Annotated in this window: 53 protein-coding genes and 1 tRNA gene (2 of these 54 cut by a window edge); 30 read left to right on the top strand and 24 right to left on the bottom strand. The window is 61.9% G+C overall.

Annotated features, from left to right (window positions below; translation table 11 throughout):
• The 3 genes from NKI06_RS00530 to NKI06_RS00520 all read left to right on the top strand — a co-directional run.
• A protein-coding gene (locus NKI06_RS00530; protein ID WP_352983471.1) for a putative quinol monooxygenase crosses the window boundary here: on the top strand, positions 1-8 show its 3' portion. It extends 301 nt beyond the left edge of the window; only the last 8 of its 309 coding nucleotides appear in the window; its start codon lies beyond the left edge, outside the window; it ends in the stop codon at positions 6-8.
• Positions 9-88: 80 nt separating this feature from the next.
• Positions 89-1,177: an AbrB family transcriptional regulator gene (locus tag NKI06_RS00525; protein WP_352838768.1), complete on the top strand. Its 1,089-nt coding sequence runs from the start codon at positions 89-91 to the stop codon at positions 1,175-1,177.
• Between the two features lie 45 nt (positions 1,178-1,222).
• A complete protein-coding gene (locus NKI06_RS00520; RefSeq protein ID WP_352838793.1) occupies positions 1,223-1,975 on the top strand; it encodes an SDR family NAD(P)-dependent oxidoreductase in 753 nt (250 codons plus the stop codon).
• Positions 1,976-2,028: 53 nt separating this feature from the next.
• Here NKI06_RS00520 and NKI06_RS00515 read toward each other — a convergent pair whose 3' ends face one another.
• On the bottom strand, positions 2,029-2,925 hold the full coding sequence (locus NKI06_RS00515; protein ID WP_352983469.1) for a LysR family transcriptional regulator: 897 nt from the start codon (positions 2,923-2,925) through the stop codon (positions 2,029-2,031).
• Positions 2,926-3,071: 146 nt separating this feature from the next.
• On the opposite strand from NKI06_RS00515, the gene NKI06_RS00510 reads away from it, so the two are divergent.
• The gene (locus NKI06_RS00510) at positions 3,072-4,607 is read left to right on the top strand and encodes an MFS transporter (RefSeq protein ID WP_352838766.1); all 1,536 of its coding nucleotides are present in this window, start codon (positions 3,072-3,074) and stop codon (positions 4,605-4,607) included.
• A gap of 10 nt (positions 4,608-4,617) precedes the next feature.
• Here NKI06_RS00510 and NKI06_RS00505 read toward each other — a convergent pair whose 3' ends face one another.
• The 3 genes from NKI06_RS00505 to NKI06_RS00495 are packed head-to-tail and all read right to left on the bottom strand — an operon-like array spanning position 4,618 to position 6,880.
• Positions 4,618-4,932 carry a nuclear transport factor 2 family protein gene (locus NKI06_RS00505; RefSeq protein ID WP_031208974.1) on the bottom strand — a complete coding sequence of 105 codons (315 nt, stop codon included), beginning with the start codon at positions 4,930-4,932 and terminating at the stop codon, positions 4,618-4,620.
• Entirely contained in the window at positions 4,932-5,708 is a 777-nt protein-coding gene (locus tag NKI06_RS00500) for an esterase family protein (RefSeq protein ID WP_023683642.1), read from the bottom strand. Before NKI06_RS00500 ends, NKI06_RS00505 begins: the two co-directional genes overlap by 1 nt.
• A gap of 5 nt (positions 5,709-5,713) precedes the next feature.
• Positions 5,714-6,880, bottom strand: a complete 1,167-nt coding sequence (locus NKI06_RS00495; protein WP_352443360.1) for an ATP-grasp domain-containing protein — start codon at positions 6,878-6,880, stop codon at positions 5,714-5,716.
• Between the two features lie 416 nt (positions 6,881-7,296).
• On the opposite strand from NKI06_RS00495, the gene leuA reads away from it, so the two are divergent.
• The 4 genes from leuA (at position 7,297) to NKI06_RS00475 (ending at position 12,608) form a co-directional block, all read left to right on the top strand.
• The gene (gene leuA / locus NKI06_RS00490) at positions 7,297-9,036 is read left to right on the top strand and encodes a 2-isopropylmalate synthase (protein ID WP_502900566.1); all 1,740 of its coding nucleotides are present in this window, start codon (positions 7,297-7,299) and stop codon (positions 9,034-9,036) included.
• A gap of 193 nt (positions 9,037-9,229) precedes the next feature.
• Positions 9,230-10,999 carry a tetratricopeptide repeat protein gene (locus NKI06_RS00485; protein WP_352838764.1) on the top strand — a complete coding sequence of 590 codons (1,770 nt, stop codon included), beginning with the start codon at positions 9,230-9,232 and terminating at the stop codon, positions 10,997-10,999.
• 103 nt (positions 11,000-11,102) lie between these two features.
• Positions 11,103-11,906, top strand: coding sequence for an alpha/beta fold hydrolase (locus NKI06_RS00480; RefSeq protein ID WP_352838763.1), 804 nt, complete (start codon positions 11,103-11,105; stop codon positions 11,904-11,906).
• 84 nt (positions 11,907-11,990) lie between these two features.
• Positions 11,991-12,608 (top strand): hypothetical protein, encoded by a 618-nt coding sequence (locus NKI06_RS00475; protein WP_352838762.1) that lies wholly within the window; start codon positions 11,991-11,993, stop codon positions 12,606-12,608.
• Here the strand turns inward: NKI06_RS00475 and NKI06_RS00470 are convergent, their stop codons facing one another.
• Positions 12,609-13,535 carry a metallophosphoesterase family protein gene (locus NKI06_RS00470; protein ID WP_023695843.1) on the bottom strand — a complete coding sequence of 309 codons (927 nt, stop codon included), beginning with the start codon at positions 13,533-13,535 and terminating at the stop codon, positions 12,609-12,611.
• 71 nt (positions 13,536-13,606) lie between these two features.
• Between NKI06_RS00470 and NKI06_RS00465 the strand changes: the two genes are divergently transcribed.
• On the top strand, positions 13,607-14,107 hold the full coding sequence (locus NKI06_RS00465; RefSeq protein ID WP_031195394.1) for an NUDIX domain-containing protein: 501 nt from the start codon (positions 13,607-13,609) through the stop codon (positions 14,105-14,107).
• 16 nt (positions 14,108-14,123) lie between these two features.
• Here the strand turns inward: NKI06_RS00465 and NKI06_RS00460 are convergent, their stop codons facing one another.
• A complete protein-coding gene (locus tag NKI06_RS00460) occupies positions 14,124-15,110 on the bottom strand; it encodes a glutathione S-transferase family protein (RefSeq protein ID WP_352838761.1) in 987 nt (328 codons plus the stop codon).
• 271 nt (positions 15,111-15,381) lie between these two features.
• Here NKI06_RS00460 and NKI06_RS00455 point away from each other — a divergent pair, with 271 nt between their 5' ends.
• The 6 genes from NKI06_RS00455 (at position 15,382) to NKI06_RS00430 (ending at position 20,123) form a co-directional block, all read left to right on the top strand.
• Entirely contained in the window at positions 15,382-15,918 is a 537-nt protein-coding gene (locus NKI06_RS00455) for a GNAT family N-acetyltransferase (protein ID WP_023686191.1), read from the top strand.
• Positions 15,919-16,024: 106 nt separating this feature from the next.
• Positions 16,025-16,786 carry a 3-hydroxyacyl-CoA dehydrogenase gene (locus NKI06_RS00450; RefSeq protein ID WP_023686192.1) on the top strand — a complete coding sequence of 254 codons (762 nt, stop codon included), beginning with the start codon at positions 16,025-16,027 and terminating at the stop codon, positions 16,784-16,786.
• A gap of 6 nt (positions 16,787-16,792) precedes the next feature.
• The gene (locus tag NKI06_RS00445; protein ID WP_352838760.1) at positions 16,793-17,959 is read left to right on the top strand and encodes a CaiB/BaiF CoA transferase family protein; all 1,167 of its coding nucleotides are present in this window, start codon (positions 16,793-16,795) and stop codon (positions 17,957-17,959) included.
• 35 nt (positions 17,960-17,994) lie between these two features.
• A complete protein-coding gene (locus tag NKI06_RS00440) occupies positions 17,995-18,765 on the top strand; it encodes a HugZ family pyridoxamine 5'-phosphate oxidase (protein WP_352838790.1) in 771 nt (256 codons plus the stop codon).
• 153 nt (positions 18,766-18,918) lie between these two features.
• On the top strand, positions 18,919-19,257 hold the full coding sequence (locus NKI06_RS00435) for an ArsR/SmtB family transcription factor (RefSeq protein WP_023669951.1): 339 nt from the start codon (positions 18,919-18,921) through the stop codon (positions 19,255-19,257).
• A gap of 71 nt (positions 19,258-19,328) precedes the next feature.
• On the top strand, positions 19,329-20,123 hold the full coding sequence (locus NKI06_RS00430; protein ID WP_023683629.1) for a TrmH family RNA methyltransferase: 795 nt from the start codon (positions 19,329-19,331) through the stop codon (positions 20,121-20,123).
• 38 nt (positions 20,124-20,161) lie between these two features.
• On the opposite strand, the gene NKI06_RS00425 is transcribed toward NKI06_RS00430, so the two are convergent.
• Both NKI06_RS00425 and NKI06_RS00420 read right to left on the bottom strand, forming a co-directional pair.
• Positions 20,162-21,322, bottom strand: a complete 1,161-nt coding sequence (locus NKI06_RS00425) for a coiled-coil domain-containing protein (protein WP_352983461.1) — start codon at positions 21,320-21,322, stop codon at positions 20,162-20,164.
• Between the two features lie 154 nt (positions 21,323-21,476).
• Positions 21,477-22,013, bottom strand: coding sequence for a DUF1134 domain-containing protein (locus NKI06_RS00420; protein ID WP_245259859.1), 537 nt, complete (start codon positions 22,011-22,013; stop codon positions 21,477-21,479).
• A gap of 391 nt (positions 22,014-22,404) precedes the next feature.
• On the opposite strand from NKI06_RS00420, the gene chpT reads away from it, so the two are divergent.
• Positions 22,405-23,034: a histidine phosphotransferase ChpT gene (gene chpT / locus NKI06_RS00415; protein ID WP_023669947.1), complete on the top strand. Its 630-nt coding sequence runs from the start codon at positions 22,405-22,407 to the stop codon at positions 23,032-23,034.
• Positions 23,035-23,278: 244 nt separating this feature from the next.
• Positions 23,279-23,647, top strand: coding sequence for a response regulator transcription factor (locus NKI06_RS00410; RefSeq protein WP_023669946.1), 369 nt, complete (start codon positions 23,279-23,281; stop codon positions 23,645-23,647).
• A gap of 85 nt (positions 23,648-23,732) precedes the next feature.
• Here the strand turns inward: NKI06_RS00410 and ctrA are convergent, their stop codons facing one another.
• Positions 23,733-24,428, bottom strand: a complete 696-nt coding sequence (ctrA, locus tag NKI06_RS00405; RefSeq protein WP_006203583.1) for a response regulator transcription factor CtrA — start codon at positions 24,426-24,428, stop codon at positions 23,733-23,735.
• A gap of 449 nt (positions 24,429-24,877) precedes the next feature.
• Between ctrA and NKI06_RS00400 the strand changes: the two genes are divergently transcribed.
• Complete coding sequence (locus NKI06_RS00400) at positions 24,878-25,255, top strand: flagellar export protein FliJ (protein ID WP_023669945.1); 378 nt, start codon at positions 24,878-24,880, stop codon at positions 25,253-25,255.
• 119 nt (positions 25,256-25,374) lie between these two features.
• On the opposite strand, the gene NKI06_RS00395 is transcribed toward NKI06_RS00400, so the two are convergent.
• Positions 25,375-25,620 (bottom strand): winged helix-turn-helix transcriptional regulator, encoded by a 246-nt coding sequence (locus tag NKI06_RS00395; RefSeq protein WP_352983459.1) that lies wholly within the window; start codon positions 25,618-25,620, stop codon positions 25,375-25,377.
• Positions 25,621-25,625: 5 nt separating this feature from the next.
• On the opposite strand from NKI06_RS00395, the gene NKI06_RS00390 reads away from it, so the two are divergent.
• Positions 25,626-26,399, top strand: a complete 774-nt coding sequence (locus NKI06_RS00390; RefSeq protein WP_352983456.1) for an NADP-dependent oxidoreductase — start codon at positions 25,626-25,628, stop codon at positions 26,397-26,399.
• Positions 26,400-26,466: 67 nt separating this feature from the next.
• On the opposite strand, the gene sciP is transcribed toward NKI06_RS00390, so the two are convergent.
• Positions 26,467-26,742, bottom strand: coding sequence for a CtrA inhibitor SciP (gene sciP / locus NKI06_RS00385; RefSeq protein ID WP_013529904.1), 276 nt, complete (start codon positions 26,740-26,742; stop codon positions 26,467-26,469).
• Between the two features lie 257 nt (positions 26,743-26,999).
• Here sciP and mnmA point away from each other — a divergent pair, with 257 nt between their 5' ends.
• The gene (gene mnmA, locus NKI06_RS00380; protein WP_352536598.1) at positions 27,000-28,190 is read left to right on the top strand and encodes a tRNA 2-thiouridine(34) synthase MnmA; all 1,191 of its coding nucleotides are present in this window, start codon (positions 27,000-27,002) and stop codon (positions 28,188-28,190) included.
• A gap of 64 nt (positions 28,191-28,254) precedes the next feature.
• Here mnmA and NKI06_RS00375 read toward each other — a convergent pair whose 3' ends face one another.
• On the bottom strand, positions 28,255-29,214 hold the full coding sequence (locus NKI06_RS00375; protein ID WP_023669941.1) for a Gfo/Idh/MocA family protein: 960 nt from the start codon (positions 29,212-29,214) through the stop codon (positions 28,255-28,257).
• A 235-nt stretch (positions 29,215-29,449) separates the two neighbouring features.
• Between NKI06_RS00375 and NKI06_RS00370 the strand changes: the two genes are divergently transcribed.
• A tRNA-Met gene (locus tag NKI06_RS00370) sits at positions 29,450-29,526 on the top strand.
• Positions 29,527-29,837: 311 nt separating this feature from the next.
• On the opposite strand, the gene NKI06_RS00365 is transcribed toward NKI06_RS00370, so the two are convergent.
• From NKI06_RS00365 to NKI06_RS00355, 3 genes are all read right to left on the bottom strand, one after another.
• The gene (locus NKI06_RS00365) at positions 29,838-30,992 is read right to left on the bottom strand and encodes a GNAT family N-acetyltransferase (RefSeq protein ID WP_023699726.1); all 1,155 of its coding nucleotides are present in this window, start codon (positions 30,990-30,992) and stop codon (positions 29,838-29,840) included.
• Positions 30,989-31,981 (bottom strand): sterol desaturase family protein, encoded by a 993-nt coding sequence (locus tag NKI06_RS00360; protein ID WP_023747194.1) that lies wholly within the window; start codon positions 31,979-31,981, stop codon positions 30,989-30,991. Before NKI06_RS00360 ends, NKI06_RS00365 begins: the two co-directional genes overlap by 4 nt.
• 203 nt (positions 31,982-32,184) lie before the next feature.
• On the bottom strand, positions 32,185-34,191 hold the full coding sequence (locus tag NKI06_RS00355) for a heparinase II/III family protein (RefSeq protein WP_352983452.1): 2,007 nt from the start codon (positions 34,189-34,191) through the stop codon (positions 32,185-32,187).
• 16 nt (positions 34,192-34,207) lie between these two features.
• Here NKI06_RS00355 and NKI06_RS00350 point away from each other — a divergent pair, with 16 nt between their 5' ends.
• Positions 34,208-35,449, top strand: a complete 1,242-nt coding sequence (locus NKI06_RS00350; protein WP_352983450.1) for a glycoside hydrolase family 5 protein — start codon at positions 34,208-34,210, stop codon at positions 35,447-35,449.
• A gap of 223 nt (positions 35,450-35,672) precedes the next feature.
• Positions 35,673-37,562: an asparagine synthase (glutamine-hydrolyzing) gene (gene asnB / locus NKI06_RS00345; protein ID WP_352983448.1), complete on the top strand. Its 1,890-nt coding sequence runs from the start codon at positions 35,673-35,675 to the stop codon at positions 37,560-37,562.
• Between the two features lie 18 nt (positions 37,563-37,580).
• Here the strand turns inward: asnB (NKI06_RS00345) and NKI06_RS00340 are convergent, their stop codons facing one another.
• On the bottom strand, positions 37,581-38,699 hold the full coding sequence (locus NKI06_RS00340; RefSeq protein WP_023671802.1) for a glycosyltransferase family 4 protein: 1,119 nt from the start codon (positions 38,697-38,699) through the stop codon (positions 37,581-37,583).
• A 168-nt stretch (positions 38,700-38,867) separates the two neighbouring features.
• Here NKI06_RS00340 and NKI06_RS00335 point away from each other — a divergent pair, with 168 nt between their 5' ends.
• Positions 38,868-40,307: a lipopolysaccharide biosynthesis protein gene (locus NKI06_RS00335; RefSeq protein ID WP_352739258.1), complete on the top strand. Its 1,440-nt coding sequence runs from the start codon at positions 38,868-38,870 to the stop codon at positions 40,305-40,307.
• Between the two features lie 40 nt (positions 40,308-40,347).
• Here the strand turns inward: NKI06_RS00335 and NKI06_RS00330 are convergent, their stop codons facing one another.
• The 3 genes from NKI06_RS00330 to wecB are packed head-to-tail and all read right to left on the bottom strand — an operon-like array spanning position 40,348 to position 43,632.
• On the bottom strand, positions 40,348-41,151 hold the full coding sequence (locus tag NKI06_RS00330) for a WecB/TagA/CpsF family glycosyltransferase (RefSeq protein WP_023725122.1): 804 nt from the start codon (positions 41,149-41,151) through the stop codon (positions 40,348-40,350).
• Entirely contained in the window at positions 41,148-42,485 is a 1,338-nt protein-coding gene (gene wecC / locus NKI06_RS00325; RefSeq protein WP_023686301.1) for a UDP-N-acetyl-D-mannosamine dehydrogenase, read from the bottom strand. The genes NKI06_RS00330 and wecC overlap by 4 nt, the downstream gene beginning before the upstream one ends.
• Positions 42,478-43,632 carry a non-hydrolyzing UDP-N-acetylglucosamine 2-epimerase gene (gene wecB, locus NKI06_RS00320; RefSeq protein ID WP_023707669.1) on the bottom strand — a complete coding sequence of 385 codons (1,155 nt, stop codon included), beginning with the start codon at positions 43,630-43,632 and terminating at the stop codon, positions 42,478-42,480. The genes wecC and wecB overlap by 8 nt, the downstream gene beginning before the upstream one ends.
• 666 nt (positions 43,633-44,298) lie before the next feature.
• On the opposite strand from wecB, the gene NKI06_RS00315 reads away from it, so the two are divergent.
• Positions 44,299-45,282, top strand: a complete 984-nt coding sequence (locus NKI06_RS00315) for a glucosamine inositolphosphorylceramide transferase family protein (RefSeq protein ID WP_245260948.1) — start codon at positions 44,299-44,301, stop codon at positions 45,280-45,282.
• Positions 45,283-45,324: 42 nt separating this feature from the next.
• Here NKI06_RS00315 and NKI06_RS00310 read toward each other — a convergent pair whose 3' ends face one another.
• Entirely contained in the window at positions 45,325-46,428 is a 1,104-nt protein-coding gene (locus NKI06_RS00310) for an acyltransferase family protein (RefSeq protein WP_352983446.1), read from the bottom strand.
• Positions 46,429-46,806: 378 nt separating this feature from the next.
• Between NKI06_RS00310 and NKI06_RS00305 the strand changes: the two genes are divergently transcribed.
• The 5 genes from NKI06_RS00305 to NKI06_RS00285 all read left to right on the top strand — a co-directional run bounded on the left by NKI06_RS00305 (position 46,807) and on the right by NKI06_RS00285 (position 53,019).
• A complete protein-coding gene (locus NKI06_RS00305) occupies positions 46,807-48,069 on the top strand; it encodes a VpsF family polysaccharide biosynthesis protein (RefSeq protein ID WP_023754981.1) in 1,263 nt (420 codons plus the stop codon).
• A 218-nt stretch (positions 48,070-48,287) separates the two neighbouring features.
• Positions 48,288-49,901 carry a GumC family protein gene (locus NKI06_RS00300; RefSeq protein WP_031197769.1) on the top strand — a complete coding sequence of 538 codons (1,614 nt, stop codon included), beginning with the start codon at positions 48,288-48,290 and terminating at the stop codon, positions 49,899-49,901.
• Positions 49,879-51,009, top strand: a complete 1,131-nt coding sequence (locus NKI06_RS00295) for a glycosyltransferase (RefSeq protein ID WP_352666989.1) — start codon at positions 49,879-49,881, stop codon at positions 51,007-51,009. The genes NKI06_RS00300 and NKI06_RS00295 overlap by 23 nt, the downstream gene beginning before the upstream one ends.
• A 169-nt stretch (positions 51,010-51,178) precedes the next feature.
• A complete protein-coding gene (locus NKI06_RS00290; protein WP_023683444.1) occupies positions 51,179-51,907 on the top strand; it encodes a N5-glutamine methyltransferase family protein in 729 nt (242 codons plus the stop codon).
• Positions 51,904-53,019, top strand: a complete 1,116-nt coding sequence (locus NKI06_RS00285) for a hypothetical protein (RefSeq protein ID WP_352983444.1) — start codon at positions 51,904-51,906, stop codon at positions 53,017-53,019. Before NKI06_RS00290 ends, NKI06_RS00285 begins: the two co-directional genes overlap by 4 nt.
• A 134-nt stretch (positions 53,020-53,153) precedes the next feature.
• Here NKI06_RS00285 and nadE read toward each other — a convergent pair whose 3' ends face one another.
• The 4 genes in view from nadE to asnB (NKI06_RS00265) are tightly spaced (at most 25 nt apart) and all read right to left on the bottom strand, a layout consistent with a single transcriptional unit that may run on beyond the window.
• A complete protein-coding gene (gene nadE / locus NKI06_RS00280; protein ID WP_023710993.1) occupies positions 53,154-54,158 on the bottom strand; it encodes an NAD(+) synthase in 1,005 nt (334 codons plus the stop codon).
• Positions 54,155-55,702 (bottom strand): class I adenylate-forming enzyme family protein, encoded by a 1,548-nt coding sequence (locus NKI06_RS00275; protein WP_023737700.1) that lies wholly within the window; start codon positions 55,700-55,702, stop codon positions 54,155-54,157. The genes nadE and NKI06_RS00275 overlap by 4 nt, the downstream gene beginning before the upstream one ends.
• A gap of 23 nt (positions 55,703-55,725) precedes the next feature.
• A complete protein-coding gene (locus NKI06_RS00270) occupies positions 55,726-55,986 on the bottom strand; it encodes an acyl carrier protein (RefSeq protein WP_023686311.1) in 261 nt (86 codons plus the stop codon).
• Between the two features lie 25 nt (positions 55,987-56,011).
• A protein-coding gene (asnB, locus tag NKI06_RS00265) for an asparagine synthase (glutamine-hydrolyzing) (RefSeq protein WP_023737699.1) crosses the window boundary here: on the bottom strand, positions 56,012-56,419 show its end. 1,530 nt of this gene lie beyond the right edge of the window; 408 of the gene's 1,938 nt are visible here — the last part of the coding sequence; its start codon lies off the right edge, out of view; it ends in the stop codon at positions 56,012-56,014.

The raw sequence follows: 56,419 nt of genomic DNA, 5'->3' as shown, positions 1-56,419 counted from the left end.
ACGAGTGACATCCCAACGCGGGGTCGGGGTCGTGAATTTCTTCCGAGACAGCGTTCGCATTTTTCTCTTCCAGGTCTAAGACCCAAACATGGACTCTTCGCCAGACCAACCGGCCGTCGAACGCATGGCGGGCATGCGTCCGGTTCGGCAGTGGCTGGTGCTGCTGATCGTCTCGCTGCTGTTCGCCGGCGCGCTGGAATACGCCGCACTGCCGGCGGCGCTGCTGATCGGCCCGATGCTGGCGGCGATCCTTGCCGGCACCAATGGCGCCACGGTGCGCGTGCCGCGGCCGCTGTTCGCCGCCGCCCAGGCCTTGGTCGGCTGTCTGGTCGCGGCGTCGATCTCCACCGACATTTTTTCGGTGTTCTACAAGGAATGGCCGCTGGTCCTTGTCGTGGTGCTGGCGACCCTTGCGGCGTCCAGCCTGCTTGGCTGGTTGATCAGCCGCTGGCGCATCCTGCCCGGCACCACCGCGGTCTGGGGCTCGTCGCCGGGTGCTGCCACTGCCATGGTGCTGATGGCCGGTGCCTTCGGCGCCGATCAGCGCCTCGTCGCCTTCATGCAGTATCTGCGCGTCATCTTCGTCTCGATGACGGCAGCACTCGTCGCCAAGATGTGGGTCGACACTTCGGGCATCGAGGTACCAGCCATCGTCTGGTTCCCGCCGATCGAACCGGCAGCCTTTGCCGCCACGCTCGGCGTGGCGCTGGTCGGCGCCCTGCTCGGCCGGTTGTGCCGGCTGCCGTCACCCTTCTTCCTCGGCACCTTCATCATCGGCACCATCGTCCATCTCGGCTTCGGCGTGGCGATGCAATTGCCGCCATGGCTGCTGGCGCTCTCCTATGCGATGGTCGGCTGGTCGATAGGGCTGAATTTTACCCGGGCGATCCTGCGTCATGCGACACGGGCGCTGCCGCAGATCGTCGGCTCTATCGTCGTGCTGATCGCCTTTTGCGGCGGGCTAGGCTGGCTGATCAGCCACGTCCTTGGTATCGATCCGCTGACCGCCTATCTCGCGACCAGCCCCGGCGGCATGGACAGCGTCGCCATCATTGCCGCCGCCGCCCAGAACGTCGACATATCCTTCGTCATGGCCTTGCAGTCGGCCCGCTTCCTGGTCGTGCTCATCGCCGGGCCGAGCATAGCGCGGCTGGTGGCGAGAGCCGTCAGGGACTGAGATTCAAATATGCAGGGAAGAGGAAAAGTGCCCATGAACCGTCGTGTGAATGCCGTCGATCTCTCGAGCCGGGTCGCCGTGGTGACCGGCGGCGCGCAAGGCATCGGCCTTGCCGTCGCCCGGCGACTGCTGTCATCGGGCGCCAGCGTCGCCATCTGGGATGTGGACGAGACCGCCATGGCGAAGGCCGTTTCCGAACTCGCCCCGCTCGGCCGGGTCGAGGGTTTGCTGTGCGATCAATCGCTGATGGAGGCCGTCGACAGCGCCGCGACGGAAACCGAGCGCTCGCTTGGTCCGGTCGATCTGCTGGTAAACAATGCCGGCATCGCCGGACCGGCAGCGACGGTGGCGGATTATGATCCTGCCGCCTGGCGCCAGATAATCGACATCGACCTCAACGGCGTCTTCTACTGCTGCAAGCGCCTGGTGCCCGGCATGATCGCGCGCAGCTACGGCCGCATCGTCAACATCGCCTCGGTCGCAGGCAAGGAAGGCAATCCGAATGCCGCCGCCTATTCCGCCGCCAAGGCCGGCGTGCTCGCGCTGACAAAATCGCTCGGTAAGGAACTGGCTGGCCACGACATCGCCGTCAATGCGCTGACCCCATCGCCCGCCCGCACCCGCATCCTCGAACAGCTCACCGAGGCCCAGGTCGCCTATATGCTGGGCAAGGTGCCGCGAGGCCGGTTCGTCGAAGTCGAAGAGGCGGCTGCGATGATCGCCTTCATGCTATCGGACGAAAATTCCTTCACCACCGGCGCAACGTTCGATCTCTCCGGCGGCCGCGCCACCTACTGAGAAGCGCCGCTGTTCCTTGCTGTCGCCGTCCCTGTCGGCCGCGAAGGACTAATTCAAGAGCCGCTCAGCGTCGCGGCAAGCCGGTCGGGAAGAAAGTCGACGAAGGCGCGAACCTTTGGCGACAAATGGCGACTGGACGGCCAAAGCAACCGGAACTGGCCGCGGCCATCGACATGGTCGTCCAGTACCGTGCGCAGCAAGCCGTCACGCAGCGCCTCGCGGACCAGGAAATCGGGCATCGAGCTGATGCCGAGCCCGGCCATCGTGGCGCCCTTCAGCGCCTCCGTGTTGTTGCAGGTCAGCATCGAGCGGACCTGCGGCTCGGCGCTGCCGCCGATGAACGGCCAGCCTTGCAGCTTGCCGCTGTTGGGAAAGCGGAAGCGGATGCCGTAATGGTTCACGAGATCGTCCGGGCCGCTCGGGTTGCCGTGCTGCTCGATATAGGAGGGTGCCGCACACAACAGCAGCCGGAAGGGTGCAAGCGGCCGCGCCACCAGGCGCGAATCCGGCAGGTCGCCGCTGCGGATCGCGATGTCGACGCCTTCGTCGATGAGGTCGACGAGGCGGTCGTTAAAGTCGATGTCGAGTTCGATTTCGGGATAGCGCGCCATGAACTCCGACAGCACCGGGAACAGCAAATGATAGGTCACGATCGGCGTCGAAACGCGCAGCCGCCCATGCGGTGTTTCGCGGCTCCGCGACAGCATCGCCTCGGCATCGTCGATGTCGTCGAGGATGCGCCGCACCCGCTCGTTGAACAGCTTGCCCTCTTCGGTCAACCCGATGCGGCGCGTGCTGCGCTGAAGCAACCTTACGCCGAGATCCTGCTCGAGCCTGGCGACGCTCTTGCCGACGGCCGATGCCGAGATGCCGAGCGTGCGGCCCGCAGCGATGAAGCTGCCAAACTCAGCCGTGCGGGCAAAGGCCAGGAGCCCATTGAGGCGTTCCACCGCATCTCTCCATTCGAGCGTTTCAGTCCGGTATATCTGGAGATTTAACACTATTTTTCTCGAAGTGTCGCGAGCCTATCTTCCCGTTACGACCGGCGCAGCAAGCTTGCGGCAGGCCGGCGGATCCTGGTTCAGATAGGAAAATTATGACCCCGAAGACCACAAACGGCGCGGTCGCGCCATGGCTTGTCCTGTTGTCGGTATGCCTTGCCGCCATGACAATGCCCTTGACCTTCACCGGCCCGGCCGTCGCGCTTTCCCGCATTGCGGCCGACCTCGGCGGCAGCCCGATCGCGCTCAACTGGGTGACCAACGCCTTCATGCTGACCTTCGCCGCCACCCTGATGGCATCAGGCGCGCTGGCCGACAATCATGGCCGCAAGCGGCTCTTCCTTGTTGGCCTCGCCACCTATGTGCTGGCATCGCTGGGATCGATGTTTGCCCCTGATATCGTCTGGTTCGATGTGCTCAGGGCTGCGCAAGGGCTCGGCAGTGCCGCCGCCTTTGCCGGCGGCGCCTCCGCTCTTGCCCAGGAATTCGATGGGCCATTGCGGCTGCGCGCCTTCTCCTTCCTCGGCACCAGTTTCGGCATCGGCCTCGCTTTTGGGCCGATCGCGTCGGGCCTGCTCATCGATGCCTTCGGCTGGCGCTCGATCTTCGTCTTGGTGGCAGTGCTCGCGATTGCAGCCGCTTTGCTCGGCCTGCGCACCATCAGGGAATCGCGCGATCCGGATGCGACCGGCCTCGACTGGGCGGGAGCCGGCACCTTTACGATCGCGCTGGCATCGCTGACCTACGGCGTGCTGCAAGCGCCGCAGAGCGGCTGGACCGATCCCCTGGTGATCGCGCTTCTCGTGGCGGCCGCCCTTTGCTTTGCCGCTTTCGTCGTCGTCGAGCGGCGCGTGCGCCGGCCGATGCTCGATCTCTCGCTGTTCCGCTTTCCCCGCTTCGTCGGCGTCCAGTTCCTGGCGGCCGCTCCCGCCTATGGCTTCGTCGTCCTGCTGGTGCTGTTGCCTATCCGCTTCATCGGCATCGAGGGGATGAGCGAGATCAAGGCGGGGCAGTTGATGATCTGCCTGTCGGGACCGCTGTTGATCCTGCCACTGCTCGCCGGCCAGGTAGCGCGCTGGACCGCTCCGGCAACGATCTGCGGTGTCGGCCTGCTTGTGGCCGCCGGCGGCCTTGTCTGGCTGAGCCTGACACCGCCTGTCGTCGCAGCGCTGGTGGCGCCGCTGATCCTCATAGGCGTCGGCATCGCCCTGCCCTGGGGGCTGATGGACGGACTTGCCGTCGGCGTCGTGCCGAAAGAGCGTGCCGGCATGGCGGTCGGCATCTTCAACACCACCCGCGTCGCTTGCGAAGGCGTGGCGCTGGCGATCGTCATGGCAGTCCTGTCGGGTTTCACGGCAGCCCAACTGGCGGCTCAGGGGACGGCATCTTCCCTGGATGCAACCGCCGCCGCGCAGCTGCTGGTGACCGGCAACATCGGCGAAGCGACAGCCCGCTTGCCGGGTGCCGGAGCCACGGTCCTGGTCCAGGCCTATGAGATCGCGTTCGACAGGCTGCTGATCGTGCTGGCGGCAATCACCATCGTCACCGCCCTTGTCGTCTTTCTCGGCTTGCGCCGTGGATCGGCGGTGGAACACGAGACCATTGCTCTGCCGGTTTGCCAGGAAGGGTAGCTGAGCCGCGTCAGGAGATGACGAGGCTGGCTATGCGGTGGCCGTCCAGCACGAAGGTCATGTCACCCTCGCCGTTGAAGCCATTGCCTTTCACGGCAATGCGGACGCGGTAGCTGCCCTCGACCTCGGCGATGCGGACAATGCGAAGATTGGACTTCACGCCGATATTGTCCGACTGGTTCCAGCGCGCGATCTGCTGGCGGCCTTGGAAGGACCGCCCCCAGTCGGTCAGGGACGCGTCGGCTGTGAACGTGTCGAGAACGGCTTCGCTATCACCCGCATTGGTGGCCTCGATAAAGCGGCGGATAGGTTCGGGTGTGGCCATCAATCGAGCCGGTGCATCAGATCGTCATCCAGCCAGCGGCCGAAGAAATAGACCAGCTGCTTGTGCCACCATGGCCAGTCATGACTGGCATCGCCGCCCCAATAGTCGACCCAGGCGGGAATGGATTTGTCGCGCAGGATCTGTTCCAGCCTGCGCGTCTCGACCAGCATCCGCTCTTCCCAGGCGCCCTGCCCGCAGCAGAAGATCATCCTCAGCGACTTCAGCCGGGCAAGCAGCTTTGGGTCTACGGTGCCGGGCAGATAGTCGAGCGGTGAATTGTAGAAGATATCACCTTCCAGCGCCTTGCCGAAGAAGTCGCCCGCCGAATAGACGCCCGACAGCGCGATGACGCCGCTGGCGAGTTCGGGAAAGCGAAAGACGAAGTTCGAGGAATGATAACCGCCCATCGAACAGCCGGTGAACAGCGGCTTTAATTTGCGCCCGCCATTGGCTTGCTCAGCGGTCGCCAGAAACTCCGGCAGCGCCTCCTCGCGCACATATCGGAAATAAGCCTCGTGGCGACCGATACGGTGGGCGGCGCCGGCATGCTTGTTGAAGAACGATTCCGAATCGACGCCGTCGACCGCAAACAGCTGGATGCGGCCGGTATCGATGAATTCGGCCAGCGCTCCAACCCCGCCGGAATCCTCGAACTGGTAGAACCGCCCCTGCGACGTCGGGAACACCACCACCGGCCGGCCGGCATGGCCGTAGCGCTTGTATTCCATGTCGCGGCCGAGATTGCCGGAGAAACCCTTGTGATAAGAGATGTCCATCGCGTCTAAGCCTTTTCCGCGTGGATGTAGGCGACAGCCGCGCGCAGTGCTGCTTCGTCCTTCGAGCGCATCTGGTAGGCGTAATTTCCCATGGCGCGGCTGAAAACCTTTTCTATCGGCTGATGATGGACGATCTTGTCGCGATGCGCGGCTAGCACGTCCTCATGGCTGTGCAAATAGTGGAGGTGCTGCTTGCGGCTGGCATAAGCGGTGAAATACTTGCCCTCATAAGGACCACCGGCGGCATCCTTCACCACCATGTCCGCCCAAGCCGCGTAGACGTCGATGTCGAACGTGTAGTTGATCGCATCGGTCATCCAGGCGCCGGGCGGCCGCATGTTGACCTCAAGCGCGATGACGCGGTCGTCCTTGGTTTCGAACAGCTCGATGTGGAAGAAGCGTTCGCGCACGTCGAACGCTTTGAGGATCTTGCGGCCGGCCTCTTCGATCGCCGGTCGGACCTTGGGAAAGCAGGTGTAGCTCATGTGGCGGTCCTTGTTGACCACTTCCATGATGCTCTGGTCGTACCGGTGGCTGGCCGCCAGCACCACCTCGCCGTCACGGTTGACCAGCCCATCGAACGTCACCACCAGCCCCTCGATGAACTGCTCCATGACGAAGGTCACATCCTCGGGCTTGTCGTTGAAGAACTTGTCAAGTTCCCTGGCGTTGGAAATCTTGAAGGTGTTCGAGGCGCCGGACCCGGAATCGGGCTTCACCACCACGGGATAGCCGACGCGGCGGATGAAGGTCATGGCGCCGGCCCGGTCGGAGCATTTGCGCTGGGCGATGGTGTCGACGCCGCTCTTGCGAAAGAATGCACGCATGCGGCTCTTGCGCTTCAAATTCTTCACGAAATCGAGCTTGGTGCCGTAGATGTTGAAGTCGGTGCGGATGTTGGCTTCCAGCTCCAGCCAATGCTCGTTGAGTGACTCGAAGCGCTCGATGCGGCCCCATTTGTGGATGAAATGACCCATCGCCCGGAACACCGGATCGTAGTCCTCCATGTCGGCGATGCGGTAATATTCCGACAGGGCCGCCTTCAGCTTGCCGTCCAGCGCATCGAAGGGCGCATCGCCAATGCCCAGCACCGTGGCGCCGGCCTTCTTCAGCCGGTCGCAGAAATCGGCGCCGTTGGCGGGAAAATGCGGCGAGAAGAAAACGAAATTCATGAATGACCCCTCCCGACGGCGAAGCATTGCGACCACGGCCTCATGCAAGTTTGGCGCATTTGCCACGCATGGGGAAGAGTGCTCGGGAAGGCTGGAAATGGCCCCACTTGCCTGTCCATGGTCGCTCCTGTATGAAACCGGCCATGAACACGCGCGTCTCCTCCGTCGCTTCCCGTCCGACCGGCTTTGCCGGCGAGACCGTGCGCGCGCTGGCATCGACCCTGCTTCTTCTCGGCCTTATCGGCGATCGCCGGGTTCGCTGAAGGAGCGCCCGGCGGTCGAACCGCCGCTTACGCGCACGCTCCTTGGCCAGTTCAAATTGGCACTTCACATCAAGCGAACGAAAATCTGGTAAGGCGCTGCTCGCCACCAATCCGTCTGAAGACCGATCCGCGAGCCGCCGGGAGAACAAGACGATGAACGCACGAGAAGAGATCCGATCCGGCGAAGCCGAAAGCGTAAAACACGCGGCCGGCCACATGCCGGACGCAGCCCGCAAGTACCAGCCCTATCCGACCGTCGGCCTCACCGACCGCACCTGGCCCAACAAGGTCATCGACAAGGCGCCGATCTGGTGTTCGGTCGATTTGCGTGACGGCAACCAGGCGCTGATCGATCCGATGGGCCATGAGCGCAAGGCGCGCATGTTCGCCCTGCTGCTCGACATGGGTTTCAAGGAGATCGAGATCGGTTTCCCCTCGGCCTCGCAGACCGATTTCGATTTCGCCCGCTGGTGCATCGAGGAAGGCAATGTGCCGACTGATGTTTCGCTACAGGTGCTGGTGCAGTGCCGTCCCGAACTCATCACCCGCACCTTCGAATCTCTGAAGGGCGCCACCAACCCGATCGTGCATTTCTACAATTCGACCAGCGAGTTGCAGCGTCGCGTCGTCTTCGAGAAGGATGTCGGCGGTATCAAGCGCATCGCCACCGACGCGGCCAAGATGATCACCGACATGGCGGCCAAGGCCGGCGGCGGTTATCGCTTCGAATATTCGCCCGAAAGCTTTACCGGCACCGAGCTCGAAGTCGCGCTGGAGATATGCAACGCCGTCACCGAGATCGTGAAGCCGACAGCCGACAACAGACTGATCATCAACCTGCCGTCGACGGTCGAGATGTCGACGCCCAACATCTATGCCGACCGGATCGAATGGATGTGCCGCAACCTGGACGACCGCGAGAACCTGCTGATCTCGCTGCACCCCCACAACGATCGCGGCACCGGCATCGCCACCACCGAGCTCGGCCTGATGGCGGGTGCGGACCGCGTCGAAGGCACGCTGTTCGGCAATGGCGAGCGCACCGGAAATGTCGACATCGTGACGCTGGCGCTCAACATGTACACGCAAGGCGTCGATCCCCATCTGGATTGCTCCGACATCAACCGGATGAAGGACGTCTACGAATATTCCAACCAGCTGAAGATCTCCGAGCGCCATCCCTATGTCGGCGAACTGGTCTACACCGCCTTTTCCGGCTCGCACCAGGACGCCATCAACAAGGGCATGAAGGCCTTGAAGAAGGCCAACACGCCGGTCTGGGAAGTGCCCTATCTGCCGATCGATCCGGCCGATGTCGGACGCAGCTACGAGGCGATCATCCGCATCAACTCGCAGTCGGGCAAAGGCGGCATCGCCTATGTACTGCAGGCCGATTACGGCCTCAATCTGCCGCGCAACCTGCAGATCGAGTTCAGCCAGGAGATCCAGGCGATCACCGACGCCGAAGGCAAGGAAGTGCCGGCAAAACGCATCCATGACCGCTTTATTGAAACCTATGTCGACCAGCCCGGCGCACGACTGAAGTTCCTCGACCATCACACCTATCCCGATACCGAGAAAAAGGGCCGGCGCGTGGTCGAGGCGGTGATCCTCGACAACGGCAAGGAGACGACAATCGCCGGCTCCGGCACCGGCCCGATCGACGGCTTCGTCGATGCGCTGTCGCGTCATGTTGGCGTCGACATGTCGGTGCTTGATTATTCCGAACATTCGCTCCAGCGCGGCTCGAACGCCTCGGCGATTTCCTATGTCGAGATGGAATATCCCGGCGGCAAGCTGTTCGGCGCCGGCATCAACACCAACATCGTCGCCGCCTCGCTGGAAGCCGTTGTTTCGGCCGCCAACCGGATAATCGGCCGCAAGGCCGGCTGATATTTTCCCGGGCGCCGAATGTCCGCGGCGCCCGGAAATCCCCCATTTGCCGAGGGAAATTCCGGTCTTTTGTGTCAACCACCGGCAACTATCCGGTGTGTTACGCGATCGCATAACATAAGCATGCTTGTATGGAAGTGCAGGCTCTATATGATTGCGCCTCAACCTGTGCCGACTTCGAGAGGATCGACACTTGCAGCATGCCACGCCTGCCGCCCCCGCAGTGCGCGAGACACTGGAGCGACTGCTCGCCAGCGAAACGTTCGGACGTTCCGAGCGCGCGCGCAAGTTGCTGCGCTATCTTGTTGAGCGCGAGCAGGCCGGCGAAGCCGACAGGCTCAAGGGTTTCTCCATCGCCATGGACGTCTTCGGCAAGGACGGCGATTTCGATTCGTCGACCGACGCCGTTGTCCGGGTGCAGGCAGGCCGGCTGCGCGAACTTCTCCAGCATTATTTCGCCAATGAAGGCATAGCCGAACCGGTTCGCATTGCCATTCCGCGCGGCGGCTACGTGCCGTCCTATGAGCTCAACGCCATACGCCTGCCGGTTGGGCAGGAGCCGCTTGCGGCGGCGGTAGCCACCTTGCCCGGATCGCCCGACCAGGCGGCTCTTGACGCCGTTCCCGCTGCCGCGACAGCTTCGGGGGTTACAGAACCTGGGCCTTCGCTGGCGCGCCATCTCCAGTTCTTCTGGGTCGCCATGACGCTGGTCATTCTCATGCTGGGCGTGCTCATCCTGCGCCAGGGCAGCGGCGCATTGCTTGCCAGCAGCGATCCTACCGCGGTGGTCGAGACCGCGGGCGTAACGAGCAGCATCGCATCGCCGTCGATGGAGGCCCTGCCCCTCGTCTACATCGCGGTGAAGGCCACCGGCCCCGAGGCCGGCCGCGTCGCCGCTTCGCTGCGCGCCGGCCTTGCCGGTTTCGACACGATCGACTTCATCGGCCGCGACGCCGACAGCAAGCGCGATCCGAGCACCGACCCGACCAGCTTCGTTTTCGATGTCCTGCCGGGACCAATGGCAGGTGACGTGACGCTCGAACTGCAGAGCGTGGCGACCGGCCGCGTGCTTTTGTCCCGCAGTCTGACGGCCGCCGACAGCGCACCTGGCACCGTCGAGGATCGTATCGCCGCCATCCTCAGCTCGACCGTTCCCGCCTCCGGCCCGCTCTACAGCTACATCGAACAGAACGGCATTCAGACCGGGCTGACGAGCTGCCTGATCCTCAACGACAGATACTATCTCGACCAGAGCACCAGGACGCACGAGGCCGCCTATCGCTGCCTGGACAACCTCGCCGGCCAGGGTGCGAAATCGTCGTTGGTCTATTCGGAACTGGCCTCCCTGACCCTTGAGGCCGCCACCGATCATTACGCCTATCCGCCTGGCGCGACGGTCGAACAAGCAATGTCTTTCGCCCATCGCGCCATCCAGATGGGACCGACCAGCCCCTATGCGCACCGCGCCTATGGCTACCTCAATTCGCGCCTCGGCAACACCGAGGAATCGATCCGCTGGATGCGCAAGGCCTATGAGCTCAACCCCTACGACCTCGGCATGGCTGCCGCTTACGGCTATGGCCTGATCTTTGCCGGCAAATATGCCGAGGGAACACCCATCCTGACCCATGCCGTCGAGACGTTCAGCGGCCATCCGACATGGTGGGATTTTGGGCTTTTCGCCGGGCAATTTATGCTGGGCGACATGAACAAGGCCGCGATAGCCAGCGAGTCGCTGCGCACGACGGCGATGAAATCGCATTATCTGGCGGCGCGGCTGATCGGCGCCAAGGCTGCCGGCCGCGAACAGCTGGCAGCCAAGCTTCTGGATGAGCTGACCACCAAATTCCCGAAATTCGCCGCCGATCCGCGCGCGGCCTTCGCCGAGCGCAAATATCCCGCCGATCTGACCGACCGGCTGGTTGAGGCGCTACGCGCCGCGGGCCTCGGCAACGCCAGCTAGTCTTTCCGGATCGCGAAAACTTTACTGGCCATCGGTCTGGACTGGGAGCAATCCAGCCTCGATTCGAATTTCCTCTCCAGTCTTGCAATAATCGCACATTTTCATGGTCTCATCCCTCTATGTTGCCGAGCGGGGCGCCGGGCCGAAGACGGTCGTCCTGCTGCATGGCTTCGGTGGTTGCCATGATATCTGGCGCGAGGTGACCGCGTCGCTAGGGCCCGATGTCAGGACCTTGGCCTACGATCTTCCGGGACACGGACTGTCTCTCGAATTTCCTGGCAGCGGCCCGGCCAAAACAGCGGCGCGAGCGGTTCTCGCCGATATCGCCGCACGCGGGATAGCAAGGGTGCATGTCGCCGGTCATTCGATGGGCGGCGCGGTCGCCTCCCTGATGGCGCTTGCCGAGCCTGAAAGGATAGGCTCGCTGACGCTTCTGGCGCCGGGCGGTGTTGGCCCCGAGATCAACGGACCGCTGTTGCGCCGCTACGCCGCGGCCGCCGACAGACGGCAAATCCGCGCCTGCCTTGCCGCCATGTCGGGACCGCGAAGCCCGCCGCCCGAACGCATCGTTGGCGTCCTGGCGGACGTACGCCGTCGCCCCGGCCAGTTGCGCAAGCTGATTGAGATATCAGCCGTCATGACCAGGAACGAGCGGCAGGGGGTCATACCCCGCGAACAGCTGGACACCCTCGACATGCCGGTGATGGTGGTTTGGGGAACGGACGATCCGGTGTTGCCCTTTACCCAGGCTGATTGTCTGCCGGCGCATTTTCATATTCATCACGTGCTCGATGCCGGCCATACGCTGGTCGAGGAAGTGCCTGATGTGGTCGCCCAGGCCGTGCGCCGAAACATGGCACGCCGCGGCAGGCGCCTGCGTCCGACATTCGAGGCCGCGGCGAGCTAACCTTACTGACGCCCGCATCTCGCCAGTGCATTTTGCCGCCGCCTGTGTTAACTCGCAATTAACCATATCAGCGAGGCGACGCCGATGAAGGACACTGGCGAAAACATCACCCCCACCGACACCTCCCGCAAACTGTCCGACGCCGTTCGCGATGTGAAAAATGCCTTCGCCGATCGCGACGATGTCGTGGTCGACATGCGCGAGGCGCACCGGATGCGGCTTGATCTGCTCGCCGCCGAGCTCGCCCCGGTCTTTGCCGACGTGCCCGCCGACATGGACAATTTCGACTTCGTCGTCTCCTCCGGCCTGCAGCCCCGCCTGTGGATCGACGCCGTCAGCCATGTCGCCATGGGGCGCGACCGCCGCACCTACCGCTTTCTCAGTGATACCCGCATCGGCCGCGTCGTGCTCGCCGAATCGACCGATATGAAACCGGTCGCCGATCAGGTCACGCGCTATGTGGCGGAGCGTATCGTCGAGCGCCAGCGCATGATGGAGGGCGGTGTCGAGCCGGCCGTCGCCGACCTGAAACGCCCTGCGGTGGTCGAAGCGGAGCCGCCCTTGCAAGCAGCCGCGCCAGGCAAGAGCTGGTCAACCTTCTTTGCAGGCCTGGGCTTCGTCGCCGCCGGCGCGCTTGTTGGCCTGGCGGTGGCGGCCGCGCTGTTTTGGGATCGCCTGATGGCGATGAAGATCAGCTTCTGATCAACGATCTGAAGGCCTCGGTGTCTGCGCGCCGAGTTCAATGACCTGCAGGTCCGATGGCGGCAAGGCCGGCCCGGTCAGGCCGCGCCGCGTCAGGCGAATCAGCCAATTGCCCTTCTCCCCGTCAATATCGAGCAGATTGTACTGTGCCGCCGGGTTCTTGCTGCCTGGCGACTGCCCGGCGGCGGCGACGCCGACGACCGGAATCCTGGCGCCGCGCCCGCCGATGAAGAACAGCGACGGCAGATGCGAATGGCCGTGCAGCACGAGTTCGGCGCCATGCCTATGAACGGTCTTGTGGAAGCGGGAGATGCCGAACAGGCGCTTTTGCTGGGCGACGGCGCCGCGCACCGGCGGATGATGGATCATGATCACCCGCAACAGGCCGCGTTTGTTCGTTGCGTCGAGCACTGTCGCCAGCCTTTGCGCCTGACCTTCGAGGAAGAAGCCGTTGGCCATGAACGGCGCCGTGGCGCGCGCCGTCGAAACGCCGATCAGCGCGACATTGCCGCGTACGCGCAGATAGGGAAAAGCGTTGCGGTCGATCGGCGCAGTCACGCCGTCGCCGCTCATCCACGCCGCCCAGGAGCGGCAGACCTTGTCGAAGGCGCCCGGCACATAGGCGTCGTGGTTGCCCGGCACCACCGAGACATCCTCCGGCGAACCCAGCGTCTCAAGCCAGTGCTTGGCCATCTCGATCTCGCCGTCGAGCGCCAGATTGACCAGATCGCCGGTAACGGTGAGGTGGTCGGGTGTGCTCGCCTTCATGTCGGCGACGATGGTGTCGATGACGGCATCGTGCATATGGCGGCGGCGGTTGCGCTGCCAGTTGACGTAGCCGACGACGCGCTTGGACGCGAGTTCGCGATAGGTTACACCGGGAAGCGGCCCCAGATGGACATCGGAAATATGCGCGAGCCTGAACATCCTTCCTTCATAGGCGACGCGCTCCCCGCTTTCCACTCACTGTTTCCTGCCCATCCACGGTTTCGCTAGTCATGGCTATATCGGACCCGGAGCAGGCGTTTCGCCAGACCGGCTGGGCAGGCCTCAGGGCAAGGCTGTTCCATCTCTATTTCCTGCTGCGGCGGCCGATGACGCTGGGCGTGCGCGGCCTGATCCACGATCGCGCCTCGAACACTGTCTTCCTCATCCGCCACACCTACGTTCCCGGCTGGCAATTGCCGGGCGGGGGCGTCGAAGTCGGCGAGACGCTCGGTGAGGCGCTGGTGCGCGAACTGGCCGAGGAAGGCAACATCGCGCTGACAGCCCAGCCGGTGCTGAAATCGATGCATTTCAACCGCCGCTCCAGCCGCCGCGACCATGTCGGCCTCTATCTCATCGAAACCTTCAACCAGACCGCGCCGAAACTGCCGGACCACGAGATCGCCGAAGCAGGCTTCTTTCCGCTCGACCGCTTGCCGCATGGCACGACGCCGGCGACGCTGCGGCGGCTTGCCGAGGTTTTTGAAGGCGAGCCGGTATCGCCGTACTGGTAGGCTGTCAATCCGATGCTCACGCCGCCTGCCTGAACCGCGCCCGGTCGTGCGGCGCGCCATAGTCGAGCCCAGGCCCGACCGGCACGATGCGCGTCGGGTTGATGCTCTCGTGGCTGCCGTAATAGTGCATTTTGATGTGGTGCAGGTTCACCGTGCCGGCGATACCGGGCACCTGGTAGAGGTCGCGCAGATAGTTCGAAAGGTTCGGATAGTCGGCGATGCGGCGCAGATTGCATTTGAAATGGCCCACATAGACCGGGTCGAAACGCACCAGCGTGGTGAACAGCCGCCAATCGGCCTCGGTGACACGCTCGCCAGTGAGATAGCGCTGTTTTGACAGTCGGCCCCCCAGCGTGTCGAGCGCCGCGAACAGCTCGCCGAACGCCTCTTCATAGGCCGCTTGCGTGGTGGCAAAGCCGGCGCGGTAGACGCCGTTGTTTACGGCGGGAAAGACCAGCGCATTGACCTTGTCGATCTCGCCGCGCAGGCCTGGCGGATAGGAATCGAGAGCGGCATCGCCCCACTCGTCGAAGGCCGAATTGAGCATGCGGATGATTTCGGCGGATTCGTTGGAGACGATGGTCTCTTCCTTCTTGTCCCACAGCACCGGCACCGAAACCCGGCCCGAATAGGCTGGATCGGCCTTGGTGTAGATTTGGTGCAGGAAGTCGAGGCCGTAGAGCGTGTCGCCGGTGGCGCCATCCTCGGCCAAAAACGTCCAGCCCTCAGCACCGAGGAAATGATGCACGACTGAAACCGGGATGATGTCTTCTAGCTTCTTCAGCGCGCGAAAGATCAGCGTGCGGTGCGCCCACGGACAGGCGAGCGAGACATAAAGATGGTAGCGTCCGGGCTCGGCCTTGAAGCCGCGCGTACGACCTTGCGCCGGCGCGCCGTCGCGCGTGATCCAGTCACGCCACTGCGTCTCGGCGCGGATGAACCTGCCGCTGCTATCGACATTGGCCGGACGGTCCTGCCATTTGCCTTCGACCAGCAATCCCATACGAAATCTCCTTGCGTGCCTTGGCCAATGTAGTCGCAAGGCGGCAATGCCGAAGCCGTCATCTGCTGAACAGAGCGTCACTCGTATGAAACGCCGGATGAAAACAGCCGATTGCAGCCGCCGGAAATTGATGCTAGCGGACACTCCGCATGTTCGATCTTGGCTTGATCCGGTTTGACCGACGACGAAAGGGCGCCCGCGCTTAGAAAGCGCTGACTGGCGAACGCTGCCGCTTGCAGCAACCTTTCCTCTTTATCGGACCGCGAAGACCATGAGCCTTGCCGACGTGAAATACCTGCCGGAAACTCCGGCGCATGATCCCGAAATCGAAGCCATCAACGACGAAGCCTTTGGCCCCGGCCGTTTCGTGCTGGCCGCCTACAAGATTCGCGAGACCGGCGGCCACGAGCGCTCGCTATCCTTTGTCGCCATGGATGGCGACATCGTCGTTGCTTCGGTGCGCATGACCCGCATCGCCGCCGGCGCCGGACGCGCGCTGATGCTCGGGCCGCTCGCCGTGCGGCCCGCCTTCAAGAATCTCGGTATCGGCCGCCGGCTCGTGGCGATCGCGCTGGAGGCGGCCGCCAAGGCCGGCGCGCCGGCGGTGATCCTTGTCGGCGACGAGCCTTATTACGGCCCGCTCGGCTTCAGAAAGATCCCCCGCGGCCAGATCTCCATGCCGCGCCCGGTCGACCTCGACCGGCTGCTGTCGCACGAGATCGTGCCCGGTGCCGTGGCGCGGCTCTCCGGCGAGGTCGGCCATGCCAGCCTTGCCAGGATCGCGGAGCAGGCACCAGTGATGGCCTGAGCTCCAGGATCGGTCGCGGCACCGGTCGCGATGGATCCCCATTGGTCAGGTTGCACCATGGCGGCGACCTCCGTAGCATGACCTGGAACAGCACGGAGCATGCAGCATGAACCCGAACGGCCAGATTGCGATCGTAACCGGCGGCGGCTCCGGCCTCGGCGAGGCAACCGCCCGCGCGCTGGCCGACAAGGGCGCGCGCGTCGCCATTTTCGATATCGGCATCGACCGGGCATCGAAGGTGGCGGGCGACATTGGCGGCGCCGCCATCCAGTGCGATGTGAGCAGCGCCGACAGCGGTGCGGCCGCGGTCGCCGAGGTGGAAAAGAGACTTGGGCCAGCGCGCATCCTGGTCAATTGCGCGGGCATTGCCATCGGCGTGAAGACGATCGGCAAGGATGGTCCACATCCGCTCGACCAGTACCGCAAGGTGATCGAGATCAATTTGATCGGCACCTTCAACATGATCCGCCTCGTCGCCGACCGTGCCGCCCAACTCGAACCGCTGCAGGGCGGCGAGCGCGGCGTCATCGTCAACACCGCGTCGGTGGCCGCCTATGATGGCCAGATCGGCCAGGCCGCCTATGCCGCATCCAAGGGCGGCGTCGTCGGCATGACGCTGCCGGTTGCCCGCGACCTGGCGCGCTCCGGCATTCGCGTCTGCACCATCGCGCCCGGCATCTTCAAGACGCCAATGATGGCCGGCATGCCGCAGGAGGTGCAGGATTCGCTCGGCGCGGCCGTGCCCTTCCCGTCCCGCCTCGGCGAGCCGTCCGAATATGCCGCGCTCGCCCTGCATATCGTCGAAAACCAGATGCTCAACGGCGAAACCATCCGCCTCGATGGGGCAATCCGCATGGCGCCGAAATAGACGGCCATGGCGGCCGGCGCAGTGAAGACCGGTCCGCTGGCCGGCCTGAAAGTCATCGAGATGGCTGGGCTCGGCCCGGTGCCGCTGGCGGGGCTGATGCTGTCGGACATGGGCGCCGAGGTGCTGCGCATCGAGCGCACCGGTTCGGACCAACCCCTGCTGCCGCTCTCCGATGCGCACAATCTCGACCGTCACGGCCGCTCCATCCTGCGCGTCGACCTCAAGCAGGCCAAAGGAACGGAACTGCTGCTGCGCCTTGCCGAAAAGGCCGATCTGTTTGTCGAAGGCTTTCGCCCCGGTGTGATGGAGCGGTTTGGTCTCGGCCCGGATGCTGCATTGGCGCGCAATCCGGCGCTGATTTACGGCCGCATGACCGGCTTCGGCCAGGACGGGCCGCTCGCAGGTCGCGCCGGCCACGACATCACCTACCTCGCCTATTCCGGTGTGTTGCATGCCATAGGCCGGGAGGAAGGCCGGCCGGTGCCGCCGCTGAATCTGATCGCCGACAATGGCGGCGGCGCCATGATGCTGATCGCCGGGGTGCTTGCAGCGCTGTTCGAGCGCTCGCGCTCCGGCAAAGGCCAGGTGATCGACGCGGCGATGGTCGAGGGCGCTTCGATGCTGGTGGCCCCCATACACGCCTTCATGTCGGCAGGTCTGTGGAGCGACCGGCGCGGCGCCAACCTGCTCGATTCCGGTGCGCCCTTCTACGACACCTATGAGACGGCGGACGCACGCCACGTTGCGGTCGGCTGCCTTGAGCCGCGCTTCTTCGCCGCATTCGCAAGGCTGCTGCCGCTCGGCGAGGATTTTGTCCGCGGCCAATACGACAAGGCGTTGTGGCCGGACATGCGCGCGGCCATTGCCGACCGGTTCCGGCAGAAGACACGCGACGACTGGGACGCGCTGTTTGCCGCAAGCGATGCCTGCGTGGCGCCGGTTCTGTCGCTGGCCGAAGCCAGGGATCATCCGCACAGCCGGGCGCGTCACGCATTTGTGAAGGCCGGTGCGCTCGAGCGCCCCGCGCCCGCGCCACGCTTCTCGGCCTCGCAGCCGGCGCTTGCCGGCATGTCTGAAGATGACGATCAGCTGCCCCAGACCGTGCTGGCGCGCTTCGGCTTTTCGACAGCCGAGATCAAAGCGCTTGTCAAAGCCGGCATGATTGGCCAATAACTGGATTTAGAAAATCAACTTACCTGGTGAGCATTTTGGACCAGCCGAAGAAGGACGTCATTCGCGCGACGGACGCCGAGGCGATCAGGCTGGCCGCAACGCTGATCCGCAGCGCCCGTTTCGGCGCCCTCGCGGTGATCGAGCCGTCGACCGGCGCACCGCTGGCCTCCAGGGTCGGAGTCGCCACCGACATCGATGGCACGCCTCTGATCCTTGTCTCGGCGCTGTCAGCCCATACCGGCGCCATCCTTGCCGAGCCGCGCTGCTCGCTGCTTGTCGGCGAACCCGGCAAGGGCGATCCGCTGGCGCATCCCAGGATAACGCTGGTCTGCCGGGCGCAGCCGCTGGAACGCGGGTCGAGCGCGCATGCCCGCGCCGAGCGGCGCTATCTCAACCGCAATCCCAAGGCAAAGCTCTATGCCGAGCTCGGCGATTTCTCGATCTTTCGGCTCGAGCCGGAGCGCGCCAGCCTGAATGGCGGCTTCGGCAAGGCCTACCTGCTCGACCGTGCCCATCTCATCACCGAGGGGCCGATCGTCGACGAGCTGGCAGCCAGCGAACAGTCCGGTCTCGACCACATGAATGCCGACCATCTCGACGCCATCGCCGTCTATGCCCATCATTTCGCCAGGGTTGAAGGTGATGGTTGGACCATCACCGGCTTCGATGCCGAGGGCATGGACCTGGCATCGGGCGACACCGTTTGCAGGGTCAATTTTCCGCAGCCATTGAAGAGCGCGCGCGACCTGCGGCCGGTTCTGGTCGACCTGGCCAAAGCCGGTCGTGCGCCAGCTACGCAAGGATAATCGTCATGAATCAAAAGCACGTCTTGAGATTTGGGCGAAATGATCTACGATTCAGGCGACGCTGAATCAGCAGCGTGATCCATAGCTGAATTATAGCAGCCAACGCTATTTGCCCCCATAGCGTTTGGATGAGCAGGAAAACATGGGGCATCGATGGTCTCGACCAAACTAATCGCCAATGCCGAATCGGCGGCGACATTTCTGACCCTTATGGGCAACGAAAAGCGGCTCTTGATCATGAGCTATCTGGCCGACGGTGAAATGTCGGTCGGCGCCATCGCCGAAAAGGTGATGCTCAGCCAGTCCGCTTTGTCGCAACATCTGGCCAAGCTCAGGGCGCTCGATCTTGTCGAGACCCGCCGCGACCGGCAGATGATCTACTATTCCTGCAAGTCCGAAGCCGTGCGCGAACTGTTGCGCATGCTGGACGGCATTTTCGGGATAGGCGACTTGTCCCAAATGGCAACGCGTCTGCGCCGCGCCGGGACTTGACCTGCGGGGCTTGACTGGCGGCTCCGATCGCTTCTTACCTCGCTGACGATTTTTCGCCGGCCGAGGTATTGATGGATCCGATCCAGATCGACGACGCGCGCGATCCGCGGGTCGCCGCCTATCTCGACATCCGCGAGCGCGATCTCACCGGCCGCCATGGCCGGTTCGTTGCCGAAGGCAAGGTGGTGCTGGACGTCCTGCTGTCAGCCGGACGCTTTGCTGCGGAGTCGGTCCTGGTCCTCGAAAACCGGCTGGCCGGGCTCGACGACATCCTGCGCAAGGCCCCTGCCGACCTGCCGGTCTACGTTGCGGCAAGCGCCGTCATGGACAGGATCGCCGGCTTCCACATGCATCGCGGTATATTGGCGATCGGCAGCAAGGGCACGCCACAGCCCGCCGAGGCCTTGCTCGACACCTTGCCTGCCGAAGCGTTGATCGTCGTTCTCATCGGCATCGCCAACCATGACAATATCGGATCGATCTTCCGCAATGCCGCCGCCTTCGGCGCCGATGCCGTCTTCGTCGACGCCACCTGTTGCGACCCACTGTATCGCAAGGCGATCCGCGTCTCCGTCGGCGCCGCGTTGAAGGTGCCCTTTGCGTCCTTCGGCGACACTGAAGCTTTCATCGCGAAGCTCGGCGAGTTGGGCTTCGGCCAGGTCGCTTTGTCGCCGCGTGGTGAGGCTGACATTCGCGATGCCGCGCGACCGAAACGACTGGCGCTCTATCTCGGTACCGAAGGCGAGGGCCTCCCGGAGAGCCTGCTTGCCCGCCTGCGGACGGTGCGGATCGCGATGTCGGAAGGGTTCGACAGCCTGAATGTTGCTGCCGCGTCAGCCATTGCGCTGCACCATTTTTCGCCCTGATAGGCGTAGTCAGGCAATTCCAAGCCGGGGCTTGAAACTCAGCTCGGCAAATCTGCCTTCTGCAACGCCCGGACGCGATCGGCCAGGCTGGTGGTTCCTGACCGCGTTTCCTGCGGCGCCGCCAGCGCCTTGGCGATCGGTGAATCAGGTCCTTCGAGCTTGGCCGTCAAATGGACGACCTCAGCCGCCAGATTGTTCATCTGTTCGCGCAAGGCAAAACCGGCATCATTGCCATTGCCGGGGCCATTCCCGGGCTTCGCGGATCCAGAACCGCCAAGCTCCGCCTTCATCCGCTTGTTTTCGCGGGCCAGCGTCGTCAGCCTGGCTTCGAGCCGCTCTCGGTCGCCTTCGAGCTTGGCGAGCGTCTTGTCCATGTCCTCGTTCCTGGCGCGGGCACTGTCTTGCGCACCAACCAGGCCAGCAGCCGCGGCGCCTCCCGCAGCCTCGCCCTTCACCCGTTCGCGAAGCCGGGCCAGTTCCTTTTCGCGGCGATCGAGCTTGTCCTCGCGATCGGCAAGCGTGGCGAGCAGGCGCTCGAGCTTTCTGTCGAGGTCGGCGGTTCTTTTCTTTTCGGCCTTCAAGGCATCGCGCGTGGCCTTGGCCTCGGTGACGACTTCCTGATGGCGCCTGTCGGCCTCCTTGCGCTGGCCGCGCAGCACTGAAATGTCGTTGGCAAGTTTTTCCAGCTCGGATTCGCGAGCCACCAGTTCGATCTGACGATTGCTGGAGGAGAAGGACGCGTCGTCGTACATATGCTCGAGCTTTTCCAGCTCGAGCGCGCGCTTTTCCATCGTGCGCTCTGTTTGTGCAAGCCTGTCAGACAGCTGTTGTATCTGCTGCTCGCGATGCAGGAGCAATTCGTTTTTTTCCCCGAGCTCCGAAAGCGCCTGCTTCTTGTCCTTGCGCTCGACCGCCAGGCCCTTCAGCGCCTCGCGGCAGCGATTGATTTCGACGAGTTGCTCATTCGCCTGCTCACGCAGCGTCTTGATGCTGATTTCGAGCCGGCGCGTCGTCATGGCGAACTCGGCCCGCAAGCTGTCCTTATCGGCCTGGATCTCGGCCAGCGTTCGCGGCACCGACGCCTCGACACGCTTGCGTGTCAGCACAACCGCCCGCCGCCAGATGGCCGGCGCGACCAGCAGCGCCAGAAAGCCTGCGCACAGAAAGCCGAGGGCGAAGAACAGGATCGACTGAACCAAGGTGACTACCCGTTACGGGCGGGCCGCTATCCGGCAACCGCCAAGTCTGGACTTTGCCATGTTCGCATGACGCAATCCAGCGCTGCGGCAAGGGTTTGCCGCAGCTGCACCGGGTCAGAATCTGTTGATCGGGTCGAAGTGTGGTCGGAATCGCTCAGAAAGGATTCCAGGTCGGCCTCTGCGTCAGCTTCAGATAGCCGAGATTAACGCCAAGCCGCGCGCCGACGCCGGTGCGGATCGGCACCAGCAGCACCCTGTTGTTCTGCAGCACGTTGAAGCCGACGCCGGCCACGACATAGGCCGAACCGGCAACGCCGCCGAACCGATTGTAGAGATTGCTGACGTCGTCGAGGTTATAGACGAGCATCATCACCCGCGATCCCTCGCCGCCGAAATCCCAGCCGAGCGAAGGCCCTTGCCAGAACACCTTATGGTCGCCGGCATTCTTGGTGTAGAGCGTGCCTTCGCCATAGGTCAGGCCGCCGATCAGCGCGCCGGAGCCCTCTTCGCCGAGCAGATAGCCATTGGGCAGGCCGTAGGAGGCAAAAATCTTCTCGACGACGGTTGCGAGACCGCCCGACGTCGCGCCGAAGAACTTGTGACCGGAATCGACGATCTCCTGAGCGGTGTATTCCTGTGCCCGCGACGCAGAGGTTGAGAAAGCGAGAGCGCCCATGAGGGCAATCGCCATGAAGAAGACGCGGACAAACGTCCGGTCGTAGAATCGGGAAACCATGCTTCCAATCTCCGTCAGGGAGCACCTTCGCCGACGCCTCGCACCCCGTCCGGCTCTTTAGGCGGCCGTTAAGGATGACTGTTACGGGCAAACTATGCCGTAATCCTTTTTCAACCATTAACCTCCCACATGAACATGGCGGTTCGAAGGCTGTTTCTGACTGTCTGCACGGGCTCCCATCCTGTGCAAAGATGCCGTTTTTCTCACAAGAATTGTGGATTGTTGCTGCACGCTCGGGCGCTGTGTATTCAGAATGCCTGGGGGGAGAGAGCGTGATTCGGGTGGTGAGCGTGGCTGTCGGCCGCGCGGCCACCAGGAAGTGAATTTTAGCAGGGATTTTTCGCCGATGGCTGAGCTTTTCTCTCTCTCCGCACCCGATCTCGCAGCCTTGTTGTGCAGCCGAGTCTGCCACGACATCATTTCGCCGGTCGGCGCCATCAACAACGGCCTCGAACTCCTGGACGAGGGCGGCGCCGACGAAGACGCCATGAAACTGATCCGGCAGAGCGCCAGAAACGCTTCGGCCCGCCTGCAATTCGCCCGCATCGCCTTCGGTGCCGCCGGTTCGGCGGGCATGATGATCGACACCGGCGATGCCGAGTCCGTCGCCATCGCCTTCCTGAAGAACGAGAAGCCGGAATTGATCTGGAACGGGGTTCGCGCCCTGCTGCCCAAGAACAAGGTCAAGCTGCTGCTCAATTTGCTGCTCGTCGCCAATGCCGCCATCCCGCGCGGTGGCAGATTGGTGGTCACGCTGGAAAACCTCGACACCGAGCCGCGCTTTGCGCTTGCCGCAAGCGGCCCGATGCTGCGCGTGCCGCCGAAATTCCTCGAACTCCATTCCGGCAACAAGCCCGAGGAGCCTATCGACGCCCATACCGTCCAGCCCTACTACACGCTGCTGCTGGCGCGTGAGGCCAACATGACGATCTCGATTCACGCGACCGCCGAAGAGATCGTGCTGTCCGCGGCCTGAGCGAAGCCGCTCGGCAGGACGTCCGAGCATCAAGAACAATCAAGTATCTTTTCCCGCTGATATTTGCGGCAATTCAGAACAGGCAAGTTTCATTGCCGGCAACGCCCCTGCCGAATGGGGCTGCAAACGACATGTTTGTAAAAACTTTACCTAACGGCTTTTCTGCTTCTTTACCAGATTGGCCTAGTGTGCATCCCGATACCCGGATGCCGCCGGTTCGCACCATGGCAAAGAGGACCCGGAAATGAAGCGCTGCATGTTTGTCGACGATTCGAGCGTCATCAGAAAGGTTGCAAAACGGATTCTTGGCGGCTCCGACATGGTGGTCATCGAAGCGGCAACTGGACTTGATGCTGTCGAGATGTGCGCTGCCGAGATGCCTGATGTGATTGTCGTCGACGGCGCCCTGCCGGACATGCAAGCGGTCGACGTCATTCGCCAGGTTCGCGCCATGGAGAGCACGATCAAACCGCAGATTCTGATCTCACTGGTCGAGGTCGATGTTGCCTCGATCATGAAGGCAAAGCGCGCCGGCGCCCAGGGTTATCTGTTGAAGCCGTTCAACCGGCCGCAACTGCTCGAACGATTTCGTACCTTGAAGGTTGCCGCCTGATTCGGCTCGTTTTGGGCCAAAAAGGACAGCAAAAAACCCGGCCTGAGCCGGGTTTTTTGCATTGGTTCAATCGGATGGTGTTCGCTCAGGCGCTGACGCGGATGTCTTCCGGCTCGCGCAGCACATAGCCGCGACCCCAGACCGTCTCGATGTAGTTCTGGCCACCGGATGCTGCGTCGAGCTTCTTGCGCAGCTTGCAAATGAAGACGTCGATGATCTTCAGTTCCGGTTCGTCCATGCCGCCATAAAGGTGGTTGAGGAACATTTCCTTGGTCAGCGTGGTGCCCTTGCGCAGCGAGAGCAACTCCAGCATCTGGTATTCCTTGCCGGTCAGATGCACGCGTTGACCGCCGACTTCGACGGTCTTGGCGTCGAGATTGACCACCAGGTCGCCGGTGGTGATGACCGACTGGGCATGGCCCTTGGAACGGCGCACGATGGCATGAATGCGGGCGACCAGCTCGTCCTTGTGGAACGGCTTGGTCATATAGTCGTCGGCGCCGAAGCCCAGGCCGCGCACCTTGTCCTCTATACCGGCCATGCCGGACAGGATCAGGATCGGCGTCTTCACCTTGGACAGGCGAAGTGTCCGCAAGACTTCGTAGCCGGACATATCGGGAAGGTTGAGGTCGAGAAGAATGATATCGTAATCATAAAGTTTACCGAGATCGACACCTTCTTCGCCGAGGTCGGTCGTGTAAACATTAAAACTTTCAGATTTGAGCATCAGCTCGATGCTCTGAGCGGTTGCACTGTCGTCTTCTATCAGCAGAACGCGCATTTCATTCCCCTTTTCTGCCGCCGGACCATGTCACGACCCATCCGGGACCGGAGCAGTGATTGCCTGAACAGAGGCTGCCATCGAATGGTTAACAAAACCTAATTCCGCACCAAGGACGGTACCAGATTTTTTAACCCCTTTCTACACCCTCTTGAATCTAATGATGAATCACAGAACCAAATCGCTAATGCAACACATTAATAAGTCGGACTAAGTGACTCAAGGGACTCGCTGGCCGGCTTCCGTATCGGGAGCCGGAATTTTTACCCGGCCTTAAGTCCTCGCCCTTATGATTAACAATGCGCGTAAACGAATGGTTACCGCCGGCAAAAAACTTTAGGGATTTGTTTCCCATAGTTCGGGGAATGCCGGTGGATACGGGCGACGCCAGGCCCTGGCGGGCGGATTGGACGATATGTGCAGGTGTGCGTTTCCGGGAGTACCGAATCATGAAGTCACGTGAAAACCTCGTTCGGCTGAAGCAGTTTCAGGTGAATGAGAAGCGGCGGCAGCTGCTGCAGCTCGACATGATGATCGCCGAGTTCGAGCGCATGGCCGTTGAACTGGAGCTTCAGATCACCGCCGAGGAGAAGAAGGCCGGCATCACCGACATCAATCATTTTGCCTATCCGACCTTCGCCAAGGCGGCGCGTCTGCGCCGTGATAACCTCAGAAACTCTCAAAGCGACCTGGCCCAGCAGCGAAGCGCTGCCGAATCATTACTCGGCGAAGCTGAAGCGGAGCTTTCCAAGGCCGAGATGCTGGAATCGCGCGACACCAAGATCCGCGACGCGGAACTCGGCGGTCGCAGCGCCATGATCGGCTGACGGCAGGGTTTTAACCCGACCGGCGCCGCCTGACGCCGCGCTTTGCTTTGCGTGTAGCGCGCCAAAAGGCTCCGGCGCTGCTGACCTGGCCGCAAGGCGGCCGCAGCTTCAGGCCCGTGTCAAATCCCGTCCTGGTTCGCCGCTGCCCTCGCCCGCGCTTGCTTGATGTCAGGCACATGCTCTTCCGACCAGGACCGTATCTGGGTGAGCAGCCCCGCCAGGTTCTGGCCAAGTTCGGTCAATTCATATTCGACCCGCGGCGGGATCACCGGAAAGATTTCGCGCCGCACCAGCCCGTCGCGCTCGAGGACGCGCAGGGTCTGCGTCAGCATTTTGGGTGTGATGCCTTCGAGCTTACGCGCCATATCCTTTGCTGGGCGAACCACCCTTCACTTTGGGCTGGGATATTTCAGGCACGGTCGAGGCGGTAGGCCCAGGCGTCGATGGCGGCCTCAAGGTCGGTGACGCCGTGTTCGGCATGCCGCATTTTCCCAAGCAGGCCGCGGCCTATGCGGAGCTCGCTGTCACCCCGGCCGATGAAATCGCACCGAAGCCGCAAGGCATTGACCACAATCATGCCGGCGCGCTGCCGCTGGCCGGTCTGACCGCCTGGCAAGGCCTTGTCCGCCATGGCGGCCTGAAGCGCGGCCAGCGCGTGTTGATCCATGCTGCGGCCGGCGGCGTCGGGCATCTGGCGGTGCAGATCGCCAAGGCGCACGGCGCTTATGTCATCGCCACCGCCAGCCCGAAGAAACTCGATTTCGTCCGCTCGCTCGGCGCCGATGAAGTGGTCGACTACACCAAGCGAGATTTCACCGCCGAGGTCAGCGACGTCGACCTGGTGCTGGAGCCGATGGGCGGCGACCATGCCGACCAATCGCTGACAGTCCTGAAGGGCGGTGGCGCCCTGGTGTCGCTGCTCAATGTCCACGACACCACCCGAGCCAAGGCTGCTGCGCGTGGGATCCGCGTCGAGCGCATGTCCGTCGTGCCCGACCGTGAAGGCCTCGTCGAACTTGGCAAACTGGTCGATGCGGGAAAGCTTGCGGTCCATGTGGCAAAGAGCTTTCCGCTCGCACAGGCGGGCGCCGCGCACGCCTTTCTCGCCACCAGGCCGATCGGCAAGGTGGTGCTGACGGTCTGAAGCAGCAGGCATTACCGACAGGCAAAAGGGCGCGGTTACCGCGCCCTTTTCTATTGTGGTCCTGGCTCTAGTGCCGGTATTGCTGGATGCGCGTCGTGCGCAGCCCGGCAAGGCCGTATTCGTCGATCGACGCTTGCCAGGACAGGAATTCCTCGGTGGTCAGCTTGTAGCGCTGGCATGCCTCGTCGAGGCTCAAAAGCCCGCCGCGCACCGCAGCAACCACTTCCGCCTTGCGCCGGATAACCCAGCGACGTGTATTCGTCGGCGGAAGATCGGCAATCGTAAGAGGGCTGCCGTCAGGCCCAATAACATATTTGACTCGCGGTCTAACAAGATCGGTCATCGTACTCTCTACTAAAAACTCAAAGACCCAATCCCCACCACATTACCGCCACAGCTTTAAAAATTGCCTAAGCGAACCCTAATGAGTAGGTAAGGATCATGAACGCCGCGTTAGTCTTTTCGTCGGCATTTGAGGCAACGGCGGGCAGGCGCGCAATTTTCCCGCAAAATCGGCACCGCCGCAAAGCTGGCGCCGCTGGTGTGGTTGACCTATATTCGCGCCACTGCCATTGAAGCGCCGCGCAGAACGAAAGAACCATGAACAGCCTCGACCTTCCCGCCAGCCCGCAAAACACCCGCATCGTCGTCGCCATGTCGGGCGGTGTGGATTCGTCTGTCGTTGCCGGCCTTTTGAAGCGCGAAGGCTATGATGTCGTCGGCGTCACGCTGCAGCTCTACGACCATGGCGCCGCAACGCACCGGGCCGGGTCGTGCTGCGCCGGCCAGGACATTGACGATGCCCGCCGCGTTTCCGAGACACTGGGCATTCCGCATTACGTGCTCGACTATGAGGAGCGCTTCCGTAAGGCGGTCATCGACCCGTTTGCCGAGAGCTATGTCGCCGGCGAAACGCCCATTCCGTGCGTCTCTTGCAATCAGACGGTGAAGTTCGCCGACCTTTTGGCCACCGCCAAGGACCTTGGCGCCGATGCGCTCGCCACCGGCCACTATATCCGCTCCGGGGCCAATGGCGCCCACCGCGCGCTATTCCGGCCCGTCGATGCCGACCGCGACCAGAGCTATTTCCTGTTTGCCACCACGCAGGCGCAGATCGACTATCTGCGCTTTCCGCTGGGTGGGTTGTCAAAGCCTGCGGTGCGGGCCATCGCCGAAGAAATGGGGCTGACCGTTGCCGCCAAGCAGGACAGTCAGGACATCTGCTTCGTGCCGCAGGGCAAATATTCCGACATCATCGCCAAGCTGAAGCCATCTGCCGCCAACCCAGGCGACATCGTCCATATCGACGGCCGCGTGCTCGGTCGCCATGACGGCATCCTGCGCTATACGATCGGCCAGCGCCGCGGCATCGGCATCGCCTCGGGCGAGCCGCTTTACGTCGTCCATCTCGACGCCGACCGGGCCCGTGTCATCGTCGGCCCGCGGGAGGCGCTGGAGACGCACAAGATCTATCTGCGCAACATGAACTGGCTGGGCGATCGCGCGCTGTCCGACATTCCGGTCGCCGGCATGGAGCTGTTCGCCAAGGTGCGCTCGACGCGGCCGCCGCGCCCGGCCGTGCTGCATCACCGCGCCGGCAGCACCTTTGTCGAACTGGTCGACGGCGAGTCCGGCATCGCGCCGGGACAGGCCTGCGTGCTCTATTCCGACGACGGCAACGAAGCCCGCGTCTTCGGCGGCGGCTTCATCGAGCGCTCCGAGCGCGGCGCCGAGGCCGAAGCCATGCTCAGCCGGCTCGCAGCCAGGCCGGCGCAGATTCCCGCAGAGTAAACACTACCCTCTCGGAGACAGTTTTAGTTTCCGTCTGCCTTCAGAGCAGGGTTTCGAAACGGTCTCAGGACTTTGTGTGCGTGACTGTACCCGCCGTCAGGATGCGCAGCACCCTGATGGCTTCCTCGCCGCTGGTGCGCGGCTCGGCCCGCGTCTCGATACACTGGATGAAGTGCTCGAGCTCGCGCGTCAGCGGCATCCCCTGGCCGACCGCGACATAGGACGGCTCGTTGGTGGTGAAGGCCCACTGGCCGCTGTCCTGCCACACCGCGTGGCGGTAGACGGCCAGCTTGCGCTCCCATGGCTCGACATCGTCGAACACCGCCATTGCCTTGGTGCCAACCACGGTCAGCCGCCGCTCGCGATAGGGGTTGAGCCGCGAGGTGAAGAGGTGGCTGCGCAAGCCATTGGGAAAACGCATGTGCAGATGCGCGAAATCGCTGAGATTGTCGAGGAGTGCCGCTCCCTCGCCCCTGACCTCGATCGGCTCGGTGCCGGTGATGGCCAGGATCATCGACAGATCGTGCGGCGCCAGATCCCACAGTGCGTCGTTCTCGGTGTGGAATTTGCCGAGGCCGAGCCGGTGCGAGTGGATGTAGCGAACCTCGCCGAGCTCGCCATTGTCGATCAGCGCCTTCAGCGTCTCGAAGGCGGGATGGAAGCGCAAGACATGGCCGACCATGAACACGCGGCCATTGTCCCTGGCCGCCTGCACGGCGCGCTCGGCGTCGGGCACGGTCAACGCAATCGGTTTTTCCACCAGCACGTCCTTGCCGGCCTCAGCGGCGCGCACGGCAAGATCGGCATGGAATTGCGGCGGCAGCGCCATGACGATGGCGTCGATATCATCACGCACGAACAGCTGGTCGGGCTCGATCGCCAGGCAGTCCTGCTCGCTGGCAAAGCCTTCGGCCCGCGCCCGATTGGCATCGGAAACCGCATGCAGCGCGCCGAGCGCCTTGAGGGTGCGGATGTGGTTGCTGCCCCAGTATCCGCAACCGAGGACTGCAATGCGCGGCTTCATCAGCTTCAAACTCTAATTTCTTGGCCGAGACATAGCGGCGTGCCCCGTCGAACTCAACCCCGGTGGCTTACCGGAGATGCCAGCCCGGCAAAGCTTTTACCGGCGACAATATGCCGGCGCCCTCGCGCATCGATGCTTGACAGGCTCGCCCTCCCAACCTTATATCCGCGCGACCTTGGCGAACGCCTCGAAACGCCTTGCGATTTAGGGCGGATTTCGGGCCTTTCGCCGCCCTGGCGGGGTAGCTCAGTTGGTTAGAGCACGGGAATCATAATCCTGGGGTCGGGGGTTCAAGTCCCTCTCCCGCTACCAGCCCACCTTAAGCTATTGAAATAATAGCAAAGACGCGGACCTATGGTAGGCGCCCTGTCCGAAAAAATCTTCAATGATTTTAGGACCTAGCCTGCTGCCATTGTGACGCCAACGAACGTGTTGCGACGCTTCGCAGACAACAAACTGCGCCTCGAGAGACTTGATTGCGAGAATTGGCTGAAATCTCGACCTGCGGACCCCATTCGGTCTCGATTCCGAGGCGCAATCGACGCGGATTTTCGAATGGCGCGCCCGTGTCGCCCGCCAACCCCCTGACGCTCGGCGGCTTCTGCCCGAGTTATCCAGCTAAATTAAGCAGTCTCATCGGGCGGGCGCTCTGGATTCGCCGACGCCAATCCGCGTGAGCGTACGCGGATCGTCTGACAGATACGATCAGCGAGAGAAGCGAGCGCGCCCTGCACAGTGCGTGCCCCGAGAACGGATTGGAGGGTAACGGCCTGTGTTGCAAACCTATGTTTGAAGGCCTCTCCGCCACAGAGGAAATCGACCAATCCCAAGCCGTGATCAAACGACCACTGTATATACTCCGTAATCAGGACCGCACCCGGCGACGCTCGGCTAAAATCAGGGTCGTAGGTGGTAACGAATGCCATCATGACGTTGTGCTGGACGATGTTGATGGAAACCGCGACCATCGCACCATTGCATTCAAGTACGAAAATGCGCAGCACACCGGCGCGTGACAGCGCGTCCACCAGGGCGGCAAGAACCGGCTCGCCCTCTTCGAAAAGGTCGGATTCACGCGTGTGCTTTTCCAGCCATCTGCGCTTCAGCGCCGACAGTCGCTCCAGCAATGGCTGCAGCGGCTCGTCGGCCGACAGGAGGCGGAATTTCACTTCGCCTGTTTCTTCCAGTATCTTGATGCCGCGCCGATAGTTCTGGCGCATCTTTTTCGACTGGTCCGCCAGCCACGCTGCTCCGCTGGCCCACTGTCCAGCGACGCGATAACTGACTTCCTCCCGGTGATTGGCGCGAAGCTTGACGCCGCTGGAAGAGCCCGGTGTAAAAATCCTGCGGGCTGCCGCATCCGGCGACAGACGATTGATAAAAGCAAGATCGAAGCCACCCGCCGAACAGATCCGGTTCCAGAGGTTCTGGAGGGCCGATAGGGAGCATTCCGGCGCGACAAGAATATCACCATAGTCCGTATAGCTATTGGCGGCCCATTCGAGGAGCCGAAGTCCTTTTCGTCTGCCGATCGCCAGGGGAATGACAGCGACCAGCCTGTCATCGCTCCATACCAGGCCGATCCGCAGCGAGCGCCGGTCGCGGTCACGCACGGTGCTCCACCATGCCGAAACCCAGGCATGGCTCTGAAAGATCAGTGCATGGGTACGATGCCATAGGTCTACCCATTCGGCTTCGATGGCGGCCAGGCGATCCGTCGAACTGACGATTTCCAGTCGCTCCGCACCAACAGCGTCAATCGAAGCCATTTTGTTCATGGTTGGAGACGGTCCTGCGGCCGCGCGACATCGATGCGCTTTTGAAAAAGTCGCATGATATGGTTTGCCATTTTCTTGAGCGGCAGCACGTAAAGTCCGAAAAGCGACTGATAGTCGCGTACGTCGCGATCTATCAGTCCAAACTTGAGGTCTTCGTCCGGATCCGGGATGAACTGCGTTCCGAATATGCGATCCCAGAATGAAAAAAGCAGCCCGAAATTCTTGTCGTAGTGGCGAGGGTCGACACTGTGATGCACCTGGTGCCAGTGCGGACACAAGATGACGCCGTTCAACCGGCCGAAGGAAATCTTCAGATGCGTGTGGCGAACAAAGTCCATCATGAGAATGTTGCGAATGACATAGACGTTGATGCCAAATATGGCGATCTCGACCGGATCAAGCGCAATCAGGCTCCACAAGCCGAAACTGATCCCCGGTATGACGCCGTCCCAGATCCGGTTCATCAGATCGTCCAGGGGGTGAACCCGGTCCTTGGTGATCCCAACCATCACTTCGGCCGAATGATGCACCTTGTGCAATTCCCACAGGAACGGGAAACGGTGCTGGGCAACGTGATATAGGTAGTAGGAGATATCGTAAGCAACGAGCATGGTTGCGGTGAAGAGGATGATCGTCACTGGGCCGGCGGGGCCGGGTATCAGCGGTTGCGAGATGCTGAAGAGCCAGCCGACTGCCTGGTTTGTTGCATATCCCGTGGCGGCAACGAAGGTGACACCGGCGGGAATGAGCAGGAAGGGCATCACCAGCCTTTTCGTGATCCAGAACAATGCGTCCGCTCGCGCCGATGGGTGCATGATGACTTCCGCGGGAAAGGCGAAGTCGAAAAAGTCCCGGAAGGATTTCTGTTCGACCGTTCGCCAGTAGGCGACCACCGCGCTCCCCAGCGCCGTGAGCAACAAGAGACCGAGTGTCAGCAGATCGATGTGTGAGAGTTTTTCCACGATCACTCTGGCGAATTCCGAAAACATCGATGCAGTGGCTCCTAGGTGGTGAAATGGTGATCCGGCTCGTCGCGAAGCACATATTGCCAGGCCCATCATATGCTGCCCGCAACTGTGTATCGGGATGCGACTGGCAGAACAATCATGGCCAAATTAGCAGATCAACGGTGTCAAAACCGCTAAATATCTGAACGTAATTAATGTCGAACGCTGCGCCTGCAACCTGCCCGTTATCGGGTCTGCGGCGGACTTGGCGCGAGCCGGATGACTACTCCCTTTTCGCCTACTTGGCCACGCCATGCGAGGCGTTCGGCTGGCTGCCTTGCACCAAAACGCGGCGAAACCCAGCCGCCCTGGCCCGGTGTGTCGCCGCCGGAACGGATGTGGATCGCTGCGTCTGGAAAGTGGATAGTCATCAAAGGTTCAGCGCCGCGCAATACCGTGACAATGTTTCCATCCCTGTTGGCGTGGAGGTCGGCGGCGAGTTGGAAGACGATCTCAGCGACGCGGCTGCCGCCGAGCAGTTGGTCGGTCACGAGGATGCCGTCGCCATCGCGTGTCACGGCGCGTTGATGCACAACGCCGAAGCGGCCTTTGTACCCGTCATGTCGGGCACACAGCCTCCAGTGCGGCCCCGGCTCGCTCTCCACCAATGTCGCAACCGCCTTGTGCGACCAGTTGAACGCCCCGGAGATGATGCTTTGGCTTTTACCCTCTAGGTTCAGCGTGTTGTGCGCCGGCGTCGAGCGGAACCAGTCGCGCCAGCCTCCCCCCGAACCATAGAGCCATGTGCCGGGGTCGACCAGCACCGGATCGCCGTCAATGCACAGGGTGAGCGACAGCGCGTCGGCATGACCGTGCGCTGCTATCGAAAGGTAGCCCAGCGGGCCGTGGTCGTATGTCAGATGGACGTTGCGACCATTCATCTCGCCGCGCCAGACGGAGAGCCCGCCTTGCGTGAATGTATGCAATCCATTCGGCACCGGCGCCGGCCGCGGTGGCGCGCCGAAGAAAAGCGCGCGAAAATCGCCAGGCTCCGGTGCGCTGCCCGGCATCCGTAGAAAACCATGGATGGCGGCCGCGACCGATCCGACATAATCGGTTTCGCCCCCCAGCGTGATCACGCGGCCTTCATCATTGTCGCCGAAGCCGCTGGCTTTCGGCGGGAGCCAGCCTGCGAAATTGGCGAAAGCGGCCAAACGCGCTTCGACGGGCTGGGGAAAAGGCAGTCCGGCCTGGCGCGCCGCCGCAGCGCACAGCAGGAAAAGTTCGGCACTGAAGGCGGCGTAGGTCGGGGTCTGCTCGGCCCCGGCGCCATCGGCCAGGATCTGTTTGAGCACCTCAGCCAGGAGCGACTCGCGAGCCACCTCGGCCCCGAAAGCCAGACCGATCAAATATTCGCCAGCCAATTCCGCGACGAGATGGTTGTTGGCGGACGAAAAACGGGAGGGAAACCGCGGCAGCCAATAGGCGCTTGCCGCCAGTATTTCACCGACTTTTTCTCGCGTCGCCGCGCCAAGCCGGTCGCCGACGAGGTCGAGCGTGACAATCAGGCTGATGGCTCGTAGCGCGACCTCGATGCCCGAGGCCCAGCCAACGCCCCGAAATGGTGGGTTGGCGAAATGCCAGCTCTCGATCGCCGCCTCGATGGCCGCACGGGATTGATCATCGCCGGTGAGAAGCAGATGGGCGGCCAGTGGCGGCAGTTGCTGCAGCCGGTTGATTTCCCAAACATATTTTACATCGCCACGGCCGGTGGCATGGCGAAAATCGATATCGAAAGTATGGGTCTTGGGGCCTGGCCAAAGCCGGCCGGTCACCGGATCAAGGCGCCAGAGCTCGGGTGGAAAGAGAGTATAGGGGTCTCGCTGTGGCCAGGTCTGCCCAAGTGCTGAAAACTGGCCTCGAAGAGTGTTTTGCGCAGCCGCCTCGATAGCTTGCCGCTGGGCTGGTGTCGCAGCGGCCGGCACAGCATTCCGCAATCCGTGCAGCACCGGGTGCAACTGCGGCGACGCATAGCGCTGCCAGCCGTTGTCGCGGCGGCGCGAAACGGTCCTCCGGCGCTGCTCGTCCAACCGATGCAATATCTCGGCCAACTCCATGCTGCGCAATCGGTTGAAATACCACCCGACCCTCATCCGCGCTCCGCCAAGATTTTGATCCTCATACACCATCCCGTCGAAAAAGCGTGTGGCGGCATCCTCTTTTCCGTTCCCGCGGTTAATATCTTCGGCCATGACGCGGAGTTTTGCGATGAGAAAAGTTGTCTACGTCATAGCGTGCGCGCTTGGCATGGCTATGTCAGCCGAGGCGGCGCCGATCCCGCTTGAGCGCGGCGTCGGCGTCCATGAATGGCTCAACTGGTCGCCGGTGGAGAAAGATGGTTCCTACAAATGGCCGCCCTATCGCAGCGAGAAGGAATGGCTTGCGGGCGGCAGGCCGCTCACCGATTGGCCGGACGGCGACCAGTTTGATCGCATTCGATCCATGGGCTTCGACTTTGTCCGGCTGAGTGTCGACCCTGGCCCTCTGCTTGCCAGCGAGGGCGCCAAACGACAACAGGCGCTGGACATGCTTGCCGCTGCGGTGCAGCGGGTCGTTTCAAGCGGGCTCAAGGTGGTTTTCGATCTGCATGGCGTCAGCCAGGTTCCGGCTTACAGCATGGAAATGATCTATGGCGGGGCCGACAGCGAGGGTGTTGCCCGCTATCGCAAAATGGTAGTGGCGGTGGCTGCCATGCTGATCAAAATTGGCGCCGACAAGGTCGCCCTCGAGCCCTATAACGAGCCCGCCTACTACCCTTGCGATGCAAGCGGCAGCGATGACTGGCAGCGGATCATGGCAGGCACGGTTCGCGATATTCGCGCCGTCAGCAGCGAACTCACCATCGTCGCGACCGGCGCCTGCGGCGGGAGCATCGCCGGACTGGTCAACCTGGACCCCAACTTCGACGACCCCAACGTCTATTACAGCTTCCACATGTATGATCCGCACAGCTTCACGCACCAGCGGGCCGATGACAAGAACGCTTTCTCCTCCGGCCTTCCCTGGCCTGCCGACGCCAGCACGCCCGAAGTGGTCGCCGAAACCCTCAAGGCGCAGATGGACGCCGCCGGCTTGAGCCAGATCGAAGAGGTGATGAACATGGCCTGGGCGCGTGAAACGATCGCCCGATACTTTGAGCAGAATTGGGGGCAGAGCCAGCTCGAAGCGGGTTTCCGTCAGGCGGTCGACTGGGCTGAAGCCCATGACATAGCGAGCCGACGCCTGTTCGTGGGCGAATTCGGCGTTATCTTGATGTCTGCGGATGGCCGCATGGGAGCTTTCGATGCTGATCGCCTGCGCTATCTCATGGCAGTGCGCAGAGAGGCGGAACGTTTCGCGATGCCGTGGTCGGCCTGGGAATTCTCCAATCCTTACGGAATGAGTGTTATCCAACCCAAGGGGCCTGCGATCCCGGACCGGGAGATGTTGCGGGCACTAGGCCTGCGATAACTCGTCATCGGGTCAGGATCGGTTCGAGCGGTCTGCCTGGTTGCTGGCGATCAATCGCGTGGAAACCCAAGGACTGTCGTCTCCAGTTGCAGCCGAGAGGGCCTGATCGAACCAAATCAGGCTCAGTTTTAAAATCACTCCACCGAGCAGCTATTTAATATATTCGCTGTAGATTGGTGTCCTCGATCATACGCAAACAAGGGAAAGAGGGCCAAGGGAAAGAATGTGCGGAATTGCCGGCTGGATTGGGCGCAGGGTCGAGAAGCCACAAGATCGGGCCGTCGGGATGTCGAATGCCTTGCAGCATCGTGGTCCCGATGCCGAAGGCATCGAACTCTTGGACCTGAATACAGGCGAGGACCAGTTGGCATTGGTGCATCGCCGCCTGGCGATTATTGACTTAAACGCCGATTCAAATCAGCCGATGCAGACCGAGGACGGACGGCTCCGGATTATTTTCAACGGCGAAATATACAACTACATCGAGCTGCGTGAGGAGTTGATCGGTCTCGGTCACCGTTTTCGCACACGCTCCGACACGGAAGTGCTGCTCAGGGCTTATGACCAGTGGCGCCTGGCCATGTTCGACCGATTGAGCGGGATGTTCGCTTTTGCGCTGTGGGACGCTCAACGGCGCGAATTGATCCTCGCTCGCGACCCCTTTGGAAAAAAACCCCTTTACCTCATGCAAGGCAGAAATTTGCTGTCGTTTGCCTCGGAGATCAGCGCGTTGTTGTCTGCGCAGCCAGATGGCCAGCAGCTCGATCTGGATGGAGTGCGCGAGTATCTGACCTGGCGTTACGTGCCTGGACCGCGGACGCTTTTCAAACAGATCCGCAAGCTCAACCCGGGAAGCTACGCTGTGTGGTCGCAAGGGGAAGTAACGGAAACGCGCTATTATGCGCCCCCGGATCAGGCCGATCTGACAGCGAATATCGATCCAGGAACCGCCAAGCGACGATTTCTGGAATTGCTCGACCGTTCTGTCGAGATCAGGATGCGCAGTGATGCGCGGTTTGGCGCCTTTCTATCCGGGGGGCTCGACTCGTCGGCAATCGTTGCCCTGATGACCAGGCACAGCGACAACCCCATTCGTACGTTTTCGGTCGGTTTCAGCGAACAGGCTTACAGCGAGCTTCCATTCGCCCGGCGCGTCGCCGATCATTTCAAGACCGATCATTGCGAAATCGTCATCCAGGCGGATGACCTGATGAATCATCTGCCCAAGATGGTCCGCCATCGCGGGGCACCTGTTTCACAAAGTACGGACATTCCAATTTACCTGATGTCGGTTCGAGCCTCGCGGGACGTCAAGATGGTGCTTACGGGCGAAGGGGCGGACGAGATTCTCGGCGGCTACCCCAAACATCGCGCAGAGTCTCTGGCGGGTGTCTACCGGTCACTTGTTCCAGCGTCGCTTCACAACAATCTCCTCGCCCCTTTGATGCGCGCATTGCCCGGCGCATCGGCCAAGTTCGACATATTTGCCCGAAGCGCGGGTGAACGGGACTTTGCCACCCGGATGATCTCCTGGTTTGGAGCCATGACGGCGCGGGAACGCGATTCGCTCCTCGGTGGGTTGGCCACTTGCGGCCATGACCGCAACGATTTCCCGTTCTCTTCGAGTGTGACGGAATCCCATCTGCGCCGTGTGTTGTTTTTTGATCAGACATCGTGGTTGCCCGACAACCTCTTGGAACGGGGCGACCGGATGATGATGGCCGGTTCAATCGAGGGGCGAATGCCATTCCTTGATCGCGATCTGGTTTCCTTCGTCAGCCAGCTGCCCGATCGTTACAGGCTCGGTCTCCTGGGCAGCAAACAGATCCTGCGCGACTGCATGGCCGGCATGGTTCCCGACGAGGCCCTCAACCGGCCAAAGATCGGCTTCAAGGTGCCCGTCGCCGAATGGTTCCGCGGGTCGATGAGCGATTATGTACGAGACCATCTGTGTTCGTCCCATTCGGTCATCCGTAGCTATTTGAGCGCCAAGAAGCTGGACCAGATTGTCACGGAGCACGCCGAGCGCGCCGCGGACCACGAAAAACTGATATGGGCGCTTTTGAACCTGGAGATATTCCACCGCGAATTCGCGCTTGGGCCGCCGCAGTGACGACAATGAAGGACAGCGTCAGCGCTTGACCGATCGCGCCTCGGACGCGACCGATCTCCAGACATCGCAGATCGCGTCGACAAACGGTGCAAGCTCAAGCCTTTCCCGGTGCACCGCCATGGCGGCGGCGCCAAGCCGCGCGCGCAGCGCCGTATCCTCGACCAGCCGAGTTAACGCCTCGGTCAACGCCGCCACATCGCCGGGCGGCACCAACAGACCGGATTGTTCGTGGGTGATGATGTCCTCGACCGCGCCAACCGGGGTGGCCACGACAGCCAGGCCGGCCGCCATGCCTTCGATCACCGACATTGGCAGATTTTCGGCGAACGAGGGGAGCACCAGAATATCGGCCGAAGCGATCAGTGATGCGACCTCGTCAGGTCCCACCCAGCCCGGAAAAGCAATACGGTCGGCAATCCCTAGAGCGACCGACCTCGCTCGTGCCGGCTCGACCTCACCATCGCCGGCGATCGTGGCACGCCAACCCCTGAGATGTTTCATCCGCTCCAGCGCCTCGCCCAACTGCGGCACGCCCTTTCGCTCGCCGATGCGGCCGAGGAACAGGATGTGCACGTGATCGCCTCCGCCGACATGCGCCAGGGAAGGAACTGCCGTGGCGTTGGGAACGATGACAATATTGCCGCCGTTCGCCGGTGCCCGGCTGGCGACGAAATCGCGCCAAAGCCCCCCCAGGACAATCACCCGGCCGGCATGCTCGAACAGAGCCCTGATACGGCGGCTCATGAAACTATGATCATCTTTCCAGAATGTCTGATACTGCGCCCCATGCAGATGAAGGACATATGGTATCGACAACAGCCTGGCGCAGGCGGCGATCATCATCTTGCGATAGGTGCTGCCGGAGACCGATATATTGATGTGAATGACGTCGGCGCGTCTGTCGAGGCGGGCCGCAAGCATCCGCGCGCAAAAACCAAGCATGTAGAAGATCGAAAGCCCGACATGTCCCGGGCCACGGCTGGAAAGAAAGCGCAGATCGATGTCGGCGATCTCTTGCCGTTCGAACTCCTGCTTCAGCGCCCCCATGATCCGGTCGATGCCGCCTTGTCCCGAAACGCCCGAGGGCGTTGCGACCAGGACATGTATTTTTCTATTGTGGGCGAGACGCTGCAACATGACACCATTTGGATTGCGGATGCCGGGTGACCGTAAAGCAAAGGTTCCAAAAAAGATTTACGACAAATCTTTTGGTTCAAACTGTATCCGTTCACCCTTTGCCGTCATCGTGCTGGAATTCCCGTCGGTCAACGATTAATCGACGGCAAATTTTCCGGGAACAACCCTTTGCTGCTCCGTTCCACACTCATCTATGGCCCAGCTATTCTGCTGACGCGGGTTTCCGCTCTGCTCCTGCTGGTCGTCATGACGCGGCTGATCGACCAGACGGAGTATGGCCTGCTGACCCTGGTGGTCACCGTGGGCGAAATGACGGATGTTGCCGTTACCAACTGGCTGCGCATTGCCTTGCTGCGGCTTGGCGGAAAAGGCGACGTCAGCCGTGGCAGCCTGATGCTTGCCGGACAGGTATTGCTTGTCACCACGGTGCTGGCCCTGATCATATCCGTGATCGCCTCGGCGGTGATCGTGCCGGAGCGCTGGATCGAATTTGCAATCGCCGTCTGCAGCTATCTGATTGCCGGCTCCATCAGCCGGTTCGCGTTGACGGTGCTGCAAATGCAGCAGCGTCATTCCCTCTATTCGATGCTTGAATATCTGCGCGGCCTGCTGCAACTCGCCTTGCCGATCGCCGCCATCCTTATCTTCCAACGCTCGTTTCTGACGGTATCGCTCGGCTCGAGCCTCGCCGTGCTGATTGCCGGCATCGTGGCGTGCGTGGTGGCATCCGGGCGCGTTATTGGCGGCCCGCCGCGCTTCACCCACAAGGAGTTTTTTGCCCTCGGCGTGCCCCTGGTCATCATGGCGCTGGTCGGTTTCGGTCTCAACAGCGCTGAACGCGTCTTCCTCAAGCTCTACTACGATGCCGGCGCGGTGGCCGTCTTCGCAGCCGCCTACGCATTGGCTCGGCAGCCGATCGATATGGTCGCCAACGCAATCAACATGGGCGCATTTCCAGAAGTGGTCAGCCGCTTCGACGAAGAGGGATCCGAGGCGTCCGGGCGGTTGTTGTCGCAACTCATGGCCTTGATGATACGCCTTTGCCTGCCGGTCGCAGCAATGCTTATCGCGCTCAGCGGCGACATCACGCGACTCCTGCTGCCCGCGGAATATCATGGTCGCTTCGGCCTGCTGTTCCCGATCATCGCCTTCAGCGTTCTTTGTGCCAATCTCACAAGCTTCGTTTATGGCGTCGTGGTGCACGCACATAAGCGGCCGTGGCTGCTGATCATCGCCAATTCCTTCGGCTCGGTGGCAACGATTTCACTGTCTTTTCTGTTGATTCCCACCATGGCGGAGGTTGGCGCGGCGTTGGCGTTGGCGGGCGGATCGCTGGCAGGTCTTGCAGCCTGCATCGTCATCGCCGAGAGGCTCACGCCGGTGCCGGTTCCCTGGCGCGACATCGCTGTCTCGGCCATCATTTCTATCTGCACCGGACTGGCCGCCAGCCTTGCCAGCACTGCGCTGGGCAATATGCCGGCGATCTTTCCGCTCGCGGCGGGCGGTGTCGCCGGCGCTGCGGCTTTCCTGGGACTGACCTGGTTGTTTCACCCCGCGGCCGTGACGCAGTTCATCGGCAAGCTAAGGGCACGGCTCCGGATCGCATAAATCCCGCGCAATGAGGCATGCTTCTCTGAAAGTCGCGAGCCTACGGATTGACGTTTCGGCGTCCCCGGCGAGACCAGAACTCACGCCACAGCAGCAGTGCATAGGCGGTGTTGGTATCGTAGTAGCGGCGCCACAAGCGTCGCGGCTCCTGCGCCACGCGAAACAGCCACTCCAGGCCCGCCGCCTGAACCAGTTTCGGTGCCCGGGCGACCTTTCCACCATAGACGTCGAAGCTGCCGCCCACGCCCATGACGAAACTCGGAGCGAGTACGTCGCGATAGCGCTTGAGAAAGCGCTCCTTGCTCGGCGTCGGCATCGCCACAAACAGGCAGTCGGCACCTGAAGCGTTGATGGCCTCGACGATCGCGGCCTCTTCCTCCGCCTTGAAATACCCATTGCGCCGGCCGGCAATGGCCAGGCTCGGATGATCTCTGGCAAGTCGGCTTTCAACTGCGTCGAGAATGTGCTGTTCAGCGCCCAAAAGGTAGGGGCGATAGCCACGCTTGGCGCACAGCGCAAGCAGGTTGATCATGACGTCGACGCCGGTCACACGCTCCGGCAACTCGACGCCGCAGAGCCGCGCGCCCCAAAGCACGCCTTTGCCGTCGACATTGACCATATCCGCCCCGACGACATCCTCGCGCAGTTCGGCATTCTTGCGCATGTTCACAAGCTTGGCGACGTTCACGACAACATGATGAAGCGGTCGCCGCGTCGCCATCGCCTCGTCTGCGATGGCCAGCGTCTCGGCCATGGTCAGCGCATGGATGGTCGCACCGAGAAACTCGCGGCGGCGTGATGCCAATAGGGAGTGTTGCGCCCATGCCGGGTCATGCGAGTTCATGCCGCTTCTCCGGTGCGAGCGAGAGACTGCGAGCGTTCCATTTCGGATTTCTTGCCTTCGATGCGGGCGTCGGGCTTGCGCGCCTTGCGCCAGGTCCACAGGCCCCGTGTGTCGACGAGCTTCTTGTCCTTGAGCGCTTCGGGATCGATCAGATTGAATTGTCGATGGTCGACCAGCAGGACGACGATATCGGATTGGTCAATAGCGGAAAGTGCATCGGTGAACATGACCCCGCTGCCCTCGAGCTCGTGTGGCAACTGACGCGCATTGGGCTCGGCAGCGACGATCTTGATATTGGGAATCTTGGACAGAAGCTTAACAACCTCGACAGCCGGGCTCTCGCGCATATCGTCGATATTGGGTTTGAAGCTGAGGCCAAGACAGGCGATCGTCTGCTTGCGGGTCGGGTCGAGCAATGCCTCGATGTCCCTGACCACCGACAAGGGTCGCTCGGAATTGATGCGCCGTGCCGAACTGATCAGCCGCGTATTGTTCGGTGCGGCGTCGATGATAAAATACGGATCGATCGCAATGCAGTGGCCGCCCACGCCCGGGCTCGGCTGCAGGATGTTCACGCGAGGATGCCGGTTGGCGAGATCGATTACCTCCCAGACGTTGAGCGACAGATCCTGGCACACCGCCGCAAGCTCATTGGCGAAGGCGATATTGACATCGCGGAACGCATTTTCAGTCAGCTTAACCAGTTCCGCGCTTTCGGCCTGGGTTATGAACAGGTCGCCGGCGACGAAGCTTGAATAGAGTGCCGCTGTCCGCTCCGAAGACTTTCGGGACAGTCCGCCGATCGAGCGATCGTTGTTGATCAGCTCGGTCAGCACCTTTCCCGGCAGCACGCGCTCGGGAGAGTAGGCGACCAGGACGTCAGCTTCCTCGCCATGCGCAACGGGAAATTTGAGATCGGGTCGCAGTTCCGCGAGCAGCGCTGTCATGACACGCGTCGTGCCGACCGGCGATGTTGATTCCAGCACCACCAGGTCGTCCCGTTTTAGCACCGGAGCGATGCTTCGCGCTGCCGCAAGCACGTAGCTGACATCCGGCTTGCGGTCCGGGGTGATCGGAGTTGGAACGGCGATAATATAGGCATCGGCCGGCTGAGGCGTGCTGAATGCCTTGAGCTTGCCATTGGCGACAACTTTCTGGATCAAACCATCCAGGTCCGGTTCGATGATGTGGATTTCGCCGCGGTTGACCTTCGCGACCACCGCCTCGTTGATATCGACACCGATGACATCGAGTCCGCGGCTGGCAAAAATGGCGCAGGTCGGCAGGCCGATATAGCCCATGCCGATAACGGAAACGGTTTTGATTTCAGCCATGATTCAGCAATTCCTCAACGATCCGGGTCGCAGCTTGGCCATCGCCGTATGGGTTGTGCCTCTCCGCCATGCCGCGATAGACGCTCTCATCATCGAGCAGGCTATTGGCATTGGCCAGAATTTTTTCGATATCGGTACCGACCAGCCGGGCAGTACCAGCGGCGATCCCTTCGGGTCGCTCCGTGTTTTCCCGCATCACCAGCACCGGCTTGCCGAGTGAAGGCGCCTCTTCCTGCACGCCGCCGCTGTCGGTCAACACCAGGTAGCTCTGTTTCTGCAGGTACAGGAACGGCAAATAGTCCTGCGGGTCGATCAGGTGGATGTTCGGCACCGTCCCGATTTCGGCCTCGACCACGGAGCGCACATTCGGGTTGGGATGGACCGGGTAGATGACCTGCACATCCCTGCGCGCCGACAATGCCTTCAGCGCGGTGCAGATTCTCTGGATGCCGCCATCGAAATTCTCACGGCGATGACCGGTGACGAGTATCATTTTCTTGGTCGGATCGATGAAGGGGAAACGAGCGGCGAGCTTGGCGTTCATCAACTTGTCGGCATCGATCTCGCTGGAGAAATGCAGCAGCGTGTCGATCACGGTATTGCCGGTTACGAAGATGGTGTTCGCAGCCTTTCCTTCGGCGATGAGATTGTCGCGCGCCTCGGTGGTCGGCGCAAAATGCCAGGTGGCGATGTTGCCGGCAATCTTGCGGTTCAGTTCCTCCGGAAAGGGAGAGTTGATGTTGTGGCTGCGCAATCCCGCCTCGATATGGGCAACCGGAATGCGCTTGTAGAAGGCAGCTAGAGCCGCGGTCATCGCGGTGGTTGTGTCGCCCTGGACGATGACGATGTCCGGCTTCGCCTTCTCCAGCACCCCCGCCATTCCGAGGAGCACGCGCGAGGTCACGTCGAACAACGTCTGACCTGGCTGCATGATGTTGAGATCGTAGTGCACCGGCAGGCCCGTCAATTCAATGACCTGATCGACCATCTCGCGATGCTGGCCCGTCACACATATTTCCGTGGTAAAGCCTGGATGGGCGAGCGCGGCGCGCGCCACCGGAAAACATTTGAGCGCCTCCGGCCTCGTGCCGAACACGATCAGCAGTTTTCGCCTTGAGGGCAATCTCGGATGTGAAACGGCGTTCATGGTTGACCCTGGTCACCGAAAGCGTGGGCGCCCGGCTGACATGTGCTTTCAGCCTAACAATAGCGCCCTGAACCGCCTTCGTATTCAAAAAAATTAACGTATGATTAACGCTAGAGTCCGCAGCCCCCCTTGGGCAACCCTTGCCAGGAACTGTGGGGAAAGATACCAGAGCAAAGCCATTTTTTGCTTTAACGAGAATAACTTGGGTTGACTAATATTTTAATCATCGGCCACGCCGTCGCATCCCGGCGCTGGGAAAATGAGCTTTTCATGCGGTTGGGTGCGGCAGGTTATGTGGTCTCGAGTTGCCACGCGCCGGCGCCGGCGCCAACCGCTCGGGGGCTGGACACTGTCTTGGCGATCGAGAGCCGGCGTTTCGGTCCCTCGCTGGCGGGCCGGTCCGAGCCGTTGCCGCCCATCGATCGCGGCCCTCCGGACCTCGTCATAGATCTCACTGCCAGCGCAACGGGGCAAGACGCGCCAGTCCTGAGGCTCGAATTTTGCGGTCGCAACAGCTTTCCAGCCGGCGTTGCCGCAATGTTGGCGAGCGGACAATTGCCTGAACTTGGCGCTCGCCTCGATGGCGTTGTCGTGGCCCAGGCTAGACCGATGCTGGCAGACAGGCTCTGGCTATCTCGAAGCTGCAACGACCTGCTCGCCGGCGCCATGTCGCTGATCATGCAAACCGTCGCCCGCTTCTTTGCGGGCAAGCTTGTGCCGGTAAGCGACAACCCGGTGCCGATCCTGAAGAACGACAGTTTTGTTCGACACTATGTGCCCTTTTTTGGCAGGGCTTTGATCGATCGCGCCGTGCAAAAAATCAGGCGGGGACGACGCCCCTTTTATTGGCAGGTTGCCTATCGGGTGATCGACGGACCAGGCATCGCCGAAACCGGGCAACTCGACGGCAAACCGTTCACAGTCCTGCCGGACGATGGCCAACGCTTCTATGCCGACCCGTTCGTCTTCGAGGCCGACCGCCGCCATCATCTGTTTGTCGAGGAATTCCCCTACGCGACGAGTCGCGGCGTGATTTCCGTCGCCGAGCTCGGTGACGATGGCACTTTCGGTGTTCCAAGGGTTGTATTGGAGGAAGCGCACCACCTGTCGTATCCGCAGGTGTTCGCACACGATGGCGAGATTTTCATGATCCCCGAAAGTGGTTCGGCTCGCGAACTTGTGCTCTATCGCGCCGCGCAGTTTCCCGACCGCTGGGTCCGCGACACGGTGCTGATGGCGGACAGGGATTTCAACGACGCGACGCTGCTCGAATCCGACGGTCGCTTCTGGCTGGTTGGAACGGAGCGGTTCGGCTACGGCAGCGCGTCGGACACGATGGCGGTCTATTGCGCACCCTCGCTGCGCGGGCCATGGGTCGCCCATCCGCTCAATCCCATTGCCGTCGATCATTCGGCCACCCGGCCGGGCGGCGCCTTTATCCACCACGACGATGCCCTGGTGCTGCCGGTGCAGAACGGATCGAGGGCCTATGGCGGTGGTCTGGGGCTGATGCGGCTTGAGCGACTCGACGCGTCCGATGTCCGTTTTGCCTCGCCCCGGCCGATCGGCGCGGGTCCGGCATGGGCACGCACGGGCATTCATACGCTTAACCGCGCCGGCAATGTCGAGGTCGTGGACAGCGCGGGCTGACTGAAGCGCTGAAAGCCGTGACCGTCCCGTTGCGAGGCCTGCTTATTTGTTCTCCGTGGCAATGTGAGGAAGCGGTGTGTTTCTCGTCTTCCTTTTGCCGTTCAGGGTCTGAAGAATCGGCTTTTCGATCATCTGGTAAATCACCAGACTGACGAGGCAGGCTGCCACGATGCTGACCACCGACACCAACAATACCGTTGTCGGATGCTCGTATCCGACGGTGCGTCTGGCTAGGTACGCCACAGCGCCGATCACGAAGATATGCGACAGGTAAAGCGCGTAGGAAGCGTCGCCCAACTGCTCAAGAAGGCTCCAGTGCTTGAGTTTCGGCTCCAGAATGAGGCTGAGATGAAGCAGGCCCGCCGCCCACATTGCTTGTCCCGCGAAGCTGATCTGACCCAAGAGCGGCGTTCCGTCATCGACGAATGAAAGCACCACGCCTGCAGCGGTCATTACGCCGAATATCCAGGCATGGCGTATGTCGGAAGTGAAATCACCGTCCAAATAGCGCCGCCCTATCCACATGCCGATTACGAATGCCACCGGAGAAGGGTTGAGATAGAACTGGATAACAGGGTTGGTGGGAGCCAGCCACAGCCCGGCTATCCACATCGCAATGAAAAAGACCGTCAGCACAAATACGCGCGAGGTCACGGACAGGAATGCGAACACCGCAAAAGCGATATAGAAAAATACCTCGTAATTGAGCGTCCAGCCGAGTGAGAGGATTGGACTGGCGCTATCCCGTCCAGGCGCTTCGTGAACAATGAAGAGGAGCGACTGGAGATAGTGGGGCCATGTAAAGACGGTCTTCTGGAAGAGACTTGGCGCGAGCGCCGCCAGAACCGCGGCGAGGCTGGTGAAAAGCCAGTAAAGGGGGATGATCCGGATTGCTCGGCGTTTCAGGAAGGTGGCAGCGGAAAACGGACCATCTCCCGTAATATGGACCATTATGAAACCGCTGATGACAAAGAACAGAACGACGCCCAGGCGGCCCGCCGTCACAATAATCAGATTGTCCACGCCAATCTGATAGGAAAAGGCGTGTGCGAACAGAACCAGCAAGGCGGCGCAGGCGCGAAGATACTGAATCGAATAGAATTTCTTCACCTTGATCTCCTGCGCTTTGCCGGCGCCTGATGCCATTGTGCCGTCCACAGGCAGCGCGTCGGGCGCCGTGCAAAGCATGGCCATCAATACGACCGGCCAATTAAGTGTGGGTTACCGAGTTCACGAAATAGCGTAAATCCGGCTGCCGATGCATGTCGCGCAAGTGCATTGCGTGCATTCGTTCCCACGCGGCGCACTTTGGTGAGATTTCAATGAGCGGTGTCCGGCTTTTCGGCAAAGCTGACATGTGGCGGCCCATGCCCGGCATCGCCACTGTTAAGATCGGGTTATCCATATTCCTTTACGTTCGTGCAGGAAAATGTACCCGGGGTGCGTTCGTCCCCTGCCATCTCAATCGCAAGCCGCAACGCTGGTCAGATAATCGTGAGTGTCACCCCCACAGAGCAACAGTTCGTGACCGCGCAGGCCAGCCGCCAAGACGCCCTCACACTCCTGTTCTTTCTCCTCGCGGCCTTCGCTTTCCTGCTCCGCTCGACCATCTCTCCGCAGTTGATGAATATGGTGATGTCCTATTCGACGGAGGGGGGGTCGTTTCCCGAAAAGCTGCATATCGGGACCTATGCGATCTTTCTGCTGCTTGTCGTCATCGCCACGACCCGGCCAATTCGGCTCGAAGGCGATGAAGTCAGGCTGTTCAAGGCGACATTGTTATATTCGCTGCTGCTGTTGTGGCTGGTGCCTTATCTCTTCGTGATAGGCCGTGCCGGCTCGGCCGGCTTCATAATCGATTCCTATCTGGTCTCTTGTGCCGCGGCGATGATCATGCTTGCCCTGGGTGACCATGTGCGCAGGGCGCTTGGCAATGTCATCGTCGGCATGATCGTCCTCAGCGCCATCATCGGAACGATCGAGGCCGTCACCCAGCATCGATTCCTGCCCTATCCCCTCGTTGAGCTGGACTTTCGGCCGATCGGACTGTCGGCCCATCCGCTGGCGCTGGGCGCGCTTTGCACCACCGCCATAGGTTTCGTTGCATTGACGCGGTGGCGTATCTGGGTGTGCGCGCTTTGCATCTTCATTCTCTTCATCGGCACGGCCGCTTCGGGCGCGCGCACCGCCCTGCTGCTCGCTTGCGGCGAGATCCTGTTCCTGCTCGTGTTCCTGCCTTGGCCGGACCTGTCACCCAGACATCAACGCCAGGCCAAACTCCTGGTGCTGATGCTGACGCTGGCCGGTGGCGCCATAATGATTGCGATACTCTTTTCGGCGGGGCTGCTGAACCGCTTCAGCAACACGCTCTTTGATCAAAATTACGACGCGCGCGTCAAGATCTACGATGTATTCAAGTTTGTTGAATGGAGGGACATCCTGCTTGGCATGAATCCCAACGAGTTGTTGAAGATCGTCAACGAAAAGCTCAACCTCCCCTTCATCGAAAGCACGCCGGTCGTTCTTACGCTTTTGTTCGGCCTGCCGATCGCCCTGCTCTTCGCCTTTGCTTTCTTCCGGTTCCTTTTCAAGCTCCTGCGCAATACGCCTCGGGCCGCCCATATCGCAGCGGCCGCGTCCATTCTCGCGGCATTGTCAAACAATGCCCTTTCTTCGAAGGCGCCGGATATCATGCTGCTCGTCATCTTGTTGCTCGCTTATCGAAAGCCGGATGGGCGCCAAACCGGCACGCCCCTTCAAGGCCAACCAGCATCAACAGCGACATGACGCCAAGCCCGCTCCTTGCGGGTGCCCTCGCGACGACCTCTTGTATTTCCATTTGAAACGCCTGCACGCTTTGCCAGGCTACGACGGGCGTGGCAGAATACCGACCAAGGGTGGATAGATCGCTGTTCCGGAACGCGCCTGACACGCCTGGAAAATGAAATGTTAACGATGTTTCCGTAAAGCAGGCTGTGCGTATTGAATATTAAAGGGTTAGCATGATGTCCGCCGCTTCCGGTCCTCCTCCAGCCGCGGCCGCCGCCGGCATTAGCCCCTATGAACGGATCGAAAATGCGCGGCGCGCCAGCAGGCCAAAGCCGCAACAAACCGCGCCGATCATGGCACATGCGGCGGCACCCGCTGTAACGTCGGCCCCTGTAACGTCGGCCCCTGTAACGTCGGCCCCTGTGTCGCCTGCACCCGTGGCGCCGCCTGTAGCCGAGCCCGTCACGACGGTGACGCTCAACAAGATCGGAACCTTTCTCGAACTCGATTTCGGGCGTCTGTTTGTCTGGCTGCGCGCCGGCCTCGCTCTGGTATGCCTGCTGGCAATAGCCGGCGGGATCATCGGCGGTGCCTACGCTCTGCTGAGCAAGCAGCGCTACACCGTGACCACGGACATCCTCATCAATCCCGCCAATCTTCAGGTTGTTCCGAATGATCTTTACCCGCAATCGGCCCAGGTCGATGGACAGCTGCTCAGCGCGCGCAGCAAAGAGCGCATCTTGACCTCGGGCAGCGTGCTTTCACGTGTTGTAGACGATCTTGACCTGGCCAGTGACCCGGAGTTCTTCGACGCGGACCGAAGCCGCACAGGGACGGACGGCGCCAAACCCGACCCAAAGCTTACCGCCCTGAAGAACCTGGCGGAACGGGTTAGCAGCATCGCGGATGAAAAGTCGTTTGTCACGACCTTGATGGTATCGGCGGAAACCCCCGCTAAGGCGATCCTGATTTCGCAGGATATCGTCAAGACTTTCCAGGAAGAGCTGGCCAGCGCCGAGGCTTCCGGCGCCAGCCGTGCCGCGGCCGCGCTGGACGGGCGGCTGGGCCAGCTCAAGAGCGATGTGCAGGCGGCCGAAGAGAAGGTCGAGGCCTATAGGCGCAGCCACAATCTGGCCACCAGCAATGGGCAGCTTGTTTCCTCGCAAACCATGACCCAGCTCAACGGCCAGATCGTGGAGACGCAATCGCGCGTCATCGCCGCGCAGGCAAGTTACGACGCCCTGCTTGCCGCCGGCGCAAACGGCACCAATTCCGGTCCCGCCACGTCGGAGGCGCTTGTGGCGCTGCGCGCAACGGCCAACGGCCTGCGCCAGCAGATCGATTCGCAGTCGATGACCTTTGGCCCCCGTCATCCGTCGATCGTCAGGCTTAAGACGGAGTACAACACGGTCAGCGCGCAACTCAGCGCCGAATACGCGCGCACCCTGCGCTTGGCGAAGGTCAATCTCGATGCCGCCAAAACCTCGTCGGCCTCCCTCAATGCCAAGATGAATGACTTGAAGGGCAACGTGTTCTCGGATAGCGATTCCGAGGTCGCCTTGCGTGAGCTTGAACGTGACGCCGCGTCGAAGACGGCTATCTATGAGAGCTTCCTGTCGCGGGCACGCCAGATAACCGAGCGCGAACAGATCGACAGCACCAATGTGCAGGTGATTTCCACCGCAGTGCCGCCAAAGGGCCGTTCATGGCCCCCGCGCACCGTCGTGATGATCGGCCTGGGGGCCATTGGCGGCATGATCCTCGGCATGTTGCTCGCCATTACCCTGGGTATCGTGCGCGACATGCGGCTTCCGCCGAACCGCCCGGATGTCATTGCCAGCCGCGCCTGAAATGGCGAAGCGGATTGTCTTTCACATTGCCAGCCTCAGGGGCGGCGGCGCCGAGCGTGTGTTCGTCCTGATAGCGAACGAGCTGGCATCGCGCGGCCACAACGTCACGCTTTTTACCTGGAACGCGCAGGGGCCCAATGCCGCCCTGCTTTCGCCTGCCGTGCATCTGGTCGATTTCGGCCTCCCCATTCGCGGCGAGGGTTATGGCAAGTGGGCGACATTGAAAGGCATCGTGCGAAGCGCGGGCCTGCTTGGCCGCCTTTCTCCCGACGCGATCTACAGCGCCCCGGAATTCGCCAATCTGGTCGTGGCGCTGGCGCTTTCCCTCGCGCGAAGCAGGGCGCGGTTCTTCCCGAGTTTCCACGCCGCCGCCTCATTGCCTTCCGGCAGCCTTGGCGCGAAAATGGCGGTCTGGCTTTCGGCCCTGGTTGCGGCCCGCGCCACCAGGGCCATCGCGGTTTCTGAGGGTGTCGGCGGCGATCTTGTGGCCCGAGGCTTCCCGAAATCCAAGGTCGTGGTCATCAACAACCCGCTGCCGCCGGCTGCGGCATCCCAGCAACGCTCCTACGCCTGGCAGGCAGAGCTCGCGGCGATGGGCGACGGCCCCGTCATCATCACCGCCGGACGCCTGGTGCCGGTTAAGGATCATTGGACGTTGCTGCGGGCCTTCGCTGTGCTGCGCGCCGGCCGCCGGGCCCGGCTTGTCATCTTCGGCGAGGGTCCGCTGGCCGACGAGCTGCGCGCCTATGCCGAAGAATCCGGTATCGGCGCAGACGTTCTGTTTGCGGGCTATGTCAATGATCCGGCGGCCTGCTACGCAGTAGCTGACTTGTTCGTCCTATCATCGACCAGCGAGGGCTTCGGCAATGTTCTGGTCGAGGCCATGGCAGCGGGGATTCCGGTGGTCTCCACGGACGCGCCGCACGGCCCGCGCGAAATACTTGATGACGGCCGCTTCGGCGCCCTGGTGCCGGTCGGCGATGCCGCGGCTCTGGCAGTGGCGATGGCCGGAATGCTCGACCAGCCGACAACCGCCGCGATCCTGAAAAGCAGGGCGGCGGATTTCGAAATTGAAAAGATCGGAGACCGGTACGAGGCGTTGCTCTGAATTAGCGCATGGATCGGCTTGCGGCGGCACAGGAATTCGCCATTGATGGGACAGGACGCCGCCAACATAGGCCGGTTACTCCCAATCCAATCATGATCTTTAACATCAATTTACCCGGAGTTGGTAACAACAGGGAACCCGCGTTTTATCCTCAGGATAGGGATTTTCCTTGCCGCAGCATCACAGCCTTCCTGCCGGCCGTGCAAACGATCGCAATTGGCCGCGATTGCACCGCTTCATGCGGGTTGAGCTGGAACTCGCGCCTGACGTCCTGGTGCCGCGAGCCGAAACGGAACTGCTTGGCCGGACGGCCGCGGCCATTCTTGGCGAACAGGCGCACGAAACGATCCTGATCGACATGTGCTGCGGCAGCGGCAATCTTGCCGTGGGCATCGTCAGCGGATGTCCTCGGGCTCGGGCATGGGCGGCGGACCTGACCGACAGCACGGTTTCGCTTGCCCGCCGCAATGTTGTGCGCCTCGCCCGGCAGGACAGGATCAAGGTCCGGCAAGGCGACCTATTTGCCGCGATCGAGGGTGACGGCCTCCGCGGCGCTGCCGACATGGTTGTGTGCAACCCGCCCTATATTTCCTCATCCCGTCTCGATAGCGAAAGCGCGCATCTGTTGGAGAACGAACCTCGGGAAGCTTTCGACGGCGGCCCTTACGGTATTTCGATCCTCCAAAGGCTGGTCCGGGATGCCGCAGCTTTCCTCAAGCCAGGCGGATGGCTGCTATTTGAGTTCGGCGAAGGTCAAGATCGGCAGATAGCAACCCTTTTATCGAGAACGAAATCCTACGAAACCCCAACCTTTGCCGTGACGGCCGACGGCCAGCCCCGTGTCGCCATGGCGCGCAAACATGGTGGCCGGGTTCCCGGAACCGGGAGCCCGGCGTGAGCGTCGTCCGCGCCCTCGATCAGGCCGACCTTGCGGCCGTCGCGGGCATGTTTCAACGCATGCTGCGCAAGAAGCGGGGGCCAGCGCCGGCCTCCCTCGTCGATTACATGAGGCGGTTTTATCTGGACGCACCCGACTGGGGCAGCGGGCTCCGTTCGCTTGTCCATGTCAATGACGCCGGCCAGGTTTCCGGGTTCGTCGGCGTTCATGCGCTGCCAATGAAATTCAACGGCCGGCAGCTCTACGCTGCCATCTGCAGCTCGCTGATGGTCGAGGATCACGAGACCGATCCGATGGCCGGTGCCCGCCTGTTGAAGGCCTTCCTCGATGGTCCGCAGGACATCTCCTTCAGCGAAACCGCCAATGATACGTCCGTGAAACTGTGGACGCGGCTTCGCGGCGTTGTGCTGCCGCAATACAGCCTTGACTGGGTTCGCGTGATGCGGCCGGCGACCTTCATGCTCAGCCTTTTTGCCAATCACATGAAGCTTGCCTGGATGTTCAACCCGCTCGCCCGGATCGTCGACCGGCTCTACCTTCGCAAAATGAAGGGCAGTCAACGACGCTGGACCGGCGTCGTCGCCAACGCATCGAGCCGGGGGGCATTTCGGACCTCCGAGATCGACAGCGGCAGCTTTGCGGGGCTGCTGGAGCCGCTTTGCGCCCAATTTCCGCTACGTCCGCAGTGGGCGGAAGGTCAGCTCGACCATATTCTGGGCGATGCGGCGCAAAAGCCCGATTTCGGAGAGCTTGTCTACGTGTCGGTGGCATCGCCGAACGGCGCCAATGTCGGCGCTTTCGCCTATTACGCGCGACCGGACGGGATCGGCCGCGTGCTGCAGGTCCTCGCTCTTCCCGGCCAGGCCGGGCCGGTGATCGATTGCCTGGTCGAGCATGCCGCCCGGCGCGGTGTCTCCGGCTTGCGCGGCCGCGTCCAGCCCGCGCTTCTGGACGCCATGCTTGTAAGACGCATAGCCTTCATACCGGTCGCCTCGACCGTCGTGCATTCACGCGATCCCGAGCTTCTCGATGCCATGAAGAACGCGCAGGTCTTTCTGAACGGGCTTGCGGGCGAGCAGTGGAGCCAGTTGATCGGCGGCCGCTTCACCTGAAGCGTTCCGCCTACAGCAATTCCAGGAAAGGGTGCGCGGCTTTCCGTCCGGAATTGCGTAAAGACAAGAGCTTAGTATTTCTTTCATGCATGTCGTATCGCAAGACCGGATCACTTTTGCTCGATATGCATAGGTCAGGAGCCGACTTCGTCCACGCCGTCAACGAGCTGCGGGCGCAGGTGCAGATAGCGCGTTGCCTTTCGCTTGGCGGCGATGTCGGCCCAGACGCGTTCGATCTGTGAGGCGGTCAATCCCGCCGCTTGCCCTACCACCTCGGCGGACACGCCGTTGTTGAGGCCATAGAGACACAGATCCATCCGATCGTAAGGCAGGGAGAAGTAGAATTCTTCCTGCGTCTGCGCCAGCGAGTAGGTGTCGGTGGTCGGCGGCCGGTTGCGGACCTCTTCCGGAATGCCGAGATAGGCGGCTAGCGCATAGACCTGCGTCTTGTAGAGATGCGCGATCGGCTTGACGTCGGCGGCGCCGTCGCCGTTCTTGACGAAGAACCCCTGATCGTATTCCAGCCGGTTCGGTGTGCCGAGCACGGCGAAGTTCAGCCGGTCGGCATGATAATATTCGATCTGCTTGCGGGTGCGCTGCTTCATGTTGGTGGCGGCAACGATGCCGAGATAGACCGCCACCGGCATCCGCAGTTTCGTCTGCTTGCCTTGCGGGTCCTGCACCACCAGCGAGGAGATGTTGTAGCCCTCGCCTTCGAGCACGTTCGCGATCACGATCTTTGAGGCCCAGCCCTTGCCATAGTCCGGGACCATTTCGCGGATGAAGGCGTCGCGGCGTTCATAGCAGCCCATTGCCCGCAGGGTCGGCCCGATATCCTCCACAACGGCCTCGACGCCGAAAGTGTCGGCGACCAGATGGCCGAGTCGCAGGCTTTCGGGGTCGGAATCGCTTTCCGGCATGAGCACGCACAGCACATTCTGGTGGCCGACGGCACGCGCGGCCAATGCAGCCGAAACGCTGGAATCTATACCGCCCGAAAGACCGAGCACGAGGCCGCGCTTGCGAATGCCGCGCAACTGCTCGCGCAGGGCCGCCACGATCCTGTCCGTTTCGGCGGCGGGATCGATGACCAGGGCTTGCGTGAAGGCCGGCGCATCCTGGGTTGAGCCGATGTTCATTGCTCGGCCTCCATCATCTCAGCCGCGAGCCGGCGGCTGACCTTGCCCGACTCCGTCTTCGGTAATTCGCTGCGGAACTCTATGATTTTGGGGACCATGAAATCCTCCAGGTGCCGCGCGCAGTGACGAATGATGTCCTTTCCGCCAAGCGCCGGATCGGACCGCACGACGAGCGCGCCAATCGCATGCCCCAGCACCGGATCCGGCACGCCGACGACCACCGCTTCCGCGATACCTGGATGGGCGTGGAGCACTGCCTCCACTTCCTTGGGGGCGACCTTCTCGCCACGCGTCTTGATGATATCGTCCTTACGCCCGACAAAATAGAGAAAGCCGTCCTCGTCGGTCTGGAACAGGTCGCCCGTATAGAGCACCTTTTCCCAAGGGTTAGGCCCCGGCCGGAGCGCTCGTTCCGTCGCGGCCTGGTTGCGCCAATAGCCCTGCATGACGTGCGGACCGCGGATAACGAGCTCACCTGCCACGCCCGCCGGCACGCGTTGTCCAAGGTTGTCGACGACAAAGGCTTCCGTGTTGGGGATGGCTATGCCGACCGACCCTGGCCGGCGGTCAAGTTCCTCGGGTGGCAAATAGGTGCAGCGCTTGCATTCGGTCAGCCCATACATCGAATAGATCCGGACGCCGGGCAGCAGCGAGCGCAGGCGTTCTATGTGGGCTGGCGGCAAGGCGGCCGCGGTGTTGGAAATATAGCGGAGGCTGGGCAGGAAACCCGGCGCCAGATCACGCATCTGCAGGATCATCGCCGCCATGGTAGGCACCAGCGGAAGGCCGGTGACGCCCTCTTTGCGGATGCGTTCGAAGATCTCGTGCGGGAAGGCGAAGGACTTCTCGAGCACCAGCGTGGCCCCGAGCCTGACTGCCATCAGCAACTGATAGAGGCCATAGTCGAAGGCAAGCGGGAGGACGTTCAGGATGATGTCGTCCGGCGCGTTGCGCAGATAGGTGGCGATCGACCCCGCGGCAGCGTCGCAATTGCGATGCGTCATCATCACACCCTTGGGCCGGCCGGTCGAACCTGACGTGTAGATCAGCATCGCAAGGTCGACGTCGATGCCGCGATGGTTCACCTCCGCGCCATCGAACGTCAGGCAGTCAGTCAGGGACGCGGCCCCTGCCGGGCATTGCCCATCGGCCCCAGGGGTGGAAGCCACGAAGATGCCGGTCTTGCCTTGCGATGCGCAGGCTTCGGTGACCACGGGCACCAGCTTCGCCTGCGTCAGGACCGCCCTGGCGTCGCAATCGGCGATGACGTAACCGAGCTTGTCGGCCTTTGTGGAGGGGTTGATCGGACTGAAGGTCGCACCTGCCTTGAGTGCGGCAAAGATCGATACGGCGGCCTCCCAGCAATTGTCCATGAAGATCAGAACGCGGTCGTCGCGCCTGATCCCATTCATGAAGAGAGCGGTGGCCAGCCGGCTCGAAAGGTCGTCGAGTTCTTCGTAGCTCAGCCTTTTGCCCCTGGTGACCAATGCCGTCTTGGCCGGGTGGGCAGCAGCCTTCGCCACCAGAAAATGCTCGATCCGCACGGGACGTTCCTCGCCGTTGGCGCTTACGCTGCCAGCGTTTGTGCTCTCGCCTCGATGAAGGACGAGATGCGGTCAAGCGAGTCCAGGTTGGTCGGAACGATGTCGGCATCCACCATCGCGATGCCGAAATTGTCCTCGATGAAGGCCACCAGCTCAAGCACCGCAGTCGAGTCGATAATGTCGTTCTCGATCAGCGAGGCTGAATCCGACAGTTTGTAGGAGGTGTCGCCGAACAGGAAGTTGTCGACGATAAAGCTTCTGACCCTGTCCTTGATTGCCGTCATCGTGTCTTTCCTTTTCCTCGCCGTCTCAGGCCGCTCTTGCCGCGCCGACCGCTTGGCCGGCGAAATTCTTCTGCCACAGCTGCGTCGACAGAATGCCGACGAAGGCGGCGTTGTCGCGAAATCCGGTCGCGGTCTCCATGCGGCATTTCTCGTGGAGCTTGGCCACCGCCTTGGCGTTGAACAGGCCGCCGGCGGTAATGCTCGCCTCGCCCAGGCAGTCACGAACATAGTCTAGTTCCTCCGCCCCGACGAAGGAGCGGGCCTCCGGGGCGCGGTAAGGTTGCTTGGTGCGTTTACCGATCGCCGCCGGAAGGTGGTGCCTGGCCACCTTGCGCAATATGTGCTTCTCCATCAAGCCTTTCAGTTTCATCTCCGGCGGAAGTCTTGCCGCGAACTCTACCACGCGATGATCCAGGAAAGGAAACCGCCCTTC

Origin of the sequence: Mesorhizobium sp. M0772 (assembly GCF_040320135.1) — a bacterium.
Lineage (GTDB): Bacteria > Pseudomonadota > Alphaproteobacteria > Rhizobiales > Rhizobiaceae > Mesorhizobium.
Note: the sequence above shows the minus strand (reverse complement) of the source record. Positions and strands in the feature narration are given on the sequence as shown.

Excerpts from the sequence above, each read along its gene's own strand:
- NKI06_RS00510 (WP_352838766.1), top strand. The coding sequence starts at position 3,072 with ATGACCCCGAAGACCACAAACGGCGCGGTCGCGCCATGGCTTGTCCTG.
- NKI06_RS00295 (WP_352666989.1), top strand. The coding sequence starts at position 49,879 with ATGTCATTGCCAGCCGCGCCTGAAATGGCGAAGCGGATTGTCTTTCAC.
- NKI06_RS00420 (WP_245259859.1), bottom strand. The coding sequence starts at position 22,013 with ATGGCGATTGCCCTCATGGGCGCTCTCGCTTTCTCAACCTCTGCGTCG.
- NKI06_RS00270 (WP_023686311.1), bottom strand. The coding sequence starts at position 55,986 with ATGACGGCAATCAAGGACAGGGTCAGAAGCTTTATCGTCGACAACTTC.
- wecC (WP_023686301.1), bottom strand. The coding sequence starts at position 42,485 with ATGGCTGAAATCAAAACCGTTTCCGTTATCGGCATGGGCTATATCGGC.
- NKI06_RS00400 (WP_023669945.1), top strand. The coding sequence starts at position 24,878 with ATGAAGTCACGTGAAAACCTCGTTCGGCTGAAGCAGTTTCAGGTGAAT.
- NKI06_RS00450 (WP_023686192.1), top strand. The coding sequence starts at position 16,025 with ATGAACCCGAACGGCCAGATTGCGATCGTAACCGGCGGCGGCTCCGGC.
- mnmA (WP_352536598.1), top strand. The coding sequence starts at position 27,000 with ATGAACAGCCTCGACCTTCCCGCCAGCCCGCAAAACACCCGCATCGTC.
- NKI06_RS00315 (WP_245260948.1), top strand. The coding sequence starts at position 44,299 with ATGTCGCTGATCATGCAAACCGTCGCCCGCTTCTTTGCGGGCAAGCTT.
- leuA (WP_502900566.1), top strand. The coding sequence starts at position 7,297 with ATGAACGCACGAGAAGAGATCCGATCCGGCGAAGCCGAAAGCGTAAAA.
- NKI06_RS00475 (WP_352838762.1), top strand. The coding sequence starts at position 11,991 with ATGAAGGACACTGGCGAAAACATCACCCCCACCGACACCTCCCGCAAA.
- NKI06_RS00340 (WP_023671802.1), bottom strand. The coding sequence starts at position 38,699 with ATGTTGCAGCGTCTCGCCCACAATAGAAAAATACATGTCCTGGTCGCA.
- NKI06_RS00310 (WP_352983446.1), bottom strand. The coding sequence starts at position 46,428 with ATGGCATCAGGCGCCGGCAAAGCGCAGGAGATCAAGGTGAAGAAATTC.
- NKI06_RS00470 (WP_023695843.1), bottom strand. The coding sequence starts at position 13,535 with ATGTTCAGGCTCGCGCATATTTCCGATGTCCATCTGGGGCCGCTTCCC.
- NKI06_RS00435 (WP_023669951.1), top strand. The coding sequence starts at position 18,919 with ATGGTCTCGACCAAACTAATCGCCAATGCCGAATCGGCGGCGACATTT.
- sciP (WP_013529904.1), bottom strand. The coding sequence starts at position 26,742 with ATGACCGATCTTGTTAGACCGCGAGTCAAATATGTTATTGGGCCTGAC.
- NKI06_RS00505 (WP_031208974.1), bottom strand. The coding sequence starts at position 4,932 with ATGGCCACACCCGAACCTATCCGCCGCTTTATCGAGGCCACCAATGCG.
- NKI06_RS00455 (WP_023686191.1), top strand. The coding sequence starts at position 15,382 with ATGAGCCTTGCCGACGTGAAATACCTGCCGGAAACTCCGGCGCATGAT.
- NKI06_RS00445 (WP_352838760.1), top strand. The coding sequence starts at position 16,793 with ATGGCGGCCGGCGCAGTGAAGACCGGTCCGCTGGCCGGCCTGAAAGTC.
- NKI06_RS00495 (WP_352443360.1), bottom strand. The coding sequence starts at position 6,880 with ATGAATTTCGTTTTCTTCTCGCCGCATTTTCCCGCCAACGGCGCCGAT.
- NKI06_RS00375 (WP_023669941.1), bottom strand. The coding sequence starts at position 29,214 with ATGAAGCCGCGCATTGCAGTCCTCGGTTGCGGATACTGGGGCAGCAAC.
- chpT (WP_023669947.1), top strand. The coding sequence starts at position 22,405 with ATGGCTGAGCTTTTCTCTCTCTCCGCACCCGATCTCGCAGCCTTGTTG.
- NKI06_RS00360 (WP_023747194.1), bottom strand. The coding sequence starts at position 31,981 with ATGTTTTCGGAATTCGCCAGAGTGATCGTGGAAAAACTCTCACACATC.
- NKI06_RS00525 (WP_352838768.1), top strand. The coding sequence starts at position 89 with ATGGACTCTTCGCCAGACCAACCGGCCGTCGAACGCATGGCGGGCATG.
- NKI06_RS00500 (WP_023683642.1), bottom strand. The coding sequence starts at position 5,708 with ATGGACATCTCTTATCACAAGGGTTTCTCCGGCAATCTCGGCCGCGAC.
- NKI06_RS00395 (WP_352983459.1), bottom strand. The coding sequence starts at position 25,620 with ATGGCGCGTAAGCTCGAAGGCATCACACCCAAAATGCTGACGCAGACC.
- NKI06_RS00330 (WP_023725122.1), bottom strand. The coding sequence starts at position 41,151 with ATGAACTCGCATGACCCGGCATGGGCGCAACACTCCCTATTGGCATCA.
- NKI06_RS00480 (WP_352838763.1), top strand. The coding sequence starts at position 11,103 with ATGGTCTCATCCCTCTATGTTGCCGAGCGGGGCGCCGGGCCGAAGACG.
- NKI06_RS00460 (WP_352838761.1), bottom strand. The coding sequence starts at position 15,110 with ATGGGATTGCTGGTCGAAGGCAAATGGCAGGACCGTCCGGCCAATGTC.
- NKI06_RS00365 (WP_023699726.1), bottom strand. The coding sequence starts at position 30,992 with ATGAACAAAATGGCTTCGATTGACGCTGTTGGTGCGGAGCGACTGGAA.
- NKI06_RS00355 (WP_352983452.1), bottom strand. The coding sequence starts at position 34,191 with ATGGCCGAAGATATTAACCGCGGGAACGGAAAAGAGGATGCCGCCACA.
- NKI06_RS00465 (WP_031195394.1), top strand. The coding sequence starts at position 13,607 with ATGGCTATATCGGACCCGGAGCAGGCGTTTCGCCAGACCGGCTGGGCA.
- nadE (WP_023710993.1), bottom strand. The coding sequence starts at position 54,158 with ATGAACATCGGCTCAACCCAGGATGCGCCGGCCTTCACGCAAGCCCTG.
- NKI06_RS00430 (WP_023683629.1), top strand. The coding sequence starts at position 19,329 with ATGGATCCGATCCAGATCGACGACGCGCGCGATCCGCGGGTCGCCGCC.
- ctrA (WP_006203583.1), bottom strand. The coding sequence starts at position 24,428 with ATGCGCGTTCTGCTGATAGAAGACGACAGTGCAACCGCTCAGAGCATC.
- NKI06_RS00350 (WP_352983450.1), top strand. The coding sequence starts at position 34,208 with ATGAGAAAAGTTGTCTACGTCATAGCGTGCGCGCTTGGCATGGCTATG.
- wecB (WP_023707669.1), bottom strand. The coding sequence starts at position 43,632 with ATGAACGCCGTTTCACATCCGAGATTGCCCTCAAGGCGAAAACTGCTG.
- NKI06_RS00410 (WP_023669946.1), top strand. The coding sequence starts at position 23,279 with ATGAAGCGCTGCATGTTTGTCGACGATTCGAGCGTCATCAGAAAGGTT.
- NKI06_RS00300 (WP_031197769.1), top strand. The coding sequence starts at position 48,288 with ATGTCCGCCGCTTCCGGTCCTCCTCCAGCCGCGGCCGCCGCCGGCATT.
- asnB (WP_352983448.1), top strand. The coding sequence starts at position 35,673 with ATGTGCGGAATTGCCGGCTGGATTGGGCGCAGGGTCGAGAAGCCACAA.